Source organism: Pseudoxanthomonas spadix BD-a59 (genome assembly GCF_000233915.3).
GTDB classification, from domain to species: domain Bacteria; phylum Pseudomonadota; class Gammaproteobacteria; order Xanthomonadales; family Xanthomonadaceae; genus Pseudoxanthomonas_A; species Pseudoxanthomonas_A spadix.
Genome location: NC_016147.2, coordinates 1,871,900 through 1,926,421 on the forward strand (window position 1 = coordinate 1,871,900; position 54,522 = coordinate 1,926,421).

Annotated in this window: 58 protein-coding genes and 1 tRNA gene (2 of these 59 only partly in view); 23 read left to right on the top strand and 36 right to left on the bottom strand. The window is 67.6% G+C overall.

Annotated features, from left to right (window positions below; translation table 11 throughout):
- From DSC_RS08355 to prfB, 4 genes are all read right to left on the bottom strand, one after another.
- A protein-coding gene (locus tag DSC_RS08355) for an ATP-binding protein (RefSeq protein ID WP_043291142.1) crosses the window boundary here: on the bottom strand, positions 1-1,303 show its 5' portion. 920 nt of this gene lie to the left of the window's left edge; only the first 1,303 of its 2,223 coding nucleotides appear in the window; its start codon is at positions 1,301-1,303; its stop codon lies beyond the left edge, outside the window.
- A 5-nt stretch (positions 1,304-1,308) separates the two neighbouring features.
- Complete coding sequence (rpfG, locus tag DSC_RS08360) at positions 1,309-2,448, bottom strand: cyclic di-GMP phosphodiesterase response regulator RpfG (protein ID WP_014160724.1); 1,140 nt, start codon at positions 2,446-2,448, stop codon at positions 1,309-1,311.
- 311 nt (positions 2,449-2,759) lie between these two features.
- Positions 2,760-4,268, bottom strand: a complete 1,509-nt coding sequence (lysS, locus tag DSC_RS08365) for a lysine--tRNA ligase (RefSeq protein WP_014160725.1) — start codon at positions 4,266-4,268, stop codon at positions 2,760-2,762.
- Positions 4,269-4,333: 65 nt separating this feature from the next.
- Positions 4,334-5,459, bottom strand: a protein-coding gene (prfB, locus tag DSC_RS08370; RefSeq protein WP_122227223.1) for a peptide chain release factor 2 whose coding sequence is annotated in 2 segments (ribosomal slippage) — positions 4,334-5,383 and positions 5,385-5,459 — 1,125 coding nt in all. Because the reading frame shifts where the segments join, the coding sequence is not laid out codon by codon here.
- Positions 5,460-5,574: 115 nt separating this feature from the next.
- Here prfB and DSC_RS15700 point away from each other — a divergent pair.
- Positions 5,575-7,479, top strand: a complete 1,905-nt coding sequence (locus DSC_RS15700; RefSeq protein WP_014160727.1) for a GGDEF domain-containing protein — start codon at positions 5,575-5,577, stop codon at positions 7,477-7,479.
- Positions 7,480-7,523: 44 nt separating this feature from the next.
- Here DSC_RS15700 and DSC_RS08380 read toward each other — a convergent pair whose 3' ends face one another.
- The 17 genes from DSC_RS08380 to DSC_RS17550 form a co-directional block, all read right to left on the bottom strand.
- Positions 7,524-8,708, bottom strand: coding sequence for a DUF3322 domain-containing protein (locus tag DSC_RS08380; RefSeq protein ID WP_014160728.1), 1,185 nt, complete (start codon positions 8,706-8,708; stop codon positions 7,524-7,526).
- A complete protein-coding gene (locus DSC_RS08385) occupies positions 8,705-12,106 on the bottom strand; it encodes an ATP-binding protein (RefSeq protein WP_014160729.1) in 3,402 nt (1,133 codons plus the stop codon). Before DSC_RS08385 ends, DSC_RS08380 begins: the two co-directional genes overlap by 4 nt.
- Positions 12,099-12,803 (bottom strand): DUF4194 domain-containing protein, encoded by a 705-nt coding sequence (locus DSC_RS08390; RefSeq protein WP_014160730.1) that lies wholly within the window; start codon positions 12,801-12,803, stop codon positions 12,099-12,101. Before DSC_RS08390 ends, DSC_RS08385 begins: the two co-directional genes overlap by 8 nt.
- Positions 12,804-12,832: 29 nt before the next feature.
- Complete coding sequence (locus tag DSC_RS08395) at positions 12,833-14,305, bottom strand: DUF3375 domain-containing protein (protein WP_014160731.1); 1,473 nt, start codon at positions 14,303-14,305, stop codon at positions 12,833-12,835.
- 18 nt (positions 14,306-14,323) lie between these two features.
- Complete coding sequence (locus tag DSC_RS17085) at positions 14,324-15,133, bottom strand: type II toxin-antitoxin system RelE/ParE family toxin (protein ID WP_014160732.1); 810 nt, start codon at positions 15,131-15,133, stop codon at positions 14,324-14,326.
- Positions 15,133-15,483 carry an addiction module protein gene (locus DSC_RS17090; protein ID WP_202944876.1) on the bottom strand — a complete coding sequence of 117 codons (351 nt, stop codon included), beginning with the start codon at positions 15,481-15,483 and terminating at the stop codon, positions 15,133-15,135. The genes DSC_RS17085 and DSC_RS17090 overlap by 1 nt, the downstream gene beginning before the upstream one ends.
- 257 nt (positions 15,484-15,740) lie before the next feature.
- Positions 15,741-16,832 carry a site-specific DNA-methyltransferase gene (locus DSC_RS08410; RefSeq protein ID WP_014160734.1) on the bottom strand — a complete coding sequence of 364 codons (1,092 nt, stop codon included), beginning with the start codon at positions 16,830-16,832 and terminating at the stop codon, positions 15,741-15,743.
- Between the two features lie 272 nt (positions 16,833-17,104).
- Positions 17,105-17,180: transfer RNA gene (locus DSC_RS08415), tRNA-Ala, on the bottom strand.
- A gap of 60 nt (positions 17,181-17,240) precedes the next feature.
- On the bottom strand, positions 17,241-17,948 hold the full coding sequence (gene lolD, locus DSC_RS08420) for a lipoprotein-releasing ABC transporter ATP-binding protein LolD (protein WP_122227219.1): 708 nt from the start codon (positions 17,946-17,948) through the stop codon (positions 17,241-17,243).
- Positions 17,941-19,203, bottom strand: a complete 1,263-nt coding sequence (locus DSC_RS08425; protein WP_014160736.1) for a lipoprotein-releasing ABC transporter permease subunit — start codon at positions 19,201-19,203, stop codon at positions 17,941-17,943. The genes lolD and DSC_RS08425 overlap by 8 nt, the downstream gene beginning before the upstream one ends.
- Before the next feature lie 49 nt (positions 19,204-19,252).
- Entirely contained in the window at positions 19,253-19,627 is a 375-nt protein-coding gene (locus DSC_RS08430; protein ID WP_238527631.1) for a hypothetical protein, read from the bottom strand.
- 28 nt (positions 19,628-19,655) lie between these two features.
- Entirely contained in the window at positions 19,656-19,922 is a 267-nt protein-coding gene (locus tag DSC_RS08435; RefSeq protein WP_014160738.1) for an FAD assembly factor SdhE, read from the bottom strand.
- A 75-nt stretch (positions 19,923-19,997) separates the two neighbouring features.
- Positions 19,998-20,777 (bottom strand): succinate dehydrogenase iron-sulfur subunit, encoded by a 780-nt coding sequence (locus tag DSC_RS08440; RefSeq protein WP_014160739.1) that lies wholly within the window; start codon positions 20,775-20,777, stop codon positions 19,998-20,000.
- Positions 20,778-20,852: 75 nt separating this feature from the next.
- The gene (sdhA, locus tag DSC_RS08445) at positions 20,853-22,646 is read right to left on the bottom strand and encodes a succinate dehydrogenase flavoprotein subunit (RefSeq protein WP_014160740.1); all 1,794 of its coding nucleotides are present in this window, start codon (positions 22,644-22,646) and stop codon (positions 20,853-20,855) included.
- A 7-nt stretch (positions 22,647-22,653) separates the two neighbouring features.
- The gene (gene sdhD, locus DSC_RS08450; protein ID WP_014160741.1) at positions 22,654-23,046 is read right to left on the bottom strand and encodes a succinate dehydrogenase, hydrophobic membrane anchor protein; all 393 of its coding nucleotides are present in this window, start codon (positions 23,044-23,046) and stop codon (positions 22,654-22,656) included.
- On the bottom strand, positions 23,043-23,438 hold the full coding sequence (gene sdhC, locus DSC_RS08455; protein ID WP_043290493.1) for a succinate dehydrogenase, cytochrome b556 subunit: 396 nt from the start codon (positions 23,436-23,438) through the stop codon (positions 23,043-23,045). Before sdhC ends, sdhD begins: the two co-directional genes overlap by 4 nt.
- A 72-nt stretch (positions 23,439-23,510) precedes the next feature.
- The gene (locus tag DSC_RS17550) at positions 23,511-23,663 is read right to left on the bottom strand and encodes a DUF1674 domain-containing protein (RefSeq protein ID WP_014160743.1); all 153 of its coding nucleotides are present in this window, start codon (positions 23,661-23,663) and stop codon (positions 23,511-23,513) included.
- A 39-nt stretch (positions 23,664-23,702) separates the two neighbouring features.
- Here DSC_RS17550 and ygfZ point away from each other — a divergent pair, with 39 nt between their 5' ends.
- Positions 23,703-24,569 (top strand): CAF17-like 4Fe-4S cluster assembly/insertion protein YgfZ, encoded by an 867-nt coding sequence (ygfZ, locus tag DSC_RS08460; RefSeq protein ID WP_014160744.1) that lies wholly within the window; start codon positions 23,703-23,705, stop codon positions 24,567-24,569.
- Between the two features lie 189 nt (positions 24,570-24,758).
- Here the strand turns inward: ygfZ and DSC_RS08465 are convergent, their stop codons facing one another.
- Both DSC_RS08465 and DSC_RS08470 read right to left on the bottom strand, forming a co-directional pair.
- On the bottom strand, positions 24,759-25,307 hold the full coding sequence (locus DSC_RS08465) for a GNAT family N-acetyltransferase (protein WP_014160746.1): 549 nt from the start codon (positions 25,305-25,307) through the stop codon (positions 24,759-24,761).
- A 151-nt stretch (positions 25,308-25,458) separates the two neighbouring features.
- Positions 25,459-26,277 (bottom strand): glycine zipper 2TM domain-containing protein, encoded by an 819-nt coding sequence (locus DSC_RS08470; protein ID WP_014160747.1) that lies wholly within the window; start codon positions 26,275-26,277, stop codon positions 25,459-25,461.
- Between the two features lie 169 nt (positions 26,278-26,446).
- Here DSC_RS08470 and DSC_RS08475 point away from each other — a divergent pair, with 169 nt between their 5' ends.
- The gene (locus DSC_RS08475) at positions 26,447-26,671 is read left to right on the top strand and encodes a DUF6116 family protein (protein WP_043290494.1); all 225 of its coding nucleotides are present in this window, start codon (positions 26,447-26,449) and stop codon (positions 26,669-26,671) included.
- 4 nt (positions 26,672-26,675) lie between these two features.
- On the top strand, positions 26,676-27,440 hold the full coding sequence (locus DSC_RS08480) for a TatD family hydrolase (protein ID WP_014160749.1): 765 nt from the start codon (positions 26,676-26,678) through the stop codon (positions 27,438-27,440).
- Here DSC_RS08480 and DSC_RS08485 read toward each other — a convergent pair.
- A complete protein-coding gene (locus DSC_RS08485) occupies positions 27,429-28,277 on the bottom strand; it encodes a tRNA threonylcarbamoyladenosine dehydratase (RefSeq protein ID WP_014160750.1) in 849 nt (282 codons plus the stop codon). The two genes, DSC_RS08480 and DSC_RS08485, sit on opposite strands and share 12 nt — an antisense overlap.
- 74 nt (positions 28,278-28,351) lie before the next feature.
- Between DSC_RS08485 and DSC_RS08490 the strand changes: the two genes are divergently transcribed.
- Together DSC_RS08490 and DSC_RS08495 are read left to right on the top strand one after the other, a co-directional pair.
- The gene (locus DSC_RS08490; RefSeq protein ID WP_014160751.1) at positions 28,352-28,768 is read left to right on the top strand and encodes a hypothetical protein; all 417 of its coding nucleotides are present in this window, start codon (positions 28,352-28,354) and stop codon (positions 28,766-28,768) included.
- 171 nt (positions 28,769-28,939) lie between these two features.
- Positions 28,940-29,416: a glycine zipper 2TM domain-containing protein gene (locus DSC_RS08495; RefSeq protein WP_043290495.1), complete on the top strand. Its 477-nt coding sequence runs from the start codon at positions 28,940-28,942 to the stop codon at positions 29,414-29,416.
- 105 nt (positions 29,417-29,521) lie between these two features.
- On the opposite strand, the gene DSC_RS08500 is transcribed toward DSC_RS08495, so the two are convergent.
- Entirely contained in the window at positions 29,522-29,731 is a 210-nt protein-coding gene (locus tag DSC_RS08500) for a cold-shock protein (protein WP_014160753.1), read from the bottom strand.
- Between the two features lie 234 nt (positions 29,732-29,965).
- Between DSC_RS08500 and DSC_RS08505 the strand changes: the two genes are divergently transcribed.
- From DSC_RS08505 to arsC, 3 genes are all read left to right on the top strand, one after another.
- Positions 29,966-30,451, top strand: coding sequence for a DUF456 domain-containing protein (locus DSC_RS08505; RefSeq protein ID WP_043290496.1), 486 nt, complete (start codon positions 29,966-29,968; stop codon positions 30,449-30,451).
- Between the two features lie 176 nt (positions 30,452-30,627).
- A complete protein-coding gene (locus DSC_RS08510; RefSeq protein ID WP_014160755.1) occupies positions 30,628-31,800 on the top strand; it encodes a phospholipase A in 1,173 nt (390 codons plus the stop codon).
- On the top strand, positions 31,800-32,156 hold the full coding sequence (gene arsC, locus DSC_RS08515) for an arsenate reductase (glutaredoxin) (RefSeq protein ID WP_014160756.1): 357 nt from the start codon (positions 31,800-31,802) through the stop codon (positions 32,154-32,156). Before DSC_RS08510 ends, arsC begins: the two co-directional genes overlap by 1 nt.
- A gap of 18 nt (positions 32,157-32,174) precedes the next feature.
- Here arsC and DSC_RS16625 read toward each other — a convergent pair whose 3' ends face one another.
- The 4 genes from DSC_RS16625 to DSC_RS08530 all read right to left on the bottom strand — a co-directional run bounded on the left by DSC_RS16625 (position 32,175) and on the right by DSC_RS08530 (position 35,506).
- Entirely contained in the window at positions 32,175-32,549 is a 375-nt protein-coding gene (locus DSC_RS16625) for a hypothetical protein (protein WP_148268110.1), read from the bottom strand.
- A 30-nt stretch (positions 32,550-32,579) separates the two neighbouring features.
- The gene (locus DSC_RS08520; protein WP_014160757.1) at positions 32,580-33,218 is read right to left on the bottom strand and encodes a glutathione S-transferase family protein; all 639 of its coding nucleotides are present in this window, start codon (positions 33,216-33,218) and stop codon (positions 32,580-32,582) included.
- Between the two features lie 361 nt (positions 33,219-33,579).
- On the bottom strand, positions 33,580-35,100 hold the full coding sequence (locus DSC_RS08525) for a fumarate hydratase (RefSeq protein WP_043291156.1): 1,521 nt from the start codon (positions 35,098-35,100) through the stop codon (positions 33,580-33,582).
- A gap of 85 nt (positions 35,101-35,185) precedes the next feature.
- Positions 35,186-35,506, bottom strand: coding sequence for a hypothetical protein (locus DSC_RS08530; protein WP_014160759.1), 321 nt, complete (start codon positions 35,504-35,506; stop codon positions 35,186-35,188).
- Between the two features lie 109 nt (positions 35,507-35,615).
- Here DSC_RS08530 and DSC_RS08535 point away from each other — a divergent pair, with 109 nt between their 5' ends.
- The gene (locus DSC_RS08535) at positions 35,616-36,185 is read left to right on the top strand and encodes a mechanosensitive ion channel family protein (RefSeq protein WP_043290497.1); all 570 of its coding nucleotides are present in this window, start codon (positions 35,616-35,618) and stop codon (positions 36,183-36,185) included.
- A gap of 196 nt (positions 36,186-36,381) precedes the next feature.
- Here DSC_RS08535 and DSC_RS08540 read toward each other — a convergent pair whose 3' ends face one another.
- Together DSC_RS08540 and DSC_RS08545 are read right to left on the bottom strand one after the other, a co-directional pair.
- Positions 36,382-36,648: a DksA/TraR family C4-type zinc finger protein gene (locus DSC_RS08540; protein ID WP_014160761.1), complete on the bottom strand. Its 267-nt coding sequence runs from the start codon at positions 36,646-36,648 to the stop codon at positions 36,382-36,384.
- A gap of 184 nt (positions 36,649-36,832) precedes the next feature.
- On the bottom strand, positions 36,833-38,641 hold the full coding sequence (locus DSC_RS08545; RefSeq protein WP_014160762.1) for a M1 family metallopeptidase: 1,809 nt from the start codon (positions 38,639-38,641) through the stop codon (positions 36,833-36,835).
- A gap of 129 nt (positions 38,642-38,770) precedes the next feature.
- Between DSC_RS08545 and DSC_RS08550 the strand changes: the two genes are divergently transcribed.
- Complete coding sequence (locus tag DSC_RS08550; RefSeq protein WP_014160763.1) at positions 38,771-40,138, top strand: M28 family metallopeptidase; 1,368 nt, start codon at positions 38,771-38,773, stop codon at positions 40,136-40,138.
- Positions 40,139-40,156: 18 nt separating this feature from the next.
- Here DSC_RS08550 and DSC_RS08555 read toward each other — a convergent pair whose 3' ends face one another.
- Positions 40,157-41,014, bottom strand: a complete 858-nt coding sequence (locus DSC_RS08555) for a PA4780 family RIO1-like protein kinase (RefSeq protein WP_014160764.1) — start codon at positions 41,012-41,014, stop codon at positions 40,157-40,159.
- Positions 41,015-41,249: 235 nt separating this feature from the next.
- Between DSC_RS08555 and DSC_RS08560 the strand changes: the two genes are divergently transcribed.
- The 8 genes from DSC_RS08560 to DSC_RS08595 all read left to right on the top strand — a co-directional run bounded on the left by DSC_RS08560 (position 41,250) and on the right by DSC_RS08595 (position 47,845).
- Positions 41,250-42,452 carry a cation:proton antiporter gene (locus DSC_RS08560; protein WP_014160765.1) on the top strand — a complete coding sequence of 401 codons (1,203 nt, stop codon included), beginning with the start codon at positions 41,250-41,252 and terminating at the stop codon, positions 42,450-42,452.
- 209 nt (positions 42,453-42,661) lie between these two features.
- Entirely contained in the window at positions 42,662-42,892 is a 231-nt protein-coding gene (locus DSC_RS08565; protein ID WP_014160766.1) for a hypothetical protein, read from the top strand.
- 250 nt (positions 42,893-43,142) lie between these two features.
- Positions 43,143-44,243, top strand: coding sequence for a Glu/Leu/Phe/Val dehydrogenase dimerization domain-containing protein (locus DSC_RS08570; protein WP_014160767.1), 1,101 nt, complete (start codon positions 43,143-43,145; stop codon positions 44,241-44,243).
- 223 nt (positions 44,244-44,466) lie between these two features.
- Positions 44,467-45,642 (top strand): thiolase family protein, encoded by a 1,176-nt coding sequence (locus DSC_RS08575; RefSeq protein ID WP_014160768.1) that lies wholly within the window; start codon positions 44,467-44,469, stop codon positions 45,640-45,642.
- 140 nt (positions 45,643-45,782) lie between these two features.
- Positions 45,783-46,133 (top strand): hypothetical protein, encoded by a 351-nt coding sequence (locus DSC_RS08580; RefSeq protein ID WP_014160769.1) that lies wholly within the window; start codon positions 45,783-45,785, stop codon positions 46,131-46,133.
- A gap of 224 nt (positions 46,134-46,357) precedes the next feature.
- Complete coding sequence (locus tag DSC_RS08585) at positions 46,358-46,699, top strand: hypothetical protein (protein WP_014160770.1); 342 nt, start codon at positions 46,358-46,360, stop codon at positions 46,697-46,699.
- Positions 46,700-46,946: 247 nt separating this feature from the next.
- The gene (locus tag DSC_RS08590) at positions 46,947-47,468 is read left to right on the top strand and encodes a bactofilin family protein (protein ID WP_014160771.1); all 522 of its coding nucleotides are present in this window, start codon (positions 46,947-46,949) and stop codon (positions 47,466-47,468) included.
- Entirely contained in the window at positions 47,465-47,845 is a 381-nt protein-coding gene (locus DSC_RS08595; protein ID WP_014160772.1) for a hypothetical protein, read from the top strand. The genes DSC_RS08590 and DSC_RS08595 overlap by 4 nt, the downstream gene beginning before the upstream one ends.
- A 74-nt stretch (positions 47,846-47,919) precedes the next feature.
- On the opposite strand, the gene DSC_RS08600 is transcribed toward DSC_RS08595, so the two are convergent.
- From DSC_RS08600 to DSC_RS08610, 3 genes are read right to left on the bottom strand one after another with little or no spacing between them, the layout of a single operon-like run.
- On the bottom strand, positions 47,920-48,180 hold the full coding sequence (locus DSC_RS08600; RefSeq protein WP_014160773.1) for a DUF6587 family protein: 261 nt from the start codon (positions 48,178-48,180) through the stop codon (positions 47,920-47,922).
- Positions 48,180-50,036 (bottom strand): ferrous iron transporter B, encoded by a 1,857-nt coding sequence (gene feoB / locus DSC_RS08605; protein WP_014160774.1) that lies wholly within the window; start codon positions 50,034-50,036, stop codon positions 48,180-48,182. Before feoB ends, DSC_RS08600 begins: the two co-directional genes overlap by 1 nt.
- Positions 50,033-50,278, bottom strand: coding sequence for a FeoA family protein (locus tag DSC_RS08610; RefSeq protein ID WP_043290498.1), 246 nt, complete (start codon positions 50,276-50,278; stop codon positions 50,033-50,035). Before DSC_RS08610 ends, feoB begins: the two co-directional genes overlap by 4 nt.
- Positions 50,279-50,420: 142 nt before the next feature.
- Between DSC_RS08610 and DSC_RS08615 the strand changes: the two genes are divergently transcribed.
- From DSC_RS08615 to yeiP, 3 genes are all read left to right on the top strand, one after another.
- Positions 50,421-50,930 (top strand): GNAT family N-acetyltransferase, encoded by a 510-nt coding sequence (locus tag DSC_RS08615; RefSeq protein WP_014160776.1) that lies wholly within the window; start codon positions 50,421-50,423, stop codon positions 50,928-50,930.
- Positions 50,931-51,024: 94 nt separating this feature from the next.
- Positions 51,025-51,795 (top strand): SDR family NAD(P)-dependent oxidoreductase, encoded by a 771-nt coding sequence (locus tag DSC_RS08620; protein WP_014160777.1) that lies wholly within the window; start codon positions 51,025-51,027, stop codon positions 51,793-51,795.
- Positions 51,796-51,930: 135 nt separating this feature from the next.
- Positions 51,931-52,497, top strand: coding sequence for an elongation factor P-like protein YeiP (yeiP, locus tag DSC_RS08625; RefSeq protein WP_014160778.1), 567 nt, complete (start codon positions 51,931-51,933; stop codon positions 52,495-52,497).
- Between the two features lie 91 nt (positions 52,498-52,588).
- Here yeiP and DSC_RS08630 read toward each other — a convergent pair whose 3' ends face one another.
- Entirely contained in the window at positions 52,589-53,977 is a 1,389-nt protein-coding gene (locus DSC_RS08630; protein ID WP_014160779.1) for an FAD-binding oxidoreductase, read from the bottom strand.
- A 142-nt stretch (positions 53,978-54,119) separates the two neighbouring features.
- Here DSC_RS08630 and serA point away from each other — a divergent pair, with 142 nt between their 5' ends.
- Positions 54,120-54,522 carry the beginning of a phosphoglycerate dehydrogenase gene (gene serA, locus DSC_RS08635; RefSeq protein ID WP_014160780.1) on the top strand. It continues 836 nt past the right edge of the window, so only the first 403 of its 1,239 coding nucleotides appear in the window; it begins with the start codon at positions 54,120-54,122; the stop codon falls past the right edge of the window.

Here is a 54,522-nt window from a genome sequence, read left to right on the forward strand (position 1 = left end):
CCAGGGCCGGCACCATCGGCGCTGGCGCGGCGTGTGGATCGACCGCGCGGAACGGCATTTCCACCCAGAACGTACTGCCCAGGCCGACTTCACTCTCGAACCCGATCGTGCCGCCCATGGCTTCGGCCAGGCCCTTGGCGATCGCCGTGCCCAGGCCGGTGCCACCGTAGCGACGACTCATGCTGACGTCGGCCTGTTCGAAGGCTTCGAACAGGCGACCCTGCAGGCGCAGCGGGATGCCGATGCCGGTATCGATGACCGTAAAGCGCAGGCGCGGGCCGCGATCGGCATCGCTGGCGGCCAACCGCGACACCTGGATGCGCACGCCACCGCGCTCGGTGAACTTGACCGCATTGCCGACCAGGTTGATCAGGATCTGGCGCAGGTGACGGGCATCGCCGCGCAGTACCGGCGGCACGTCGTCGGCGAAACTGACCGCGTAGTCCAGACCCTTGGCCTTGGCCTGCGGCAGCATGATGAAGCCCACGTGCTGGACCAGCTCACGCGGAGAAAATTCCGATTCGTCCAGGCGCAGCTTGCCAGCCTCGATGGCCGAGATGTCCAGCACCTCTTCCACCAGCGCCAGCAGGCTGCGGGCCGATGCCTGGATGGTGTTGAGGCACTCGCGCTGCTCGCCGTCCAGGCGCGTGGTGGCCAGCACCTCGGTCATGCCGGACAGGCCGTTGAGCGGGGTGCGGAATTCATGGCTCATGTTGGCCAGGAAGCGGCTCTTGGCCTCACTGGCCCGGCGCGCCTCGGCGCTGGCGCCGGTCAGCTTGCGCAGCAAGCCGGAGAAATACAGTGGCACCGCGGCCAGGCCCACGAGCAGGCCGATGGCCAGTTTCAGGTTGGCCAGCCAGTAGTCGGTCAACAGCACCGTAGTGGCGAAGCTTGACATCGCCATGACCACCGCCAGGTAGAGGTAGTTGTTGCCGTAGCGCAGGCCGTTGCCCACGGTGACCCACATCACCACCACGTAGACCCAGCTCAGCGGCTCGCCCATGTGGATCATGCCGGCGGCCATCAGGCCATAGTCGGCCAGCATGCCGACGATGCGGCGCGCATCCGAACGCCCGGGCCTGGCCAGCATCCACGCCAACAGCCCCCAGGCCAGGGTCAGGCCAGTCAGCACGATGGTCAGCGCCCTGGCGTACTGGCCTTCCGGCAAGTCAGCGCGGACCGGCGGCAGCAGCACGTACAACAGGATCAGGCTGATCAATGCGATGCGCACCGCGGCCTGACCCTGCTCATTGTCGCGGCGCACGGCCAGCCGTTGCTTCAGCGTTGTCAGCAGTGCAGCCATGGTCATCACTCCATTCCGGGCCGAACCGGCAGGGTGGAATAGCGTTCGCAGATCTGGTCCAGCCGCTCGCGACCGCGGAACAGCGCGTCCACGCAGGCCGGGTCGAACAGGCGGCCACGCTGGGCGTACAGGTAGGCCAGCGCCGCGTCGCGGGTCCAGGCCGGCTTGTAGGGACGCGCGGAGATCAGGGCGTCGAACACGTCGGCCACCGCCACGATGCGGGCCTCGATCGGGATCTGCTCGCCGCGCAGGCCATCGGGGTAACCGCTGCCGTCGTAGCGCTCGTGATGGCGCAATGCGATCAGGGCGCCGGCCTGGATCAGCCGATTCTGGCTGCCAATCAGCAGTTCGTGGCCGATCCTGGGATGGCGGCGCATGATCACCAGTTCGTCCTCGTCCAGCGGTCCGGGCTTCATCAGCACCGCATCGGGAATGGCGATCTTGCCCATGTCGTGCAGCGGCGCGGACAGTTCGATCGAGCGCACGTCTTCCTCGCCCATGCCCAGCTGCTCGGCGACCAGCGCGGCCACGCGCGACATGCGTTCGAGGAAGGCGCTGGTGCCGCGGTCGCGGTATTCGATGGCGCGGGCCAGGCGCGAGAGCGTCTCGCGCTCGCGCTCCTCGACCTCGTGCATGCTCGCCAGCAGGCGCTGCTCCAGTGACAGGGCGCGCTGCTTGACGTTCTCGGACTGCTGGCGCAGCTGCAGCAGGTTGCGGCAGCGGGCGCGCAGCTCGCGCGGGCGCACCGGCTTGACCAGGAAATCGATGATGCCCGCTTCCAGCGCGGCCTGGCGGATCGGCTCGTCGCCGACCACGGTGATCAGGATCACCGGGATGTCGCGGTGCATCGGCAGGCGGCGGAAGCGGCGGGCGAACTCCAGCCCGTCCATGCCCGGCATGCGGTAGTCGAGCAGCAGCAGGTCGGTGCGGTTGCTGCTGCACCAGTCCAGGGCCACCTGGGGATCGCCGAAGTCGTGCACGGACAGTTCGGTGGCGATGTCCTCGATCACGTGGCGCAGCATGGTCCGCGCGGACGCCTGATCGTCGACGATGACGATGTTCAACTCACTGCCCGCGCCGTTGGGCCAGCGCTGCTGGTCGGTGGGCGATGAGACCGCGGTGAAGACTCGGTTTGGGGTGAGCATGTATGGCCACCTCTCGGGGGATGGCGAGGCTGCAGGGAACTATAGGGGAAATGCCGCAATGCCGGATTTTTCACCCTGAACGCAACCGAGTGCACCGTACGGGGGAAGATGATGCACAAAACATGCCACCCATGCTCACCGCCGCCACCGGGGGGCGCGATCGAACCTGGTGCCGGGGCGTTGCCGCCGCCGGGCGCCCAGGCACGCGTTCCTGCGGAAGATGCATTTGGTCCGATGGCCGCCGCAGCGCCCCGGACCGGACGCGCGTCCGATCGCGCACAGGCGCCACTACTGCCCCGGTGCGTCACTTTTCAACCCTGCGCTTCGGGGCGCATGTAGGGGAACAGCAGCACATCCCGGATTGAATCGGCCCCGGTCAGCAGCATCACCAGCCGGTCGATGCCGATCCCCAGGCCGCCGGTCGGTGACATGCCGTACTCCAGGGCGCGGATGTAATCGGCGTCGAAGTGCATGGCTTCGTCGTCGCCACCTTCCTTGGCCTCGACCTGGGCGCGGAAGCGCGCGGCCTGGTCTTCCGGGTCGTTGAGCTCGGAGAAGCCATTGGCGATCTCCTTGCCGTTGATGAACAGCTCGAAGCGGTCGGTGTAGCCGGCCTCGGTATCGCTGGCGCGGGCCAGCGGCGAGACTTCCAGCGGGTAGCCGGTGATGAAGGTCGGCTCGACCAGGGTGTGTTCGACCGTGGCCTCGAAGATCTCCAGCAGCAGCCTGCCCCAGCCATAGGACGGTTTGACCTTGATCTGCAGCCGTTCGCAGTGGCCCGCCAGCGCCTGGCGGTCGGTGCAGTCGGCCACGGTGATGCCCGGATTGTGATGGCGCACGGCCTGGTCCATGCGCCAGCGGCGGAACGGCTGGCCCAGGTCGATGTCGGCGCCCTCCCAGCGCACCTGGGTGGTGCCCAGCACGGACTGGGCCACGTCGCGGATCAGGTTCTCGGTCAGGTCCATGATCTCGTGGTAGGTGGCATAGGCCTCGTACAGTTCGAGCATGGTGAATTCGGGGTTGTGGCGGGTGCTGACCCCTTCATTGCGGAAGTTGCGGTTGATCTCGTAGACGCGCTCCAGGCCGCCCACGACCAGGCGCTTGAGGTACAGCTCCGGTGCCACGCGCAGGTACAGGTCCAGGCCCAGCGCGTTGTGATGGGTGGTGAAGGGCCTGGCCGTGGCCCCGCCGGGGATGTAATGCATCATCGGCGTTTCCACTTCCAGGAAGCCGCGCGCGTCCAGCCAGGCACGGATCGCGCGGATGATCCTGGAGCGCTTGATGAACACTTCGCGCGCCTCCGGGGTGACGATCAGGTCCACGTAGCGCTGGCGGTAGCGCTGTTCCACATCGCTCAGGCCGTGCCACTTGTCCGGCAGCGGACGCAGCGACTTGGTCAGCAGGCGCAACGTGGTGGCCTTGACCGACAGCTCGCCGGTGCGGGTGCGGGTCAGGGTGCCTTCGACGCCGACGATGTCGCCCACGTCCCAGCCCTTGAACGCCTCATAGCGCTCGCCCAGCACATTGCCCTGCAGGAACAGCTGGATGCGCCCGGATTGGTCCTGGATCTGGGCGAAGCTGGCCTTGCCCATCACCCGCTTGGCCATCAGCCGGCCGGCGAGCCTGACCTGGCGGTCCAGCCCTTCGAGCACCCCGGCAGTGAAGGTGTCCGCATCGGCGAATTCGGCCTGCAGGTCACCGGCCAGCGCGTGGCGACGGAAGTCGTTCGGATAGGCGATGCCCTGCCCGCGCAGGGCGTGAAGTTTGCCGCGGCGCTCGGCGATGAGGCTGTTTTCGTCGATGGGCGGCGGTTCATTCATGGCGATGAGGGTCTGAAAGGGGATGAAACAAAGCAAGCGCCTGATGGGCAGGCCGCGCAGGTCGATCAGGCGTCGATGCGCCGAGCGCCGGCGTCCAGGCCGGATTTGAGGCTGGCTTCGATGAATTGGTCCAGATCGCCGTCCAGCACCTTCTGGGTGTCGGTGCGCTCCACGCCAGTGCGCAGGTCCTTGATCCGCGACTGGTCCAGCACGTAGTTGCGGATCTGGCTGCCCCAGCCGATGTCGGCCTTGGTCGCTTCCAGCGCGTTCTTCTCGACGTTGCGCTTCTGCACTTCCAGCTCGTAAAGCTTGGCGGCCAGCATCTTCATCGCATTTTCGCGGTTCTGGTGCTGGCTGCGGCCGGTCTGGCAGGCCACCACGGTGTTGGTCGGGATGTGGGTGATGCGTACCGCCGACTCGGTCTTGTTGACGTGCTGGCCGCCGGCCCCGGAGGAACGGTACACGTCGGTGCGCAGGTCGGCCGGGTTGATGTCGATCTGGATGTTGTCGTCGATCTCGGGCGAGACGAACACCGAGGTGAAGCTGGTATGGCGGCGGTTGTCCGAATCGAACGGCGACTTGCGCACCAGCCGGTGCACGCCGATCTCGGTCTTGAGCCAGCCGTAGGCGTACTCGCCTTCCACCCGCACCGTGGCCGATTTGATCCCCGCCACCTCGCCGCCGGAGACTTCCATCAGTTCGGTCTTCCAGCCACGCGACTCGCACCAGCGCAGGTACATGCGCAGCAGCATTTCGGCCCAGTCCTGGGCCTCGGTGCCGCCGGCGCCGGCCTGGATGTCCAGGAAGGCATTGGCGCTGTCCATCTCGCCGGAGAACATGCGCCGGAATTCGAGCTTGTCCACGGCCGCCGCGATCCGGTCCACGTCGGCGACCACGGCCAGCGCGGTGTCCTGGTCGGACTCCATCTGCGCCAGTTCCAGCAGTTCGCCGGCGCTGGCCAGGCCTTCGGTCAGGTCGCGGATGCCGTTGACGGTCTTGTCCAGCTGCGAGCGCTCCCGACCCAGGGCCTGGGCGCGTTCGGCGTCGTTCCAGACCTCGGGGTTCTCGAGCTCGCGCTCGACCTCTTCCAGACGCTCGCGCTTGGCGTCGTAGTCAAAGAAACCCCCGGAGTGAATCCAGCCGCGCAGTGAGTTCGGCGATGCGGTGACGGACGGGATTGAGTTCGATCATGAAAGCGCACGGGTCTTGAGGCAAGACCGCAATTCTAGCAAGTCTGCCCCACCCGGCCGCCGCCCGGACCGGCATCTGGCTACAATGGCCACTCCGGTAACAGGGGACCGGCACCTTGCCTTGGATCGTCCGCAATATCCTTTGGGGGATCGCGCCGCTGTTGCTGTCGGCGGGTCTGTCCGCGCCCGCGCAGGTGGCGGGCGAGGACCCGCTGGAGGCCCAGATCGGCCGCTGTTTCCAGCTGCGCCGCAGCCAGCCCAGCGAGGCGGCACAGATCGCCCAGCGCGCCCTGCCCCAGGCGCAGCGCGATCCCGCCCAGCGCATCAAGCTGCTCAGCTGCATGGGCCAGGCGCAGGCGCTGGCCGGCGACGGCACCGCTGCCATCGCCACCGTCGACCGGACCGTGGCCGAGCTGAAGGCCCATCCGCAGCCGCCGCCGTTCATGCTGCGCGCCTATTCCAACCTCGCCGTAGCCTTGCATGTGGCCGGGCAACTGCATCGGGCGCTGGACTACTACAAACTGGCCTACGATGCGGCGCTGGCCGCCGATTCAGCCGCAGCCCAGGTCAGCACGCTGATCAACGTGGCGATCATCTACAGCGAGGAACTGGCCGCCTACGGCCAGGCCGAGGACTATTTTGCCCGGGCCCAGGTGATCGCCGACCGCAGCGGAAAACCCAGCCCCCTGCTGGCCTACAACCGCGCGATGAACGCCATCCGCGCCGGCCGCGACCAGGCCGTCCCCTCGCTGCTGGACCAGGCCGAGCGCATCGCCCGCGCCAGCGATACCCAGATCATCATCGCCCGCAGCCAGGCCGAACGGATCGCGCTGCAGGCCCGCCGCGGCCTGGCCGAAAACCCGCGCCCGCGCCTGCTGGAGATCGCCCGGCAGCAACAGCAGGCCCAGGACCCATCGGGCGCCTCGACCACGCTGGTGCGGGTGTCGGCACTGGCGCTGGCCGATCGCGACCCGGCCGCGGCCCTGCACCAGGCGAGCGCCGCGCTGGCCCTGGCCCGCAGCGGCGGGTTCCGCACCGAGCAACGCGATGCCATGCAGGCACTGCTGGCCGCGCAGCGTGCGCTGGGCCAGTATCGCCAGGCGCTGGCCACCAGCGAGGCCTTGAACCATCGCCAGGTCCAGGAGCTGCGTTCGCACAACCTGGCGGGACTGGCCACCCTGCAGGAACGCCTGAGCGATACCGAGCGCGTCCGCGAACTGGCCGCCGTGCGTGCCGACCAGCGCGTGCAGGCGCTGCAACTGGACAGCGCGCGTACCCTGCGCAACCTGGCGATCCTGGGTTTCTGCGCCCTGGCCCTGCTCAGCGCCGGGTTCTACATCTACCAGCGCAGGGTGCGCGCGCGGCTGGAGCTGCTCAGCAGCACCGACGCGATGACCGGCATGCTCAACCGGCGCGCGGCCAACGCGCGCATGGCCGCGCTGCCCACCCAGAGCGATGGCGCGCAGCGGCATGTGGCCTTCCTGGTGGACATCGACCACTTCAAGGACGTCAACGACCGGCACGGCCACCAAACCGGCGATGCGCTGCTGGTGGAAATCGCCCGGCGCCTGCGCACCCAGGGCGAGCCGGACGGCATCGTGGCGCGCTGGGGCGGCGAGGAGTTCCTGGTGGCGCGGGCCAACGTGGATCTTGCTCGTGTGGTCCAGCTCGCCGAGGACATGCGCGCGAGCATCGCCGACCATCCGGTGGCGCTGCCTGACGGCGGCACCCAGCCGATGACGGTCTCGATCGGGTTCGCCTGCTGGCCCTTCTATCCCGACCTGCAGGGTCAGCAGCGCGGCGATTTCCACCATGCGCTGAGCCTGGCCGATCGCGCCCTGTACGCCTCCAAGCACGGCGGACGCGATGCCTGGACCGGGCTATGGGGCAATGCGGGGATCCACACGGCAGCGGTCTCGGCCCTGGACCATCCCGACCAGGCCGAAGCCGCCGGCCAACTCCGCGTGCTGACCAACCGGGCGCCGGTGCAGTGGCGCGCCCGCGCGCAGGCCCAGCAATGAAGGCGGGCACGTGGCCAAGCGCATCGACGCGATCTCCACGGCGTTCACGGCTCGAAGAGCCCGCGCAGCCGCGCGTTCACCCATCCAAACCCGACGCGCTCCTGCTCCAGTCGTAGTCGCGGCTGGTGGCGATCGAATCTGAGATCGTCATGGACGGCCGCCTCGGCCGGCGTCAGACGCGACAGGTCGTGGCGCGCAGGATCGGGCTCCTGGCCCCAGTGCAGGCGGTGTGCAAGCAGCGTCTGCCGGTCCATGAGGAAGGACGCCGCGTGCGGAAAGTAGCCACGCAACTGGTCGAGGATGGCAAAGCCGTGGGTATCGATGTCGCCCCAGTAGTGCAACCGGCATCGATGCAGCCACGCCGCCCGCGCCAGCGCCTCCCAACCGTAGCCGGCGCCGAACACGACCATGGCGGCCGCCGCTGGCGGGAAGGCGAGGAAGTTGGTCTGGTTCTCGGTGACGAAGACGCGCTCGACGGGTAGCGCAAGCGCCGCAAAGCTCGCCGCGTCCAGGGTGATGTCAGGCAGCCCCTCACAGCCGGGCAAACTGGGCAGCGCCGGGTCGAGCAGACGAAACCGAATCCGCACCGGCTTGTCCAGAAAGCCGAACCGGCGCGTGAATTGCGCCACGCCGCCTGCTCCCCTCTCGACGGCCTCGGCCGGCAGGGCCAGGTCCAGCAGCTCGGTCAGCACGCCGCGGTGGGCCTCGATGAACTTGCTGTCCACCCCGGGCACGTCGACCTGGCGCAGGTACACGCCCGGGCGGGGATGGGCTTGCAGCCATGCGACGACGGCCAGAAGACGCTCCCAGCGGTCGGCCAGGTCCAGCGCCTGGATCGGTCGACGGAACAGCCAGGCCAGCAACGCCGGCTGCGTGGCGGCCGTGTGTTGCCACAAGACCTCCAACCGTTGCGCCTGTCCAACCTTGCCGATGAAGGCCAGCGCGTCCTGCTGGGTGTCCAGCCAGACGGCCGCAGGAAGCCGCTGCACCCCCTGGACGCGATGATTCCACTCCCGCCATTCGATCCGGACCTGCGGGGTGTCGGCAATGGCGCGCACCCAGTCACGCACGGCCTCGAAGCGGTCGGACAGGTCCGAAGCCAAGGGCGCCTTCAGGTTCAGGCGCAGGGGCCTTGGGCCAGCGTCGGTGACCGCCGCGCGCAGCAGGTCGCCGCGATCCCACAAGCGCTGGACCTGGGCGCGCAGGTCTGCCGGCGTGGTCCAGCTCATGGCGCCGCACGGTCTGCGTCTGCCCTTGCTTGGGCCACCCCTTCTGCCTTGTGCGCCCGGTACTCCTCGATCGACAGACAGCGCAGCCGCGAGTCGCGCCCGCCCTCGTTGTGGACGAAGCCGACGCTGGCCACGAACGGCTCGATGATGTGGATCTTCTGCAGCGGGGTGACGATCAGCAACTGCAGGTTGAGCTGCTGGAACAGGCGCAGCCCGTACTGCGCCGACTCGTCCGACCCGCGCCCGAAGGCCTCGTCGATGACCACGAAGCGGAACGACCGCGAACGCACGGCACCCCATTCCAGGCCGAACTGGTAGGCCAGGCTCGCAGCCAGCACGGTGTAGGCCAACTTTTCCTTCTGCCCGCCCGACTTGCCGCCCGAGTCCGAGTAGTGCTCGTGCTCGGCACCGTCGGCGCGCCAGCGCTCGCTGGCCGAGAACAGGAACCAGTTGCGCACGTCGGTGACCTTGGCAGTCCAGCGCCGGTCGGCGTCCGCCAGTCCCTCGCGGCCCCGGAAGCGGTCGATGATGGCCTTGACCTGCAGGAACTTGGCTTCCGAATACTGTTCGTCGGCCGAGCCCGTCATCGCACCTTCGGTACACGCCCGCAGGTCCTGCTGGAAGTCGCGGATCTCTGCATCCGGGCTGGGTTGTGCCACCAGCTTGATGTAGCGGCCGGGGTTGTAGTCGATCGCCTGGAGCGACTGGTTGATGACCTCGACACGCTCCCTGATCGTCTCCCGCTCGCGGGCGAGCTGGGCGTTGAAGTTGGCAATCTCGTTGATCGTGTTGACGTTGAGCAGCTCCTTGAAGCGCGCCTCGAAGCGCGGCAGGTCGTCGCCCTTCAAGCCGGTGAGCATCCGTTCGTACTCCGGCAGCGCCGCCAGGCTCACGTCCATCTCGGCCGTCTCGGCCTTGAACTCCTCCTTGAAGCCACGCATGGCATTGACAATGCGCTCGCTCAGGCGGGCCAGGCGCTTGTCCTCTGCATCGATGCGCTCCTGCAGCCACTTGCGCACATCCTGCTCGCGGTTGTCGCAGGACTCGACCGACAGCTGATGCTCGCCCAGCGCCTCGGCACGCCAACCGTCCAAGCGCCCGACCTGCGTCTGGTCCAGCGGTGCGGCGTTCCAGGCGGCATCGGCCTGATCGCGCAGCTCCTGCGCCGCCTCGCGCTTGCTCTTGACCTCCCCGCGCCTGCCCAGCGCTTCACCGCGCCTGCTTTCGATCTCGCCGAGCCGGTCTTGCGCGGCCTTCAGCTGTCGCCCAAGTTCCTGCAGGGTGTTCGATGCGGCTTCCAGCCTCTCCCGTTCCTCGGTGAGTGCGGCAATCTGGCGGGCCGGGCTCATCCAGTCGATGTCGGCAAAGCGCGTGAACTCCTCCAGGCGCGCGAGCGTCTCCAGCCGGCCGCGCAGTTCCTTGCGTGCCTGCCTGATCTGGCCGATGCGCTGCCCCAGCGTGGCAAGGCTTGCCTCCAGACGCTCCCGCTGATCGCGCAACGCGCGCAGCTTGTCGGCATTGCTCCAGCCGAGCACGTAGCGGCTGCGGTCGTCGATGCGGCTGCGGTCGTCCTTCTCGTGGCGCCCGCTCGGGTCCTTGATCTGGCCGGCGCGGGTGATGGCGCGGGCCTGGCGGCGGAACTGCTCGCCGCTGTCGCAGCAGGCCACGTCGAAACGCTGGCGAAGTTCCTGCTCCAGCCACTCCTCGTGCGGCGAATCCGGCTTGATGAGCAGCTTGCGCACCAGCGACTGCGGATGCAGGCCCGCCCCCTGGGCAGCCTTTCGTGGACGCACATGGAAGTACACCAGCCGGGCGCCCAGATGCTGGCGGTCCACCCACTCGGCCACGGCCTTGTAGTGCGCATCCGGCACCAGCAGCGCCAGGCCAAATCCGCGCAGCAGCCGCTCGGCGGCGCCTTCCCATGCACGCTCGTCCTCACGCACCTGGATGAGCTCGCCCGCGAAGGGCAGCTGGTCCTCTGCGATCGCCAGGGCCGCACACAGCGCATCGCGGATGCGGACCTGGGCGGCGTCGATGTTGCTCTTGCGCCGCTGCAGACTTTCGATCTCCTCGGACAGGGCAGTGTGCGCTTCGCGGCCCTTGCGGAAAGCGAAGTCCTCCTCGCGCTCTTGGTTGTCCAGCTCGGCAATGCGTTCGCGCAAGCCCTCGGCGCGCTGGGCAATGCTCTGCTGGCGGGCGAGGAAGCCTGCTTCATCGGCCGGTGCCACCTCGTCGATGCGGGCCAGCAGCTCCTGGAAGCGGTCGGACTTGTTCTGGCGTTGTGCCTTGTCCTGTTCCAGGCGGCGTATTTCCGCCGCCAGCTCCTCCAGGCGGTCGCCGCCGTTGTCGCGCAGCGCCCGCTCCAGAGCGCCAACTTCAATCCGCTCGGTCTCGCGCTGCGCGTCCAGGCGCTCGATCTGCGCATCGAGCCGGGCCGCATCGTGCGCCAGCAAGTCGAGGCGGCGGTCCAGCAGCTCACCCTTGAGCCGGGCGAAGTAGGGCCGAAGCTGATCGCGCGCATCCCGCCAGCCCTGGATCTCGGTCACCAGCGCCTGGTGGCGCCCACCGTCTTCGACCAGCGGTGTCAGCAAGCCCACCTGCCGCTTGGCCTTGAGCACGGCCTGATGCGCCCGGTCCAGGTCATCGAAGTGGCCGATCAACGCCTCGATGCGTTGCCCGGAGTCCAAGGGCTCGAGCATGTGACTGCGCACGAAATCGGTGAGGTTGCCCACCGACTTCATCGAGACGGTCTGGTGGAACAGCTCCAGGGCCTGCTCGTGCTCGATCCCGAAGCGGCGACGAAACCACGCTCCATAGGGCGGGAAGCTGTCGAACAGCTCGCAGCCGGCGCCGCGCAGCTTCTTGCGCAACGCGGTGATGTCGCCGCCGTTGACCGTGAAGTCATCGGTGATGGTCAACGCCCGCTCCGCCGCCACGAACAGGCGTGCAGGCACACCCTGCGGGTCCTTCAGCCAGAACACCTGGGCCAGCGTCACGGCCTGGTCGTAGCCCTCGTTGCGGAACACGCCAAGGATGACCGAGTAGCTCGACGCATCGCGCAGCGCCACGGGCCGGGCGCTGCCCGTGACCTCGTTGCGCTCGCTCTTGTAGTGGCCCAGCACATAGGAACGCAAGGAGCGCTCGCGGGAATCCGCCCCGGCCGCCTTGTTGTAGGCCACCCGGTGCGCCGGCACCAGCAAGGTGGTGAGGGCATCGACCAGCGTGGACTTGCCCGAGCCGATGTCGCCGGTGAGCAGGCCGTTGCGCCCGTCCAGTTCGTAGCGCCAGACACGCCTGTCGAAGGTGCCCCAGTTCAGCACTTCCAGCCGCTGCAGCCGAAAGCCCACCCGGCTGTCGTCGGCCACGAAGTCCAGGCCGAGCGTCGCTGCCTCAAGCATCGGCCACTGCCTTGCCGGCCACGGCCTTGTCGGTCGCTTCGGCAGGCCCGGCGGACAGCGCCGTGCGGTAGACCTCCAACCGCGCGTCGAACTCGGCCAGCCACTGCGCGTCGACAAAGGCTTTCAGGATGCGCCGCACCTCGTAGTGGCCTCGGTCCTGCCCACTGCCGCCAGCAGGCTTGAGCCGGCGCAGAAAGCCCAGATCGACCACCCTGGTGATGGTCGCGTCCACCTGGTCGATCAGCCGGGCCTCGTTCGTGCCATCGGGCAGAAACACCCGCATCAGCTCGGCAATCTCATCGCGCGAGAGCACCAGCCGGGTGTCGCCACCGCCGGCGTCGAACTCGGCCATGCGCTTGCGCAGCAGCGCCAGCATCAGGCTGACCGGGTAGGACAGCGGCCGGCGTGCGACGAGCCTTGGCAGGCGCGGTGCTCCCTCCGACGCGTCCGGGTCTGGGCGGCTCTTCAGGAAGGCATGGCCCTCGGCCTCGTCCAGCACCAGATCCAGCAGCAGCACGCCGGCCTGCTCCCGCACCCGCGCCTGCAGGCGCAGCAGGCTGGCCCACAGACGCTCGTCGTCATCGCGGTAGAGCACGCCCTTGAGCAGGTGCACCATCAGCTGCGACAGCTCGGGCACGGCCGGCAGTGCGCCGGGCGGGGTCTCCACCGAATCGTTGTCATGCAGCACGTCGTTCATCTCGTTCTCTCCCTGGCCGCCTGACGCCGTCAGCGCGTGAAGATCACGCGGGGCAAGCGCGCCTGGCGCGTCACGGCCTGGCCCGCTGGGTTGCTGGCCTGCCAGCGTATCGGCTCGATCACTGCTTCGTCGACCAGGGCGCGCAGGCCGTCCAGCACATCGCTGCCGGCGTCGGCGTGGGCCAGCTCCAGGTAGGCCACCAGTTCGGCCAGGCCCTGCTGCAGGGGCTCGGCATCGAGCAGCTCGCGCAGCGTGATCTGCGGCTGGCGGCGCAGTGCGCGTTGCACCGCCGAGCGCAGGCGCGCCTTGTCCACCACGATCTGGTCGAACAGGCGCGCGGTGTCGATGTCGTCCTCACCGGCCACCAGCGCCAGATCGGCCAGGCGTGGCTTGACGCTCGGCGTGAACAAGGGCCGCTCCAGCGGCAGTTCGATGCCCGCCGCCATCGCGTCGACCTGCATCACCGTCCCGGACGGCGTGGCCTCGCGCAAGGCCAGCGCCTTGCTCTCGATGCCGTGCAGCAGGTCCAGGATGCGGCGGTTCTCCAGAAAGGCCCGGTCGTCCAGGAATCGGCGCAACTGCTGCGACAGCTGGGCCACCGTGCGCTGGGTGTGTTCGCCGGCCTCCAGCCAGTCGTGGTGCACGCGGCGAGTGCGCGGCCCTGGCTTGAGCGCCGCCACGGCCGGCAGTGCCAGCACCTGGTCCAGCCGCTCGGAGAGTTCCTCCTGCCGCCGGCTGGACATCAGGAAGTCCCAGAATCCGCGGAAGCTGCGGCCCTGGTCGGAATCGCCGATGGCATCGCGCTCGCCCATGATCTGGTCGAGCAGCGCGCCCTTGGCGCCTTCCCACAGTGCGATCTTCTCGCGCACCTTGCGGTCGAGCAGGCGGAAGTTGTGCTCCACCTCGCGGAAGTCGGCCAGCAGCTCGCGCGCCAGTTGCTGGAACTGCTGGAAGCGGTCCTTGACCGCCGTGTCGTCCAGCAGCGGCACATCGCCGGCCAGCACGCGGGCGATCTCGGCGTCCAGTTCATCGCGCTTGCTGCGCAGGTCGGCCACCCGCTTGATCGGGTCGGCCTCGGTGCCGGCGCTGATCTGCTCCAGCAGTGCGAACAGCGTCAGCAGGCGCGACTCGGTGCCCACGAACGGCCGCTCGGTCAGCGACAGCAGCCAGGCGATGGCCTTCTCGGTGGGCGGCGTCAGGTCGAACTGCGCCTGGTCCGTGCCCGGCTTGTAGAACTTGCGCAGCCAGCCCTTGTCGGGCGCGGCCCAGTCGTTCAGGTAGTCCAGCGCGCCCTTGGGGTAAGCCTCCGGCCCCAGCTGCTCGCGCAGGGCAAACAGCTCGTCCTCGAGAGCTTCCGCAAGATCGGCCTCGTTCATCACCCGCACGTTCGGCACCACGAACACCCGGTGCAGGAAGCTCGCCACCAGCGGTGCGTGCGGAGAAGCCAGCAGCCGCCAGGCGGGGTGGCGGTCGCGCAGGGTGGAGAGGGTGGCGTGGTCCACAGCGACGAACTCGCGGAATCAGTCCTGTCGAACCGGCGATGAGGACAGCTTCTCCTCGATCCACTCCCACCGCTTGCCCTTGACCATGACCAAGCGGCAGCGCGCCCAGGACAGGTTCGCCCACCGGCCGCCGATCAACCGGTCATCCCCCGCGATGCGGCCGTCGAAGTGCTTGCGGAACTCGAAGTGCCCGAAACGGTCGTCATGGTCCCGGCTGGGCGCACAGGCCTGGGCGTGGAACGCGAAGGTGTACCGATCCGTCACCGCCATACGCGATCTCGCGTCCTGGCCGAAGACTGCCGCCTGCCTGCGCAGGCCACGCATGCGCGCTTCCGGCAGCGTGGCGCCGGTCACGCTCTTGGCTTCTTCCAGGTCGAGCACCGTGATCGGGCCCGCCTCAGGCAATGCCGCGTGACAGGGGGGACGGCGATCCTTCAGCGCCTTGATGGTCTGCTCGCGGATCGGCCTGCTCGGCACCAGCCACAGGATCACGCTGTGCTCGCAGCGCAGCAGATGCGTGTTGGCGAGCTGCACGCTCCTGGCCGCCAGCCAGGTCTTGCCGCCGCCGGTGGGCGTGTGCGCGACCGCGATGATGTAGATATGGTCAGGCTCGATCGCATAGAGCAGCTTGTACGGAAAGCGGCTCAGGATCATGCGGCGAATCTGGCCGCGCTCGACTGGAGCGGCCAGCGGCCAATGGCCCAGGCGCTTCAAGGCATCCCGCACGTCGGCGCGAAAGCGCGCGCCCAGCCCGGGCATTTGCCGTTCGTAATAGCTTTCGCCATCACTGAATTCGGCCTTCGCCTCGGGTGAAAATTCAAAGCGCATCAGAACGGCCCTACGACGTCCTCCGCTGGAATGCCCTGTATCCGACCCGAGCGGTAAGCGCCGAGCCGTCGCTCGGCCTCCTCGATCCAGACCCGATCCAGATCGGGATCGGGCCGATCGAGGCTGTGCAGGAGTTCGTCGATCAGCGCGAAACGCTCGTCGGGCGGGAGTTTCAGGGCTGTGTCGATCAGTTGTTTCGTATTCATGGATACCTCCAGTGGTTCAATCGGGCGAGTGCTAATTCCGCGCTGCGCATCGGCCGCATTTTGCGCCTTTCTGGCAGCCCGCAACAAAGCATTCAGCGAGCTGCGCAAATCCTCGTCCCGACAATGCTCGAAGGACTTTTTCATTTACTAAGCCGGTCGGGGGGAAAGCCTCATTCAGAGCCACGGACAGGCCCGCCGGCCAAGCGCGCTGGCGCCGGCAGGGCCACCCCCTGTCAAGCCAGCGCAACACCGCCGGCGGGCCTGTCCGTGGTTCCCGCAGGGCGGTCCTGCCGCTGTCGGTGGCGGCGTTGCCGCTCGCTTATGTGCGGTCAACACTGCGCTCGCGGCGCCTTGCCACGAACAGCGGCAGGACCGCTGAGTGAGGCCTCCCCCCGACCGGCTTAGTATGCCTCCGGCGCGTACGGGGTCTGCTTGAAGGTGATGCCCTCGCGTGCGGCGCGGTCGCCCATGCGGTTGGCGGCGGCGTAGATCACTGTGGGGCCGGCAAACCTGGGCAACAGGTCGAACACCGGAACGGTGGGCACGTTGCCGCCGGCGGCGGACTTGTCCTTCAGGATGCCGTTGTAGAGCAGGTAGATCGCGCGACCCTCGTGCACCCCCAGCAGCGGCGATGCCGCTAAAACGTCATTCCCGCGCAGGCGGGAATCCAGTCCTGCACGCTGGATTCCGGGTTCGACTGCCTCGCCCCGGAATGACGACGTATAACCCGTGCCCGTTTCCGCAAACCAGACGAACTCGGCCAGCTGGGCAAAGTGCACGTCGTGACGGATCCGGCCGTCGGCATCGAACAGCGGTTCGGCGGACAGGCGGCAGAACTGGAGGCCGCCGCCCAGGCCCTCGACCACCTTCTCCCCTGGCCCGCTTGCGGGAGAGGGGTCGGGAGTGAGGGCGCCTTTGCTGTAGCCGGTGGCGACGCGCCTGACACGCTCGGCGGTGACGGTGCGGGCGATGGTGTCGTCCATCTCGACCAGGATAAAGCGACGGCTGCCACCGTCTTCGGCGTTTTGTTTCAGTACGGCATGGCCGGTGGTGCCGGAACCAGCAAAGATGCGTTGAACAAGCAGTGATGGTTTGGGGGTGGCAAAGTCCGACACCGACGGGAGGTCATGCAGAACTTCGCGTAGCTCTTTGCGGGAGCCATCCGTGCGGCCAGCGAATTCGTGCGAGCACAGCGTTTGTGGTACCACACCATCATTACGGAGAGCATGTTTATCCCGCTTATGGGCAGGCACCTTGCCGTTGCCATCCTTACCCCGGTAGATCAGGCCTTCGGCCATGTGCCGTTGATGCTCCTCTTGCGAATACGCCCAGCCGCGTGTGCGTTCAGGCCAAGTTTCTTCCCCGGTGTTGGGGTTGGTGCCGCTGTCGGCAGCGCCGCAGGACAGCTCGCGCACCGGCTCAAGCAGGCGCAGCGGGACTTCCTTGTGGTGTCTGGCGACGGCCTCCTTGCCGATCCAGTTCAGTGTGGGCATGGTGCCTGGTGACCTTCAGTTCTTGCAGGTGTTGTTGCCGCCCGCGCCTCGTTCTTGGTCCGCGCCGCCGACGCGCACCAGGACAGCTCGACCTTCCACAGGCGCCCGGCCCGGTGCGCCGGCAGCCCCCGAGATGCTCGCGCCAGCGAGCGCAGCAGCGCCCGCCCGGCGCCGGCCGGTCGGCCCGGCACCGCCGCAAACGCAACCCGCACCCGGACTGCCGATCCGGGGCAAGAAAAAAAAGCCAGGCCACGGGCCTGGCTTCAAAACGGTGGTGGAGCCAGGGAGGATCGAACTCCCGACCTCGTCATTGCGAACGACGCGCTCTCCCAGCTGAGCTATGGCCCCGTGGGCGGGGATTCTACTGGCCTGTCCCTGTGCTTGCCAACTTGCCTGGCTGCGTTGCGGTCATAGTGCAACCGCACGCAGCCTGCCCTGGTGCAGTTCCAGGGTGCGGTCCAGGCGCGCGGCCAGGCGGCGGTCGTGGGTGACCAGCACCAGGCTGGTCTTCTGCGCGCGGTTGAGCTCCAGCATCAGGTTGAACACGGTCTGGGCGGTCTTCTCGTCCAGGTTGCCGGTGGGTTCGTCGCCGAGCACGCAGGCCGGGCGGTTGACCAGCGCCCGCGCCACGGCCGCGCGCTGGCGCTCGCCGCCGGACAGTTCGCCCGGCTTGTGCTCCAGGCGATGGCCCAGGCCGACCTGTTCCAGCAGCACGCTGGCCCGTTGCCGGGCCACCGCCATGTCCTGGCCGGCCAGGGCAACCGGCATCATCACGTTCTCCAGCGCGGTGAACTCGGGCAGCAGGTGGTGGAACTGGTAGACAAAACCCAGCGCCCGGTTGCGCAGCTGGCCGCGCGCCGCATTGGACAGCCTGGACATCTGCTGTCCGGCCACGTAGACCTCGCCCGAGGTCGGCGTATCCAGCCCGCCCAGCAGGTGCAGCAGGGTGCTCTTGCCGGCGCCGGAGGCACCGACGATGGCCACGGTCTCGCCTGCCTGCACGGCCAGGTCCAGGCCGTCGAACACCGGCGTGCGCATCTTGCCTTCGGCGTAGGTCTTGGCCAGCGCCTCGGCCCGGATCACGGTGCCATCGCCCTGCATCGTCGTCTCATTCATAGCGCAGGGCCTCGGCCGGATCGGTGCGCGCCGCGCGCCAGGCCGGATACAGCGTGGCCAGGAAACTCATGCCCAGCGCGATGAGCGCGATCAGCACGATCTCGTGCGGGTCGAGGTCATACGGCAGGCCGGTGATGTAGTACACGTCCGAGGGCAGCAGGGTCACCTTGAACAGGTGTTCGATCAGCTCCAGGATCCGCTCCAGGTTGGTGGTCAGCACCAGTCCGCCGAGCACGCCGGCCACCGTGCCGATCACCCCGATCAGCGTGCCCTGGACCATGAACACCTGCATCACCCCGCGCGGGGTCAGGCCCAGCGTGCGCAGGATCGCGATGTCGGCCTGCTTGTCGGTGACCAGCATCACCTGCGAGGACACCAGGTTGAAGGCGCCCATCGCGATGATCAGCGACAGCAGGACGCCCATGACGGTCTTTTCCATCTTCAGCGACTGGTAGAGGTTGGCGTTTTCGCTGGTCCAGTCGCTGATGCGGTAGACGTTCTGGCCCAGTTGATAGAGCCGCCCGGCCAGGTCGCGGGCCACCTGCTCGGCCTGGTTCAGGTCATGCAGCATCAGGCGCACGCCGGTGACGCCCTGGCCCATGCGCTTGAGGCGCTGCATGTCCTGCATGTTGACGAAGGCCATGCCCTTGTCCACGTCGTTGTAGCCGACGGTGAAGATGCCCGCGACCTTGAACCGCTTGGCCCGCGGGATCGAGCCCATCGGCGTGCTGTCCATCGTGGTGGTGGCCACGTTGACGGTGTCCCCCACGCTCACGCCAAGCCATATCGCCAGCTCGCTGCCGAGCAGGATGTTGAACGCACCGGGCTGCAATGCATCGATCGAGCCGGCATCCATCTTCTCGGCCAGCACCGAGACCTGCCGTTCCTGCTCGGGCACGATGCCGCGGACCAGCGCACCCTGGCCCTGGTCGGCGGTGCCGGTCAGCAGCGCTTCGCTGTCCACGTACGGCGCGGCGCCGGCCACGCGCGGGTCCTCCATCGCCAGCTTCACCGCATCCGGCCAATGCTGCATGGGCTGACCGGCGGCGCTGACCGTGGCATGGGCGGTCATCTCCAGCAGGCGGTCGCGGATCTCGCGCTGGAACCCGCTCATCACCGACAAGGTGGTGATCAGCACGGTCACGCCCAGGCCAATGCCGAGGATCGAGGCCAGCGAGATGAAGGAGATGAAGCCGTTGCGCCGCTTGGCGCGCAGATAGCGCAGGCCGATGGCGACAGGAATGGGTTTGAACATTGCGTCCTGCGATTGACGAAAGGCAGGCCGGCTGCGGCCTGTTGGCCGGCTATGGTGCCACCGCCGCCACCGTGGGCGATACCGCGGCCTCGTCGGCGGCCAGACGCAGTTCACGCCGCTGGTGCGCATCCAGCGTATCCGGCCACCAGACCAGATGGCCCCGCTGGCCGGCAACGTCGCACCAGGCCAGGAACGCCAGCGGCCCGCGCCACTGCACCGCCAACCGCGCCAACGCCGCCCCGTCGAGCGTGCAGGCGGACGTGCCGCCCGGGATCACCAGCCGCCGCACGGGACTGCGCAGGTAGCGGCGCAAGAGATGAAGGTCATAGCCGATGGCCAGTACCGATGCCGCACCGGCACCGGCGCGCGTCAGCGCGCTGCCAAACAACGCCACCACCGCCAATCCCCCGAGCACCCCCAGCATGACGCTGGCCAGGCGCGAGGGCCGCCATTCAAGCCGGCAGCTGGCGGATCCTTTCCATGAGCTGTGCGAGCGCGGCATCGGGGCAGTCCTCATAACCCATGAACCAGCGCCAGAGCCTATCGTCCTCGCATTCGAGCAGTTGTAGGAAAACCGCCCGCTGGGCCTGGGAATCGTTCGCCCAGGCCTTGTCCAGGTAGCGCCCGAACAGCTGGTCAAGCTCGCGCATGCCGCGCCGGCAACGCCAGCGCAGGCGCTTGATGTCCGGATCCAGGGCGGGCTCGGGTACGTCGCTCATCGCAGGTGTCCAAAGGTTTTGCAGAAAGCAAAACGCCCTCCGGCGGAGGGCGCGTTGTGTGCAGCCTCGGTTCGATCAGGCCACCCGGGCCAGCATCAGCTTCTTGATCTCGGCGATCGCCTTGGCCGGGTTCAGGCCCTTCGGGCAGGTCCGGGTGCAGTTCATGATGGTGTGGCAGCGATACAGCTTGAACGGGTCTTCCAGGTCGTCCAGTCGCGCACCGGTGTCCTCGTCGCGCGAGTCGACGATCCAGCGGTAGGCCTGCAGCAGGATCGCCGGACCCAGGTAACGCTCGCCGTTCCACCAGTAGCTCGGGCAGCTGGTCGAGCAGCACGCACACAGGATGCACTCGTACAGGCCGTCGATCTGCTTGCGGTCCTGCGGCGACTGCAGCCGCTCGCGGTCCGGCGCCGGGGTCTGGGTGCGCAGCCACGGCTTGATCGAGGCGTACTGGGCGTAGAAGTGGGTCAGGTCCGGGACCAGGTCCTTGATCACGTCCATGTGCGGCAGCGGATAGACCGGCACTTCGCCCTTGCCACATTCCTCGATGGCCTTGGTGCAGGCCAGCGTGTTGGTGCCGCTGATGTTCATCGCGCACGAACCGCAGATGCCCTCGCGGCACGAGCGACGGAAGGTCAGGGTCGGATCGATCTCGTTCTTGATCTTGATCAGCGCGTCCAGGACCATCGGGCCGCACTTGTCCAGATCCACCTCGTAGGTGTCGGTGCGCGGGTTGCTGTCCTGGTCCGGGTTCCAGCGATAGATCTTGAAGGTGCGCGTGTTCCTGGCGCCGGGCGCAGGAAAATGCTTGCCCTTGCCGATCTTGGAATTCTTGGGGAGTGCAAACTCAGCCATGGCCTGGGTCCGGGTAGAGGATTGGGGGAGTCGGCGCGCCCCGCATGCGGGCGACACGCCGATTCACGGCATTGATCAGTAAACGCGCGGCTTCGGCGGGACCACGTCCACGTCCTTGCTGAGCGTGTACATGTGCACCGGACGGTAGTCGAAGCTGCACTGGCCCTTGTCGTCGACGCTGACCAGTGTGTGCTTGTGCCAGTTGACGTCGTCGCGATCGGGAAAATCCTCGTGCGCGTGGGCGCCGCGGCTTTCGTGGCGCTGTTCGGCCGAGTTGATCGTCGCCACCGCGTTGAGCAGCAGGTTGCTCAGCTCGTAGGTTTCGATCAGGTCCGAGTTCCAGACCAGCGAACGGTCGGAGACCTTGACGTCCTGGAAACTGGCAAACACCTGGGCCATCTTCTCGCAGCCCTCCTTGAGCGTCTTGCTGGTGCGGAACACGGCTGCATCGGACTGCATGGTGCGCTGCATGTTGTCGCGGATCACCGAGGTCGGCGTATCGCCGTTGGCATTGCGCAGCCTGTCCAGCAGGCCCAGCGCCTTGTCGCAGCTGTCCGGCGCCAGGGTCTTGTGCGGCGCGCCGGAAGTGATCGTCTCGGCACAGCGGTTGGCCACCGCGCGGCCGAACACCACCAGGTCCAGCAGCGAGTTGGAGCCCAGGCGGTTTGCGCCGTGGACCGAGACGCAGGCCGCCTCGCCGATGGCGTACAGCCCCGGCACGACCGAATCCGGATCGTCCCCGAGCTTGCGCACGACTTCGCCGTGGTAGTTGGTCGGGATGCCACCCATGTTGTAGTGCACCGTCGGCAGCACCGGGATGGGCTCCTTGGCCACGTCCACGCCAGCGAAGATGCGTGCGCTCTCGGCGATGCCGGGCAGCTTTTCGTTGATCACTTCCGGGCCCAGGTGGGTCAGGTCGAGCAGGATGTGGTCCTTGTGCTCGCCCACGCCGCGGCCTTCGCGGATCTCGATGGTCATGGAACGGGCGACCACGTCGCGCGATGCCAGGTCCTTGTAGTGCGGGGCGTAGCGCTCCATGAAGCGCTCGCCGTTGGCGTTGCGCAGGATGCCGCCTTCGCCGCGCACGCCTTCGGTGATCAGGCAGCCGGCGCCGTAGATGCCGGTGGGATGGAACTGCACGAACTCCATGTCCTGCATCGGCAGGCCGGCGCGCATGGCCAGGCCGCCGCCGTCACCGGTGCAGGTGTGGGCCGAGGTGGCGCTGAAGTAGGCACGGCCATAGCCGCCGGTGGCCAGCACCACGCCGTGGGCGCGGAACAGGTGCAGCGTGCCCTCGGCCATGTCCAGCGCCAGCACGCCGCGGCAGACACCTTCCTCGTCGAAGATCAGGTCCAGCGCGAAGTACTCGATCATGAAGCGCGCGTTGTGCGCCAGCGACTGCTGGTACAGCGTGTGCAGCATGGCGTGGCCGGTGCGGTCGGCGGCCGCGCAGGTGCGCTGCGCCGCCGGGCCTTCGCCGAACTTGGTGGTCATGCCGCCGAACGGACGCTGGTAGATCTTGCCGTCCTCGGTGCGCGAGAACGGCACGCCCTGGTGTTCCAGCTCGATGATCGAGGGGATGGCCTCACGGCACATGTATTCGATCGCGTCCTGGTCGCCCAGCCAGTCCGAGCCCTTGATGGTGTCGTAGAAGTGGTAGCGCCAGTCGTCCTCGCCCATGTTGCCCAGCGCCGCGGAGATGCCGCCCTGCGCGGCCACGGTGTGCGAACGGGTCGGGAAGACCTTGGTGATGCAGACCGTCTGCAGGCCCTTGGCGGCCAGGCCGAAGGTGGCGCGCAGGCCAGCGCCGCCGGCGCCGACCACGACCATGTCGTACTTGTGTTCGGTGATCTTGTATGCGGAAGACATGATGGCTTCAGTTTCCCAGTGCGATGCGGACCACGGCGAAGACGCTGGCCAGCGCACCGAGGAGACAGATGAAACGGACCAGCAGCTGCGACACCATCGCCGTCAGCGGCGCATGCACGTAGTCCTCCAGGACCACCTGCACGCCCAGTTGCGCGTGCCAGAACATGGCCAGCAGGAAGGCCACCAGCGCGATGGCGTTCCACGGCCTGGAGATCGCGTCGGTCGCAGCCAGGTAGTCGGCGTGGACCAGGCTGATGACGAAATACACGAACCAGCTCCCCAACACGATCAGGGCCAGGGCCGTGTAGCGCTGCAGCAGCCAGTGCTGCAGGCCTTCCTTGGCCGAGCCCAGGCCGCGGGCGTTCTTCAGTGGGGTGCGGAAACGCTTGGTGCTGCTCATGCCAGGGCCCCCTTTGCGAATACGCCGGCCCAGATCAGCAGCGCCAGGACCAGGCTGCCCGCACTGACCAGCCAGCCGTTGCGGGTGAAGGCGGCGATGGCATAGCCAAGTCCGCCATCCTGCGCCAGGTGGCGGATGCCGTTGAGCAGGTGATAGCTGAAGGCCCAGGTCCACAGGAACAGGAAGACCAGTCCGTACCAGGTGCCGGCCTGGGTGGACATGAAGGTCCAGGCGTCGGGGCCGGTGGCCAGGGCGACCAGGGCGGCGGCGATCAGCAACGCGCCGAGGGCCAGGATGATGCCGGTGGCGCGATGCACGATGGAGGTGACCATCTGGATCTGCCAGCGATACACCTGGAGATGCGGGGAAAGCGGTCGTTGACGTGTCGCCATTGCGTGGCTCGTTATCTCGGCTGGGCGGTCGGCAAAGGCCGCGTTGGCTGGAAGGCGCTGCCGGTGTCGACTTCAGAAGTCGACGCAGCGCCCGTTCTTTTCCCAATCTCCGTAGCGGGTCGGCTCGGGGCCGTCGCGCCCCCCGATTTCCTTCTGCGCTGGCGCCGGTTGGGGCTTCAGCGTTTCAGGATCGGGTTCGGGGATGGGTGGGGTTTGGCCTATCATGTCATTCTCGCAACGCACAAAATTTTAATCCTCACGATCTTGACTGACAACCGCCAAAATCCCGGTGAACGGGCCTTTGCCCTGACCGACCACGGCCTGGTCACGCTGCAGGGGCCCGATGCGGTGGCGTTCGCGCAGGCGCAGTTCGCCAACGATCTCAATGCCCTGGAAGCGGGCCGCTGGCAGTGGAGTACCTGGCTGACGCCCAAGGGACGGGTCATTGCCGTGTTCGCCGTGCTGCGCCCGGCCGCCGACCAGCTGATGCTGGTGCTGCCCGATGTCCCGGCCGTGGAAATGGCCGCCGCGCTCAAGCGCTTCGTGTTCCGCAAGCAGGTGGTGATCGAGGCGCCGGCCGCCCTGGAAGTCCAGGGCGCGTTGACCGCCCCGCTGCGTGCGCAGGGTGCGCTGCTGGACGTGCAGGACGGGGCGATCGAACTGGATATCGGCTCTTCGCACCAGCCGCGCCTGCTGCGCGTCAGCAGCCAGCAGGCGCCCGAGGATGTCGCCGCCCTCGCCCGCTGGCGCGACATCGACCTGCGCCACGGCCTGCCGCGGCTGGATGCCTCCCAGCGCGAGCAATGGACCCCGCAGCAGCTGTCGCTGGAACGCCTGCATGCCTTCAGCGTCAAGAAGGGCTGCTACCCGGGCCAGGAAATCGTGGCCCGCACCCATTTCCTGGGCAAGGCCAAGCGCGGCCTTGCCCTGCTGGAAGGCGATGCCCTGCTGACGCCAGGTGCCCCGGTGGAAGACGGCGAACGCCACCTGGGCCAGGTCGTCAGCGCCAGCAGCCACGCCCCCGGGCCGGCCCTGGCGGTGCTGCCGCTGGATCATCCGCCGGCCGATACGCTGCGCAGCGGCTCGACCATGTTGCGCAGCCATGTCCTGCTCGACGGCCTGGCGCGCTGAGCGTCGGGCATTCACCCGTCCTCGCGCTCGATGATCGGCACCCTGCCATTGGCATGGCCAAAAACTCCGGCGTGCGGGTCTGGCCGTTGGTGCTGTCCACTTCCACTCAGCGGTATGGGCGGCCCAGGCGTTCCAGCACAAGCTTGACCTTGTGGCAGTTGCCGGAGGTGGACATCCCGTAGGCGGTGATCATCGCGTTGCGTTGCTGGCGTACCACTGCGCGCGCGACTGGCCCCAGATTTCCACCGGCTTGCCGGCGTACGGCGCAGGCAGCGTGTCCATCCGCAGTAGCCGCGAGCCAAGCTTGGCAGCCACCGCCTTGGAAGGCAGGTTGTCCGGATCGATCGAGTGGATCACCTGGTGCCAGGGATGATGTCCCAGCACCCAGTCCATCGCCGCACGCGCCGCTTCTGGTGCGTAACCCTGGCCCCAGCGATCGCGCTTGATGCCCCAGCCCACTTCCGTCCCGGGCCAGCCTTCAGGCTGCCAAGGCCCGACCCGACCGACCCAGGCGCCAGTGGCCTTCTCGAACACGAAGAAGAACCCGAATCCCTGCAGCTGCCAGGCGCCGACCACGGTAGCCAGGCTGCGCCAGGCCACCGCGCGCGGCATCGTGCCACCCAGGTGGCGCATGGCCTGCTGGTCGGCCGCAAATGCGGCCCAGTCATCCAGATCACCGGCACACGGCGGCCGCAGGATCAGCCGCTCGGTGTCCAGTTGAAGTTCAAAGACGCTCATGCAGGTGTGCATCGGCTGGGGCGGGCTGGTACAGGCGGTGCCTGCGCGGGGTCAGCATACCGGTCGCGCGTGTCAAGCCGCTTTGGTATCGCGCCAAAACAAAAGAAGCCGGCTTTCGCCGGCTTCCTCTCGCTGCATGCGCGCGGGCCGATCAGCCACGCGTGTCGTCCAGTGCCGCGGTCTGGGTGACGACCTTGCCGTCGATCACCGGCAGCCGATCCGAATCGGGCTTGCGGTCCAGGCGGATGGTCTTTTCCTGGCCTTCGTAGCGGTAGGTCACGTTGTAGCCGGCGATGTTCTTGGTGCTGCCCATCGCGATGCGGCTGCCAGGCTGGTGGTCCATGCGCATGGTCCCGGTGGTGCCATCGGGATTGCGATAGGTGACGTTGTAGCCGGTGACCGTCGAGGACTCGGAGGTGGCGGTCTCGGTGTGGCACTGGCGTTCGGTACGCTGTACCACGCGACCGCCGACATGGTTGCGGTCCACGCGGTTGCCAACGAAACCGCCGGCCACAGCGCCCGCGGCGGTGGCGACATCGCGGCCGCTTCCGCCGCCGAGCTGGTTGCCGACCAGGCCGCCGATCACCGTACCGGCGACCGTGCCGCCCACGTTGCCGTCGCGTTCGGGCAGGCGCTCGTTGACCACCACGTCCCGGCAGACCTCGCGCGGGGTATTGGTAATGGTGGTTTCGCGAACGGGCTCGGTCGCGATCACGGCGGCGTACAGCGTGCCCTTGTCCATGACCGGTTCGACGCTGACCACATCGGCGTACTCCAGTTGCGCGCCAGTGGGTACGTCGCTGGCCGGCAGGACTTCACCGCTGTCCAGCGCCGAGGTCGCCGGCGCCTCGCCGTCGGCCGTGGCGAAGGTCTGCGCGGGCGTGCGATTGTTCATGTAGGCCGCCGTGGCCACGCCGCCAAACAGCAGCGCACCTGCGCCGACCAGAATCATGGTGGTGGTGTTTTTCATGGAGGCCTCCGGGCGGATGAGCCCGTGTTGATGTCTGGCGCGGATTGTTGTCCTTCGAAGCTGAACAAGGTATCCACTGACAGGTCCCTAAACCGCCTGTTGCATGAATGGAGTATCGCTCCGAGGCGCGTGTTAGCGTCCTTTTTTCGGACCCAAGGCTGATCCCGCCATGCCCCACCCCGTGACATTGCCCCTGCTGAGCTGGGCGCGCCGCCTGCGCTATCCCACCCTGTTCAAGCTCGCCGCGCTGCTGTTCGCGGTGGATCTGGTGGTGCCCGACATGGTGCCCCTCGCAGATGAAATCCTGCTGGGGTTGGGCACGCTGTTGCTGGCCGGCTGGAAGGACCGCAGGGCCCGGCCGCTGGACGCCGCATCCGGCCGCCCCGGCCGCTGAGTCGATGCTGACCGACAGTCACTGCCACCTGGATGCCGCGCTGTTCGATCCCGACCGCGAGGCGGTGCTCGCCCGCGCGCGCCGGGCCGGGGTGCTGCGCCAGGTCGTGCCGGCCACCGAAGCGGCCGCCTGGCCCAGGCTGGGTGAGGTCTGTGCGCATGATGCAGGCCTGTTTGCCGCCTACGGGCTGCATCCGCTGTTCCTGCAGGCGCACCGCCCGCAGCATCTGAATGAACTGCGCGACTGGATCGAACGCGAGCGCCCGGTGGCGATCGGCGAGTGCGGACTGGACTTCCATGTCCAGGGTCTGGACGTCGAGGACCAGCAGGGCTATTTCCGGGGCCAGCTGCGGCTGGCGCGCGAGTTCGACCTGCCGCTGATCGTGCACGCACGCAAGGCGGTCGAAGCGGTGATCATGGCCGTGCGCAAGGTCGGTGGCCTGCGCGGCGTGGTCCACAGCTATGCCGGCAGCGAGCAACAGGCCCGCCAGCTGTGGGACAGCGGGTTCATGATCGGCCTGGGCGGCCCGGTGACCTACGCACGCGCGCAGCGCCTGCGCCGGCTGGTCGCCTCGATGCCGCTGGAACACCTGCTGCTGGAAACCGATGCGCCCGACCAGCCCGATGCCGACCATCGCGGACAGCGCAACGAACCGGCACGGTTGCCGCTGGTGTGCCGGACCATCGCCGCGCTGCGCGGACAGGACCCCGAGCACATCGCCGCGGCCACCTCGGCCAACGCCACCCGGCTGTTCGGCCTACCCGCCTGAGCCTGCGGCCGTCGGCTCGCGCGTCGGCTTCAACAGCAGTTCCAGCGCGCGCCCGGCGGCGGCGAAGGCAAAGGTGCCGGTGATGTGGGTGGCCGCGCCCAGGCCGGCGCCGCAGTCCAGCTTGAGGGCGGCATCGGCCCCCAGCACCGGCCGCAGACCGCACACGCTGCCGTCCGGCTGCGGGTAGCGCACGTTTTCCAGCGAATAGACCGCCGAGATGCCGAAGTAGCGCTTGGCGCCCCTGGGGAAATTGAACTCGCCGCGCAGCTTTCTGCGCACCAGCGCCAGCATGGCATCGTGCTCGGTCCGCGACAGGTCGCGCACCCGCACCTGGGTCGCATCGGTGCGCCCGCCGGCCGAGCCGACCGTGATCATCGGCAGCTTGCGCCGACGGCACCAGACGATGGCTTCGACCTTGGTCCGGAAACTGTCGCAGGCGTCGATCACCAGGTCCAGGCCGCGGTCCAGCAGCGCGTCCATGTTCGAGGGGGTCAGGAAAGCCTCCACCGCCTCGACCTGGATGTCCGGATTGATTGCGCGGCAGCGCTCGGCCATCACCACCACCTTGTTGCGGCCGTACTGGCCATCCAGCGCCGGCAACTGGCGGTTGGTGTTGGACAGGCAGATGTCGTCGGCATCGATCAGCAGCAGCCGGCCCACGCCCGAACGCGCCAGCGCCTCGACCACCCACGACCCCACCCCGCCCATGCCGATCACCGCCACGGTGCGGTGCGAGAAGCGCTCGACAGCGCCGAGGCCATACAGGCGGTCGATGCCGGCGAAGCGTTCCTTCCAGACCGTGGAGACAGCGGGCGCGGGTATGGCGATGGCCTTCATGCGCGTAGTCTAAAGTCGGTCTTGACCCGGCGCGTCGTAACATCGGCCCCCCGGACCCACCCAGAGCACGCCCCATGGCCAGCCAGACATCCCGATTCCTGTTCATCTTCATCCTTGGCCTGCTGGTCGGCGCGGTGGCCACGGTCATCGCGATGCGCTGGCTGCAGGAACGGCAGGATCCGTTTCCGCACAGCGTGATGCACGTGATGTCCAAGCAGACCGATGTACTCAAACAGAACCTCACCGCCAATCGCTGCACCGCCAGCGATGCGATGCCGCGCCTGCAGACGCTGCGCGCGGTGGCCAACGACCTGGAGACCGCGTTCCCGGACCTGGCCGAAGACCAGCGCTTTGTCAGCCATGCCGGCCAGCTGCGCGCCACCCTGGACGGCGCACTGTCGGCCCCACCGGTCGGTTGCCCGGATGCCAAGGCCACACTGGCCAAGGTGGGTGAGGCCTGCAAGGCCTGCCACGACGACTTCGCCCGCTGAGGCCATGGCCGGCGAACGCATTGGCTGTTGCTCGATTCCGGGGGGATTGAACGAACAGCGCCGCAGGTTGGCCTCGCATTCATGATGGGGACAACACGATGCGCGCCATATCGAGTGCTGCGCATTTATCTTTCGTTCCCCGATTCGCCATAACGGCGAAAGGAGTCTGGCATGTCCCTTCGAACCTTGACCCTGATGGCTGCCGGCGCGCTGACGCTGGCAGGCTGCGCCACCACCTCGCCGTACAACGGCTACGGCGGCAGTGGGGGCGGTTATTCCTCTGCGACTTCCTCGCGCTCGTGCGCCGACTGCGGCATCGTCACGCGGATTGACCCGGTTTCGGCCACCCGCAGCGCGCCGACCGGCACCGGCGCGGTGCTGGGCGGCATCGTCGGTGCGGTGGCCGGCCGCCAGATTTCCGAGGAAACCGGTGGCAGCAAGGGCAACAAGAACGTCGCTACGGTCGGCGGCGCCGCGGCCGGCGCGCTGGCGGGCAACGCCATCCAGAACCGCGTTACCTCCGACACCTACAACATCACCGTGCGCATGGATGACGGGCGCACCGTCGTGATCACCCAGCGTGATCTGGGCGGTGTGCGCGAGAACACCTACGTCCGCGTGGTCAACGGACGGGTCGTGATCCGCTGAACCTGCTGAGGTCAGGCAGACGATGAAAAACCCGGCCTCGGCCGGGTTTTTTCTTGGCCATGGCGTGGCAACGCCGCGCACCGACGATGCGGCGCTCGGGTAATCTCATTCCGGTGTGACCGCGTCGGCCTGCAGGCCCTTCTGGCCCTGGACGACGGTGAAGCTTACTTTCTGGCCTTCCTTCAGGCTCTTGAAGCCCTGGGTCTGGATGGCGCGGAAGTGCACAAACACGTCCTCACCATTCTCGCGGCTGATGAAGCCGAAGCCCTTCGCATCGTTGAACCACTTCACGGTTCCGGTCTCGCGCTCTGCCATTGTCGTATCTCCTTGGAACAGGGGGGTCGTTTACGCCTGGTCGGGCGGCTGGTTGCAAGGAGGAAGCGAGGTAGGACGATGTAGCGGATCACTGGATCTACCGCATCAGGCCACGATTCACGGTGACCCTGGCAAGCGCAGCGGCTTGACAGTAACCCGCCGAAAATCAAAATGCAACGACCTTCAACCGACATTCATGTTTCTCCTAAGCCGCTGTTTGAAAAAGGAAAATAAGTGGAATTACAGACCATTTTGTACGTCCTGGCGGCGCTGATGATGCTGGTTGGCACAGCCGGGGTCGTCCTCCCAGTACTTCCGGGCCTTCCCTTGACCTTCGCCGGCATGCTGCTGGCGGCATGGGTCGGCGGTTTCCAGCAGGTCGGTTGGATCACCCTGACCGTGCTCGGCGTGCTGACGGCGCTGTCGGTGGTCGTGGACCTTTTGTCCACCGCCCTGGGTGCGCAGCGTGTGGGTGCCAGCCGTCTGGCGATCATCGGCTCGATCATCGGCACCTTGGCCGGCTTGTTGTTCCTGCCCATCGGGATCTTGGTCGGCCCATTCGCCGGTGCGCTGATCGGCGAAATGCTGCACGGGCGCGAACTGGGCCAGGCCACCAAGGTCGGGTTGGCCACGTGGATGGGGCTGATGCTCGGCGTGGTCCTCAAGGTCGGCCTGGCCTTCGCCATGTTGGCGGTGTTCTTCGTGGCCTGGTTCCACTGACCGGCCTACCGGCCTTCACACGCTCCATTTCATCGGATTGCCACAATCCCGACCGCCCGACGGTCCCGACATTGGGGAAGGCCGCGGGCACCACGCCCGCATTGCACAAGCTGACAGGTCCTGTCGGCGCACGGCACACTGCTGGCATCGCTCCTTCTTTCATCCAGGTCAACGCCATGCGCCCACGCCGTCCCCTGCCTCGCCTCGTTTCCCTGCTGTGCGCGGCATCGCTGCCGGGCCTGGCCCATGCCCAGACCCAGGGCGGCCTGCCAACCATCACACCGTCCTCGGTCGAAGCCTGCGCGCCGATCGAAATGGATGCCCAGCGCCTGATCTGCTATGACACGGCGATCAAGCGCACCGGGCCGACCACCCAGCAGGCCGATGCCGCCGCCGCACAGTCCAGTGAGGTGACCAAGCAGCAGCGCGCACTGGATGCACCGCCGCCTGATGCCCCGGTCACCGAGCGGCTCAGGCACAGCGCCGGGGCACTGTTCGCCAACGACGACTACGATGCCGCCCGTGCCAATGCCGGCAAGGGTTCGCTGCTGGATTCGCGCTGGGAACTGGCGGCCGATTCGAAGCTGGGCGTCTTCCAGATGCGCGCCTACAAGCCGGTTTACCTGTTGCCCGCGTTCTGGACCTCGAAGACGAACAAGAAGCCCTCCTCACCCAATCCGGACAATACCGTCACCGTGGCCCAGGACCTGCAGAACCTGGAAGCCAAGTTCCAGCTGAGCTTCAAGACCAAGTTCGTGGAGAACCTGTTCGGCACCAACGGTGACATCTGGGGCGGCTATACCCAGAGCTCGCGCTGGCAGGTCTACAACAGCGACGCCTCGCGCCCGTTCCGCGAGACCAGCTACGAGCCCGAGATCATGATGGTGTTCCGTACCAACTACGAGCTCGGCGGTTGGCACGGCAGGTTGGCCGGACTGTCCCTCAACCACCAGTCCAATGGCCGCGGCGAGCCGCTCTCGCGCAGCTGGAACCGGGTGATCGGCCAGGTCGGCTTCGACCGCGAGAACTGGGCGCTGGTGGTGCGGCCGTGGTACCGCATCTCCGATGGCGACGACGATGAGAACCCCAACATCGAGGACTACATGGGACGTGGCGACGCGACCCTGACCTACGTTCGCGAAGGTCACGAATTCTCGCTGATGGGCCGGCATTCGCTACGCAGCGGCGATGACTCCCATGGCGCCCTGCAGGCCTCCTGGGGCTTTCCGATCGAGCGCAACCTGCGCGGTCACATCGAGATCTTCCACGGCTACGGCGAAAGCATGATCGACTACAACCACAAGGCCACCTACATCGGCCTGGGCATCTCGCTGCTGGAGTGGTACTGATGCAGGGCATCACCATCTGGCACAACGCGCGCTGCAGTGCTTCGCGGCGCGCGCTGGAGCTGATCCGTGATGCCGGCTTCGAACCGCAGATCGTCGATTACCTGCGCGATCCTCCGGACCGGGAAATGTTGAACGGGGTGCTTGCAGCCGCCGGCCTGTCGCCGCGCGCGCTGCTGCGCGACAAGGAGCCGGCCTACGCGCAGCTGGGCCTGGACGATCCGGCCATCGACGACGCCGCGCTGGTCGAGGCCATGCTGCGCAACCCGGCGCTGATCAACCGGCCGGTGGTCATCACCGAACGCGGCACGCTGCTGTGTCGCCCGCCGGAGCGGGTGCTGGAGATCCTGCCGGTCTGAGCCGCGGCGCCAGGCAGCCTATTCGAGGCAGCCGCCGCAGGACACGATGCAGCCATGCCAGGTTCTAGTGCAGGACCCGTAATCGGGGCTGGGGTCGACGCAGGCGCCACCACCGGGATTATTGACGATCTGGCAGCGCTGTTTGTCCGAATCCTTGACCCAAGGTGAGCACCGCTGTTCGACTTGGTCCCGCCGCGCCTGGCAGCTGCCTTGCGAACCTTGCGCGATGGCCTCGGCCGCGTTGTTGCAGTTGTAGCGCTGCTGGTCGCACTGCTCGGCGCAGATCGCGCCCGCCGGGGTGGTTGGCCGATGTACCACCGGCCCCCGGCAGCCTGTCAGGACCAGCGTCGAAAGGAATGCCGGTGCCGCACGTATCGAGATTCTTTCCTTCATGGCCACGTTCCTTGTGCCCGCACTTGCAGGTCATTGCCAGTCGCTGATGCCTTCGCGGCGATAGGTTTCCTGGAAGGCCGGGCGCGCCTTCATGAGCGCGGCGTGGGCCTTCAGCGCGGGCCAGCTGTCGGTGGGGCGCGGCATGTTGCGCGACCAGCGCATCAGCATGGTCAGCACGAAATCGGCGGCCGAGGGCTGCTCGCCCAGCAGGTATGGCCCGCTGGCGGCCAGGTGCGCGTCGACCTGCTGCCAGGCCTGTTCCAGGATGGCCCGCGAGGAGGCTTGGATCAGCTCGACATGGGCCGGGCCGGCCGGTTCGTCCGGATAGAACCAGCCGCGGTAGGCCGGCATCAGCGTGTAGGCGCACAAGCACATCCAGCGGTAGTACGCCGCCCGCGCCTGAGTCCCAGGCGCCGGCGCCAGATTTGCCTGCGGATACAGGTCGGCCAGGTGCATGGCGATGGCCGCCGATTCGGTCAGCACCTGTCCATCCAGCACCAGCGTGGGCACGCGGCCCTGCGGGTTGAGCTTGAGATACTCGGGCGACTTCTGCGCGCGAGTATCGAAGTCGACAAGCTCCAGGCGATGGGCAATGTCCAGTTCGATCAGCAGCCAGTGCACGACGAGGCTGGCGGTGCTGGGGCTGTAGTACAGGATGGCTTCGGTCATTGAGGCGACTCGTGCGTGTGATGGAAGCAGGTCCAGTCCTCCACCAGATGGCCACCGCGGCCCGGTAGCCCCTGCCAGGTGCTGCAGCATGCGGCCTGGACGCGAATCCGCGCGGTCCCGTCGTGGCTGGCGCTGACCGCATCGATAGCACCATCGTGGACCGCGTGTAGGGTGTGGCACCGGCGCGCGACGACCTAGCCGCCTTCGGGCTGGCAGGGCGCAACAGGGCGCAGGAAGCGGTTTTCCCGCCTGACGTACGCAGCCAGCCTGCAGCGCAGTGCCCACGGCGGCATCACCATAGCCTCATCCAGCGCTCCATGCCTTCTCAATCCGAAGACAGCGCCGGAGGATGCACCCCGGCCTACGCCGGCTCGACCACCACCGGAATCTTGCCGATCTTGGCCTGCCACTGGCGCGGGCCGGTCCTGTGCACCGACTCACCGGTCGAATCGACCGCCACGGTCACCGGCATGTCCTGCACGGTGAATTCGTAGATCGCCTCCATGCCCAGGTCTTCGAACGCCAGTACACGGGCGGCCTTGATCGCCTTGGACACCAGGTACGCAGCCCCACCAACGGCCATCAGGTACACCGACTTGTGCTGCCTGATCGCCTCGATCGCCGCCGGACCGCGCTCGGCCTTGCCGACCATGCCCAGCAGGCCGGTCTGCGCCAGGATCTGCTCGGTGAACTTGTCCATGCGCGTGGCGGTGGTCGGACCGGCCGGGCCGACCACCTCATCGCGCACCGGGTCGACCGGGCCGACGTAGTAGATGAAACGACCCTTCAGGTCCACCGGCAGCGGCTGGCCGCGGTTGAGCATCTCGACCATGCGCTTGTGCGCGGCATCGCGCCCGGTCAGCAGCTTGCCGTTGAGCAGCAGCACTTCGCCGGGCCTGAAGCTGGCCACCTCTTCCGGGGTGATGGTGTCCAAGTCGACCCGGCGCGCGCCGCGCGGGTTGTAGGTCAGTTTGGGCCAGTCTTCCAGCGAGGGCGGATCGAGCATCACCGGGCCGCTGCCGTCCAGGGTGAAATGGGCGTGGCGGGTGGCGGCGCAATTGGGGATCATGGCCACCGGCAGGTTGGCCGCATGGGTCGGGAAATCCTTGACCTTGACGTCCAGCACCGTGGTCAGCCCGCCCAGGCCCTGGGCACCGATGCCCAGCGCGTTGACCTTTTCGTACAGTTCAAGACGCAGCTCCTCGGCGCGGTTGCAGGCGCCGCGGGCCTGCAGGTCGACGATGTCGATCGGCTCCATCAGCGCTTCCTTGGCCAGCAGCATCGCCTTCTCGGCGGTACCACCGATGCCGATGCCGAGCATGCCCGGCGGGCACCAGCCGGCGCCCATGGTCGGCACGGTCTTGAGCACCCACTCCACGATCGAGTCGGATGGGTTGAGCATGGCGAACTTGGACTTGGCCTCAGAACCGCCGCCCTTGGCCGCGACGATCACATCGACCGTGTTGCCCGGCACGATCCTGACATTGACCACCCCCGGGGTGTTGTCGCGCGTGTTGCTGCGCTTGCCGGCCGGATCGGCCAGCACGCTGGCGCGCAGCTTGTTGTCCGGATGGTTGTAGGCGCGGCGAATGCCTTCGTTGACCATGTCCTCCACGCCCATGCTGGCATCGTCCCAGCGCACGTTCATGCCCACTTGCAGGAACACGGTGACGATGCCGGTGTCCTGGCAGATGGGGCGATGGCCCTCGGCGCACATGCGCGAGTTGATCAGGATCTGGGCGATGGCGTCCTTGGCCGCCGGCGACTGCTCGCGCTCGTAGGCGGCCGAGAGGTTCCTGATGTAGTCGACCGGGTGGTAATAGCTGATGTACTGCAGCGCGTCGGCGATGGACTGGATCAGGTCTTCCTGTTTGATGGACACAGGCGCGGTGGACGCAGGGACGGCGGCGGAGGTGTGCAGGTTCACGGCGGGCTCGACGCTGGCGGGAGAGGGAAATCACGCCATTTTAGGGCAAACCCGCGGCCGGGCCATGAATCGCTGCCGCTTTCGCGTCAGCGCGACCTGCCCCGAGGACGCCGGCTTGCAACGCCAGGATCACCAGCAGCACCGCCAGCAGGGCCACGGCCTGCAACACGAAGGCCAGCCGCGCCGGCCAGCGCGTGGCGGTGTAGCCGCAGACCCCCAGCATCGCGATGGGTGCTGCGCCGAAGGCCAGCAGCGGCCAGCTGGCAGGTGCCCCAGCCTCCGGCACCAGCGGCCCCGACAGGCCGATGCCAAACAGCAGCAAGGCCAGCGCGTTGAAGAACAAGGGAAGCAGGCCTTTCATCGTCTGCGATTGTGCCTGCGACGGCGAGCAACTCGATGACCTCGATCGCTTTTGCCCGGACCGGGCTGCGGCGGCATCATGTGCGGCTTGATTCCAAAAAGACACCACGATGAAAGAACGACTCCCCCTGTGGATGCACCAATGGCTGGGCGTGCTCGTGCCCGGCGCACAGGTGCTGCTGATCCTGCTGACGATGCGCCTGGTGCAGTTGCTGGCGCGACGCCTGATCGGCCGCGTGGCTGGACGCTACGACCTGCCACCGGATCTGGCCATGGGCCTGCGCAGGGCGATCAACCTTGTCGTCATGCTGGCAGCCATGCTGGCCGCGCTGAATGTGCTGGGCGTGTCCGCCGGCGTACTGTGGGGCGCCTTCACCGGCTTTGCGACGGTGGGTGCGGTGGCGTTCTTCGCCGCATGGAGCGTGCTGTCCAACATCTTCTGCACGTTCCTGATCTTCATCACCCGTCCGTTCCGCCTGCACGAGATGATCGAGCTGCTGGAAAACGGCGACAAACCAGGCCTGAAGGGCAAGGTGATGGACATCAACTTGCTCTACACCACGCTGCAGGAGCCAGAAGCCTTCGATGGCGCACCGACCACCTCGATCCAGGTAAACAACTGGTTCTTCCAGCGCAGCATCCGCCGCTGGCGCGGCACCTCCCCGATGCCACCGGGCTGAGAGGCTGAGAAAAAATCGCCCGCCTACTGCGACCGTCGCCAAACGCCCGTGCCGGCAGCGCGCTGCGGGCAAATCCGGGTCATTTGGCTCACCAAACTCCCCGGATTTGCCCCCAACGCACCTTGTCACGAACGCTTGGCGGCGCTCTCGCTACGGCGGTCGAATTCTTCTGAGCGCCCGGGCGCGAAGGGATCCTTCAGCGCAGCTGGCTGTCCTTGCTGCCGCGGCGATTGATGCCGGCCGCGGCAACCCGGGTTTCGTCGAACGCCGCCTGGCAGTTCACGCACAGGCGCACGCCAGGCACCGCCTTGCGCCGCGCCTCGGGGATCGGTGCGTCGCATTCCTCGCAGCGCAGCAGGCTCGGGCCGCTCGGCAACTGGCGGCGGGCGCGCTGGATCGCGTCGTTTACCGTCGCATCGATCTGGTCCTGCACTGCGCCATCATTGGCCCATCCGGTCGCCATGGCTGCCTCCGGTTGCTCACATGCGCCCCGTTGCGCACGCCCTGACCATAGGCCGGGCCAGGTGAATCCCGCGCAACCGGTCGGCCACCCTTTTGGCAGCTGGTGGCGTGCGCGGCCGCGCAGCAGCGCCACGGCCCGGTCACTGCCCATCGCCCGCGTTGCCTGCCCCGGCCGAACCGGAAGCTCAAGGCTTGGCTGCCGCTTTTGCCTTTTCCGTCTGCCCTCTTTCGGCCTGGCCTTTCTCAGCCCGGCCCTTCTCCGCGGCGGCCCGGTCGGCCGCCGCCTTGCGTTCGGCGGCGTCCCTGACCGCGACGGCAAAACGCGGCTCCTCGCGCAACAGTCTGGACTGCGGGTCCAGCGTATAGAGCTCGCCGGGCGGCAGGTCCACGTGGCCGCGGCCGCCGGGCATCGGCACGGTCACGATCCTGCCGCTGTTGGCGCCGATGCGCACCTCCACCGGCACCGGAAACGGCACCTCGCCCGGCGTCTTCCAGCGCAGCGCAAGACCGCTGGCATCGCGCTCGGCCAGCAGCTCCGGCAGCGCGGCGCGATACAGAAACACCTGGAAGAACCAGCCATAGTCCCTGCCGGTCACCTCATTGACGATGGCGATGTAGTCCGGAGTCGACAGATGGCGCGGCTGGAACTGACCCGGACGTGGATCATCGGTGCCGTACACGGCCAGGCGGATGGTCTTGAAGAACGCCTGGTCGCCGACCAGCCCGCGCAGCATGTGCAGCATCAGCGAGCCCTTGTAGTAGATGTCCAGGCCCGGGCCGTGTTGGCTGTCGTAGACCGATTGCTCGGTCTGCGGTTTGCCGCTGACGATCGGAACCCTGTTGGACAGCTTGGCGCGCTGGTCCAGCAGCGCGGCGTGGTATTCCATCTGGCCGCGCAGGTACTGCAGGTACAGCGGCTGCATGTAACTGCCAAAGCCCTCGTGCAGCCACATATCGTCCCAGTCGGCATTGGTCAGCTGGTTGCCGAACCACTCGTGCGAGAACTCGTGCTGCATCAGCCAGTCGTAGCCGTACTTGTCCTTCCTGTAGTCGTTGCCGTAGGCGTTGATGGTCTGGTGTTCCATGCCCAGGTACGGGGTCTGGACGATGCCCACCTTCTCATCGCCGAACGGGTACGGCCCGATCTGGCGCTCGAAGAAATCCAGCATCCTGGGCAGCTCGTCGAACAGGTCCTGGGCCTTTGCGTCCTGACCCTTGAGGTGCCAGTACGCCAGCGCAATCGCGTTGCCGAAGCGGCTGTGGTACTCGCCCTTGAGCTGCTCGTACGGGCCGACATTGATCGCCACCGCGTAGGTATCCGGGCTGCGCGCACGCCAGTGCCAGGTGCGCCAGCCGTCGTGTTCCTGCATGTCGACCAACACGCCGTTGCCCGGCGCCACCAGCGGCGCCGGCACGGTGATGTATTCGTCCACCAGCAGCGGCTCGCCCTGGGGATGGTCGATGCATGGCCACAACAGGTCGCAGCCCTCGCCCTGGATGGCCGAGGCCACCCACGGCTCGCCGCCGGGCGCGCTCGACCAGACCAATCCGCCATCCCACGGTGCACGCGTGGCCACGTGCGGCGCGCCGGCGTAGACCACGCGCACCTGGAATCCCTGCTGCGCGGCCACGGCCCGGGGCAGGGTGATGCGCATGCGCCCTTCCGGATTGGCCCAGTCCTTGCGCGCCAGCGCCACGCCATCGACCTGGACCGCACTGACCTGGTAGGCGCGGTCCAGGTCCAGCACCATCGTCGCCAGCTCCTGGCCGGCTCTGAAGCGCAAGGTGGCATCGCCTTGGATGCGCCGGTCCTGCGGCAACACCTTGAAGTGCAGCGTCGCATGCTCGAAGACCACCGCCCGCTGCTCGGGCGTGCGTGGCAGACCGGTTTGCCTGGTCGTGGCGCTCAGCTCGGGCTGCGCAGCCGGCGCGGCCGGGACCAGGCTCGCCAGGCCAACGGCAACACCGACAAGCACGCAACGGGCATGGCGCATCGAAGGACGACCGGCGTCTGACAGGACAGCGCACAGGCTGCCAGCAATGCGGCCAGGCTGCACGCGTCAGAGGTCATGTGCCGACTGTGCGAACATCCAGGGCCCGCACCCGACGCGAACCATCCCGCCATGTCCCGCCGCCTGATTGCCGCCTGCCTGCTGCTTCCGTTGACCTGCCTGGCCCAGGCCGCTGCTCCTCCGGCCTCCGATCCGCGCCTGGATGCGATCGGCACCGCGCCTTCGGCGGCGCGCATCCAAGCCGACGTGCGCACGCTGGTGTCCTTCGGCACCCGCCACACGCTGTCGGAAACCGCCTCCGAAACCCGCGGCATCGGCGCGGCCCGGCGCTGGGTCCATGCGCAGTTCCAGCAGATCTCGCGCGACTGCGGCGGCTGCCTGGAGGTGCGCTACGTCAGCGACACGATCGCAGGCGAGAAGCGCATCCCCAACGCCACCGAAGTGGTCAACGTGGTCGCCATCCAGCGCGGCAGCAGCGATCCCAACCGCTACGTGATGATGAGTGGCGATATCGACTCGCGTGTGTCCGATGTCATGAATGCCACCGCCGATGCGCCCGGCGCCAACGACAACGCTTCGGGCCTGGCCGGCACGCTGGAGGCCGCGCGGGTGCTGAGCAAGTACAAATTCCCGGCTTCGATTGCCTATGTCGCGCTCTCGGCCGAGGAACAGGGCCTGTTCGGCGGCAGGATCGTGGCGGCCCAGGCAAAAAAACAAGGCTGGCGGATCGAGGCGCTGCTCAACAACGACATGATCGGCAACACCTCCGGGATCGATGGGGTGAGCGACAACCACACCGCCCGGGTGTTCTCCGAAGGCACCCGCGCCACCGAGACCGAAGCTGAGGCCCGCGCGCGCCGCTTCACCGGCGGCGAGCTGGATTCGCCCTCGCGCAACCTGGCCCGCTACATCGCGCGCATGGCCGAGCACGTGCCGAACCTGGAGGTGATGATGGTCTACCGGCTGGACCGCTTCGGCCGCGGCGGCCACCACAGCCCGTTCAACGATGCCGGCTTCCCGGCCGTGCGGATCATGGAAACCCACGAGCACTATGACCGCCAGCACCAGGACCTGCGGACCGAAAACGGCCGGGTCTACGGCGATACCCTGGACGGGGTGGACTTTGCCTATGCCGCCAGGCTCACCGCGCTCAACGCGGTGAGCCTGGCCGGCCTGGCCTGGGCCCCGCCCCCGCCCGCGCAGGTCAGGATCGACGGCGCGGTCAGCGCCGACACCACGCTCAGCTGGACCCGTCCGCCGGCGACCCAGGCGCCGGAACTGGCCGGCTACAGGCTGTACTGGCGCCTGACCACCGAACCGCAGTGGACCCATAGCCGGTACGTGGGCGATGTCACCAGCCACACGCTGAAGAACATGGTGATCGACAACCACTATTTCGGTGTCGCGGCCGTGGCCCGGGACGGCAGCGAAAGCCCGGTGGTATTTCCCGGCGCGGCCGGCAGCTTCGGCGGCTACTGATCCACCGGGCAGGCGCGGTCAGTCGTCTTCGGCCGCGGCCTGGCGGCCCTGCTGGCGGATCAATGCCTCAAAGCGCGCCTCGTTGATCGCCTCGCGCACGCTGTCCAGGTCGGCACTGGACTCATCGACGGTGAAGTGACCGCTGAGTTCGCTGTCCGGCCGCAGCTCGCCGGCCTGGAACAGCGCCCACATCTCCTCGCCGTACCAGGTCTCCAGCAGTTCCGGCGCCCAGCGGCCGAGATAGGCGGTGAGGTTGTTGACGTCGCGCAGCAGCATGGTGCGCGCGGCATTGTTGCCAGCGGCGCTGACCACCTGCGGGAAATCGATCACCACCGGTCCATCGGCGTTGACGAGGACGTTATACGGCGACAGGTCGCCGTGGATCAGGCCACTGCACAGCATCAGCACCACCTGACGCACCAGGATCCGATGAAATTCGCGCGCCTGTGCCGGCTCCAGTTCCACCTCGGCCAGACGCGGGGCGGAAAACCCTTCGGCATCGGTGACCAGCTCCATCACCAGCACGCCGTGGAAATACCCGAACGGCTCGGGCACGCGCACGCCGGCATCGCGCAGCTGGTAGAGCGCGTCGACCTCGGTGTTCTTCCAGGCCACCTCGGCCTGCTTGCGGCCGTACCGGGTGGCCTTGCCCATCGCCCGCGCCTCGCGGCTGCCGCGGACCTTGCGCCCTTCCTGGTACTGCACCCGCTGCTGGAAGCTGCGCTGGGCCATGTCCTTGTAGACCTTGGCGCAGCGCACCTGGTCGCCGCTGCGCACCACGTACACGGCCGCTTCCTTGCCGCTCTTCAAAGGCCGCAACACTTCATCGATGACGCCATCGTCGATCAGCGCCTGCAATCCGTTGGGGGTCTTCATGGAATCCTGTGCAAGAAGCAGCCGGCCGGAACACCGTGCTGCATGAGCCGATAGTGTCGCATCCTTCGGTGGCCGCCGGGCCCGGCCGGGGTCGCGCCTTGCGGGCGGCGCCAGCCTCGCCGGACTCCTGCCGCAGCGGGCGGGCGCGCCAGCACAAGCGGTGCCCAACGGCGATGGCATGCGGCACCATGGGCGCCCGCCGCGCCAAGCGGTCCCGACCGAAGGCTGCCACCGGATGCATCCTGTCAGCACCATGGAAGTGTTCCTGATCGCCATGACGATCATCTTCTGCATTCCGTTCCTGATCTGGCGGCTGGGCCGCACCGACTACTTCGCGCCGCTGGTGGTGGTGCAGATCCTCACCGGCATCGTGCTGGGTCCAGGCGTGCTGGGCGCGGTGCTGCCTGGCTACTACCACTTCGTGTTCAGCCCGCAGGTGGTGCAGATCCTCACCGGCCTGGGCGGCTGGGCGGTGATGCTGTTCGTGCTGATCGCCGGGATCGAGCTGGACCTGAGTCAGGCCTGGGCCAACCGGCGCGAAAGCGGGATCACCGCAGGCCTGGCGCTGGGCGTGCCGCTGGTGTTCGGCGCCCTGACTGCGCTGGGCATGCTGCGCTTCCCCGGCTGGATCGGACTGCAGGGCCGGCCGTGGCAGTTCGTCACCGGCGTGGGCATGGCCTGCGCGGTCACTGCCCTGCCCATCCTGATCCTGCTGATGGAGAAGCTGGACATCCTGCGCCGCCCGATCGGCCAGCGCATCCTGCGTTACGCCAGCCTGGACGACATCGCGATCTGGGGCGTGCTGGCGCTGGTGCTGGTGGACTGGGAGCGGATCGGCCGCCAGGTCGGGTTCCTGGTCGCCTTTGCTGCGGCCTGCCTGCTGTTGCGCAAGCTGATGCGCGCCATCGGCGAGCGCGACCGCTGGTACGTGATGCTGATCTGGCTGGCGCTGTGCGCGTTCGGCGCGGACTGGTCGGGGCTGCACTTCATGGTCGGTGCGTTCCTGGCCGGGGTGGTGATTGATGCGCATTGGTTCGACCAGGCCGACATGGACCGCCTGCGCCACAACGTGCTGCTGGTGATGATGCCGGTGTTCTTCCTCAGCACCGGTCTGCGCACCGAATGGAACGTCGGTGGCGCGGCAGTGTTCCTGGCGGCGCTGGCCCTGCTGGTGGCCGCGGTCGCCGGCAAGCTGGCCGGCGTACACCTTGCCGGCAGACTCCTGAAGTGGAAGCCGGGCGAAGCCAGCCTGATCGGCTGGCTGCTGCAGACCAAGGCGCTGATCATGATCATCTTCGCCAACATCCTGCTGGACAAGGCGATCATCACCAGCGCCACCTTTACCGCGCTGCTGCTGATGGCGGTGATGAGCACCATGCTGACCACCCCGATGGCGACACCGCGGCTGCGCCGCCTGGAGCGTCCGTTGCTGGGCTGAGAACCCTGTTCAGCGGGGGCGGTCTGTCGCCCTTGCCGAGGCCCTATGACGTAGCGGCGGGCCCGACTTCCGAACCGCCCGTGCTTCTGCAAACAGGATGCTGCGATGCATCGTGACCAGCCGGCCATGCAGGCGGATAGTCGGACGCGGTGGCCATTCCACCACGCGCCACCCACCGCAGAATCCGTCAGTCATCCCGGAGGACCCGCATGAAAGTCGTGATTACCCTGGTCATTGCCGTTGTCCTGCTCGCCATCGGAATTCCGCTTTCCCGCGCCATCAAGAACGGGGACGAACACACCATCACCCGCACCGTCGATCCGACCCGGCCCGGTACCGAACCACACCGCGCGGCAGCGGCCCGGCGCCCACTGGCCGACCCAGCCCCCACGCGCGATCCATCGTTGGTGACCCAGCAGCAGGCCGCGGTCAACCGCTGATCCGCGCTCCAGCCCTCGCGCGCACCAGCGCGCGATATGACCATCGCCCAGGAGCCTGAATCGCGCTCCCGATTCAGGCCTCACGCCGCCCTGCCAACGCACACGGCGCGTATCGTTAGACTGTGCCTGTGCGAGGTCGCCGCCTGCACCCGGGCGGTTTCTTTTTTGTTTTGCGTTTCAGTAACTTATGAAACGCTCCAAACGATGGTCCGCAACTGCGGCCTCGCGCGGAATCTGGAGCCCACCCCACATGCTCTTTGAAACACTCGATAGCTCAGGCCACGAGCAGGTGGTGTTCTGCCACAATCCCGACGCGGGCCTGAAGGCGATCATCGCCATCCACAGCACGGTGCTCGGACCGGCCCTGGGCGGTATGCGCATGCGCCCCTACGCCAGCACCGATGCGGCCTTGCACGACGCGCTGCGGCTGAGTCGCACGATGACCTACAAGAACGCCCTGGCCGGCCTCAACGTCGGCGGCGGCAAGGCGGTGGTCATCGGCGACCCGAGCCGGGACAAGACCGAAGCGCTGTTCCGCATGCTCGGACGCTATGTCGATTCGCTGGGCGGTCGCTACATCACCGCCGAGGACGTCGGCACCGACGTCAACGACATGGAATACGTCTACCGCGAAACCGAATACGTGGTCGGCGTACACCAGGTGCACCGCGGCTCGGGCGACCCGGCGCCGTTCACCGCCTACGGCGCCCTGCAAGGCCTGATGGCCACCCTGCAGCGCCGCTTCGGCAATGAGGAAATCGGCAAGTATAGCTATGCGGTCCAGGGCCTGGGCCACATCGGCATGGAGTTCGTGAAACTGCTCAGGGAGCGCGGCGCCAAGCTGTTCGTCACTGACCTCAATCCGGCGCTGGTCGAGCGCGCGGTCGAGGAATGCGGCGCCGAGGCGGTGTCGCCGGACGAGATCTACGAGGTCCAGGCCGACGTGTTCTCGCCGTGCGCGCTGGAAGGCTCGATCAACCAGGAGACCCTGCCGCGCCTGCGCAGCAAGATCATCTGCGGCACCGCCAACAACCAGATGTCGCACGTGGTCGGCGAGGAAGCCATGCGGCGCGGCATCCTCTATGCGCCGGACTACGCGGTCAACGCCGGTGGCGTCATGAACGTGTCGCTTGAGATCGACGGTTACAACCGCGAGCGCGCCATGCGCCTGATGCGCAACATCTACCACAACGTCGGCCGCATCTTCGACCTGGCGGAGAAGGAAAAGATCGCTCCGCAGTACGCCGCCGACCGTATCGCCGAGGCACGCATCGGCGCCATCGGCAAGCTCAAGCTACCGCTGGGCCGCACCGCCCCGCGCTACATGGGTCACCTGCGCGGCGACCACTGATCGCGCATTGGCAAAAGAACGCGCCTTGAAACCGGCATTCTTCTTGCGGCTTCAGCCGTACTCACCGCGTCAGACACCAGCCCGGCCCCTGCCCCAGGACTTGAGGTCCCAGCCGATCAGCACCTGGTGATCCACACCAGGCCCCCACGCGCCGAAGGCCGTATTGCCGCCGTTTCCGCGGCGGGCGGATAATGGTTGCCTCTTCTGGACAACAGGATCTCCCATGAGCGACATCGTCATCGCCGCCGCCAAGCGCACCGCCATTGGCTCCTTCCTTGGCCAGTTCACCGGCGTACCCGCCCCGCAGCTGGGCGCGGCAGCCATCCGCGCGGTGCTTGCCCAATCCGGCGTGCCGGCGGCCGACGTCAGCGAGGTGCTGATGGGTTGCGTGCTGCCGGCCAACCTGGGCCAGGCGCCCGCCCGCCAGGCAGCGCTGGCGGCCGGCATTCCCTCCTCGACCGGCTGCACCACGGTCAACAAGGTCTGCGGATCGGGCATGAAGACCATCATGCTGGGGCATGACCTGATCAAGGCCGGCTCGGCGCAGATCGTGGTGGCCGGTGGCATGGAATCGATGACCAACGCGCCGCACATGATCCCCAATTCGCGCACGGGCAACCGCTTCGGCGATTTCAAGGCGATCGACCACATGTCCTGGGATGGGCTGGTCAACCCGTACGACGGCCAGGCCATGGGCGTGTTCGGCGAAGCCACCGCGGAAAAATACGGCTTCAGTCGCCAGGACCAGGACGCCTACGCGATCGGCTCGGTCGAGCGCGCACGGGCCGCGCAGGCTTCGGGCGCATTTGAAGGCGAGATCGTTCCCTTCACCGTGACCACCCGCAAGGGTGAGGTCAGCGTCGGCAGCGACGAGCAGCCCGGCAAGGCGGACATCGCCAGGATCCCCTCGCTCAAGCCGGCCTTCAAGCAGGACGGCACGGTGACCGCGGCCAGTTCCTCCAGCATTTCCGACGGCGCGGCGGCCACGCTGCTGCTCAGTGCGGACGAGGCAGCCAGGCGCGGGATCACCCCGCTGGCGCGGATCGTGGCGCACGCGACCTTCTCGCAGGATCCGCAGTGGTTCACCACTGCCCCGGTCGGCGCCATCCAGCGCGTGCTGGAAAAGGCCGGCTGGTCGGTGGAGCAGGTGGACCTGTTCGAGATCAACGAGGCCTTTGCGGTGGTCGCCATGGTCCCGATCAGGGAGCTTGGCATTGCGCGCGAGAAGGTCAACGTCCATGGCGGTGCCTGCGCGCTGGGTCATCCGATCGGTGCATCGGGCGCGCGCCTGGTCGTCACGCTGATCAACGCCCTGCGCGTGCAGGGTAAGCGCCGTGGCATCGCGTCGCTTTGCATCGGCGGGGGCGAAGCCACGGCCATTGCGCTGGAACTGATCTGACGAGGTTTCCGGTCTTTAACGCAAAGTTGACGAACATGAGCCGCATGCCAGTCAATGCTTGACAGTGGAAACCGGATAGTCATGATGTCGCCCGGCGCGCAGACTGCGCGTTGCCAAACTTATCGACGAGGATTTACCAAATGAGCATCAACAAGACGCTGATCGCGCTGGCAATGGGCCTGGCCCTGGCCGCTTGCTCGAAGCCGGAACAGGCTGCCGACGCATCGACTGACGCACAGCAGGCGGCCACCGAGGCGCAGGCTGCTGCCGACACCGCTGCCAGCACCCCGACCGCCGACTCGGCCCAGGCCGCTGCCGACACCGCCGCCACCGCTGCCGACACCGCTGCCAGCGCTGCTGCCGACGCCGGCGCTGCGACCACGGATGACGCTGCCGACACCGCTGCCGAGACCGCCGAAACCGCCAAGGACACCGCCCAGGATGCCGCTGACACGGCTGAGAAGGCTGCCTCTGAGGCTGACCAGAAGTAACCCCTCGCGCGGGAGCGTCCACGCTTCCACTGGGATGGATCGAAAGGATCGCCGGGCAACCGGCGGTCCTTTTTTCATGCGCGGCGCCTGATGCGCCGCTTCACGGGCGACTTTCAATTGACCTGGCGCTCTGTAGAATCCGCGCGCTGCCGTGTCTGGCGCCGTTCTTGCGGCCAGTGCGGCATCAACGACCCACCCATTCCATATTTTTGAAGGGAAACCTCATGACCAACAAGCTCAACCTCGTGCTGATCGCCGCCGTGCTGGCCCTTGGCGCCTGCTCGCAGAAGACCCAGGACGCCGCTTCGGCCACCGCCTCCAGCGCTGCCGACGATGCCGCCGCCGCTGCCGACCAGGCCGCCGCTGCCACCGACGAAGCCGCCAACAAGGCCTCGGCTGCCGCCAGCGAAGCCGCCGACGCTGCCAGCACCGCCGCCGAGAACACCGAGAACGCCGCCCAGTCGGCCACTGCCGATGCCGCTGCGGCCGTGTCCGAAGGCGCCGACGCCACCGCCGACAAGGCCGCCGAGGTGTCCGCGGAAGCCGACGACGCCGCCAAGCAATAAGCGCGCGGGCCACCGTTATCTGGAAGGGAAAGGGTCCGCATCGAACGGACCCTTTTTCTTTCTGGCGCGCTGAAGACACGCCGCCAGGCGGGGCATTGCCGCGCATTGCCATGCACGTGCCGCCCCGGCGCGCCAGGATCTGGATGCGATGGCATGATGCGAATGGCTGATCGTGCAGTCGGTCACAGCGCTGATGCGGCGTTTACCGTGATATTTCCCGTTTGCCCCGCCCTGGAGAACCTGCGACATGTCCATGTGGAAAGACCAGTTGTCCGGCAAGAAGGACGCCACACCGCCGCCCGCCGACCCTGCTCCGCTGCGCGATGGGCCAGCTCCAGCGCCCTTTGCGCCCGAACCGATCGCCGCCACGCCCGTGCCGACGCCAGCCCTGGCAACGGCACGCCCGGCCGCGGCTGCGATCAAGGAATCGCTGATCGCCTCGGACCTGACCATCGAGGGCAAGATCGAGGGCACCGGCCATGTGCGCATTGCCGGCAAGTTCAAGGGCGACGTCAACGTGCAGGGCGATCTGACCATCGAACAGGGCGCCAGGCTCAGTGGCGGGGTCAAGGCCGACAAGGTCATCATCGCCGGCGAGCTGGAAGGCAACATCGAGGCCGCCAAGCAGGTGGAACTGCTCGCCTCGGGCGCGCTGATCGGGGACGTCAAGGCCAACACACTGACCGTGGCTTCCGGTGCGCGCTTGCGCGGCCAGGCCGATGTCGGCGGTGAAGGCAACGACAGGAAGAAGGACAGCGACGCGGCGTGAGCAATGCCCGTCCCGGCACGGCAGGCGCCACCCGCGCCTGTCCGCACTGCAAGGCCACGATCCTGGAGACCGCGGCGGTGTGTCCGTCGTGCAGGCACCACCTGCGCTTCGACGATTCTGCCGCCGTGAACAAGCGCCAAGCCGAGCGCCTGGTCCCGCTGAAGGTGGAAGGCACGGTGCGTCATCCGCACGGTGCCGATGCCTACGAATACACCGCCGTGGTGGTCATCCGCGACCAGCGCGGGCAGGAACTGGATCGCCACGTGGTGGGCGTGGGCGCCCTGCGCGCGGGCGAGCAGCGCACGTTTTCGCTGGCGGTGGAGATGTTCCCGCATACCGGCGCGACCGCGCCGCGCGGCAAGCGGCGGCTGTCCTGACTGGGATCCGACAGCCGACGAGCGAACACGAAACGAACCCAGAGGGGCCGCGGTACGGCCCTTTTCGTGTTCGATCAGCGCTTGCCGCTGACCCGGCTCGAGGGCCCGCAGCTGCTGCAGCCACCACAGGCCCCGGCACCACCGGTCGCTGCCGGGGCGATACGCGAGCCCAGCTTGCGTATCCAGGCGGGGCGGCCTTCGCGCACCAACGGCAGCGCCAGCCAGAGGCGCAGCCTGCGCATCGCCGTGGGGAACTGCTTGTTGGCCACCACCCAGGCACTGACCAGCGCGGCCAGGGCGATCACCCCGTACTGCAGCAGCAGGCTCAGTTGCATCAGCCAGCTCCCAGGGCCACGGCCACCTGGTAGGTCACCAGCGAGGCGATGTAGGCCAGCGCGAACAGATAGCCGGCCGCGGCCGCCATGCGCTTCCAGGAATTGGTCTCGCGCTTGATCGTGGCCAGGGTGGACAGGCACATTGGTGCGTAGATGTACCAGACCAGCAGCGACAGCCCGGTGGCCAGCGACCAGCCGTCATGGATCAGCGGCAACAGCGCCTGTGCGGCCGCGTCATCGTCGCCGGACAGCGCATAGACGGTGGCCAGCGAGGATACCGCCACTTCGCGCGCGGCCAGCCCAGGGATCAGCGCGATGCAGATCTGCCAGTTGAAGCCCAGCGGCGCGAACACGGTGGTCATGGCGTGGCCGATGCGACCGGCGAAGCTGTAGTCGATCGCTGGCAGGGTGGCGTCGGCCGGTGCGCCGGGGAAGGACAGCAGCACCCACAGCAGCACGGTCAGGGCCAGGATGATGCCGCCCACGCGCTTGAGGAAGATCATCGCCCGCTCGTACAGGCCGATGCCCAGGTCACGCAGGTGCGGGATGCGGTAGGACGGCAGCTCCAGCAGCAGCGCGTGTTCGCCCTTGTCGCGGCGCCAGCGCTTCATCACCCACGACACCATGAGCGCGCTGATGATCGCGGCAAAGTACAGCGCGAACAGCACCAGCCCCTGCAGGTTGAACACGCCCCAGACCTTCTGCTGCGGGATGAACGCCCCGATCAGCAGCGCGTACACCGGCAGCCGCGCCGAACAGGTCATCAGCGGCGCCACCAGGATCGTGGCCAGGCGGTCGCGCGGATCCTGGATCGAGCGGGTGGACATGATCCCCGGCACCGCGCAGGCGAAGCTGGACAGCAGCGGGATGAACGAGCGCCCGGACAGGCCGGCGGCAGCCATCGTCCGGTCCAGCAGGAACGCCGCGCGCGGCAGGTAGCCCGATTCCTCCAGCGCCAGGATGAAGGCGAACAGGATCAGGATCTGCGGCAGGAACACGATCACCCCGCCCAGGCCGGCGATGATGCCGTCGGTGAGCAGGCTGTTGAGCGGACCTTCGGGCAGCACCCCACCGACCCACGCGCCCAGCCAGCCGGTGGCCGCGTCGATGGCGTCCATCAGCGGGGTGGCCCAGGCGTAGACGGCCTGAAAGATCAGGAACATCACCAGCGCCAGCGCCACCAGGCCGAACACCGGATGCAGCAGCCAGCGATCCAGGGCGTCGTCCACGCGCGCGGTGCGGGTCGGCATGGTCACCGCCAGCGCCAGCAGGCGGCGGGTTTCGGCGTGCAGGTCGGCATCGTCGGGCAACACCCTGGCCGGCGGCTGCGGGTTGGCCACGACCCGGTCGATCTGTTCCAGCAGCGCCCGGGCGCCGTTGGCGCGCACCGCGACGGTTTCCACCACCGGGATGCCCAGCTCGCGCTGCAGGACAGCCAGGTCGATGCCGATGCCGCGACGCCGGGCCGCATCGGCCATGTTGATCGCCAGGATCACCGGCCGGCCCAGGCGCAGCACTTCCAGCACGAAGCGCAGGTTCAGGCGCAGGTTGGTGGCATCGACCACGCACACCAGTGCATCCGGCGCCGGCTCGCCGGGCAGGAAGCCACGGCACAGGTCGCGGGTGATGGCCTCGTCCAGACTGGCCGCGTTGAGGCTGTAGGCGCCGGGCAGGTCCAGCAGCACGTAGCCCTGGCCGCTGGCGCCGTTGAAGCGGCCTTCCTTGCGCTCGACGGTGACGCCGGCGTAGTTGGCCACCTTCTGTCGGCTGCCGGTGAGCAGGTTGAACAGCGCGGTCTTGCCACAGTTGGGATTGCCGATCAGCGCCAGGCGCGGCGCGGCAGCGATGGCGTTCATGCCGGTTCTCCGTCGCGCAGGCGCACCCGCCCGGCCTCGCTGCGGCGCAGGGCGAAGCGGGTGAAGCCGATCTGGACCAGGATCGGGTCGGCGCCGATCGGCCCGCGCGCGACCACTTCCACCGGTTCGCCGGAAACGAACCCCAGCTCGCGCAGGCGACGGGCGATGGTGTCGTTGGGGCCGCGGTCCTGGACCGAGTCGACGATGGCCTGGGTGCGCCTGGGCAGTTCGGACAGCATCACGCGAGCGAGCTCAAATGAAAACAGTTCTCAATAGTAGCACCCCTTCACACGCCGGCGGCTTTTGCCAATCCACCGCACGGGACGGCGTGGCACCGGCGCTGTCATACCATGCGCGCGCCACTTTTCCTGCGCACATCCAAAAATGTCCACAGCCCTGCAGATCCGTCCCATCGGCCCCGGCGACGATGCCGCCATGGCCGCGATCATCCGCACCGTGATGCCCGAGTTCGGCGCATGCGGCGCCGGCTTTGCGATCCACGACCCGGAGGTGGACTGGCTCAGCCGCGCCTACGCGCGGCCGCGCTGCGCCTATTTCGTGGTCGAACGCAAGCCTGCCCCCGCGCAGGCGGGGGGCGTGGTCCTGGGCGGCGCTGGCGTGGCACCGCTGGAAGGCGGCAGCCAGGACATCTGCGAGCTGCGCAAGATGTACTTCCTGCCCCAGGCCCGCGGGCTGGGCGCCGGCACGGCGATGATCCAGACCTGCCTGCAGGCCGCGCGCGGCCTTGGCTTCGCCCAGTGCTATCTGGAAACCCTGGACGGCATGGACGCGGCCATGCGCCTGTACCGGAAGACCGGCTTCAGTCGCCTGGAGGCACCGCTGGGTGCCACCGGTCACGGCGGCTGCGACCGCTGGTACCTGCTGACGCTCTGACCACCCCGTCACGGCTGCCGGCGCCCGCAGCGGGCCAGGCGCTGCACTTGCTTCCCGTAAAATGTCCGCCTTCCTTCCTGCCCAAGGAGTTGCCATGCACCTGTCCGACACCCGTGCCGTGATCACCGGCGGCGTTTCCGGCCTGGGCCTGGCCACCGCGCAGCGCATCGTGGCCGGCGGCGGCCAGGTCGCGCTGCTGGACGTCAACGATGACAGAGGCGATGCGGCCGTGGCCGCACTGGGCAGCGCCCATGCGCGCTACATCTGCACCGATGTCACCGACGAGACCGTGGTCGCGGCCGCCTTGAGCGCCGCGCACGAGTTCATGGGCACGGTCAACGTGGCGGTGAACTGCGCCGGCATCCTCGGCTCCGGCCGCATGCTGGGCAAGGACGGCCCGATGCCACTGAGCGCCTTCCGTAACACGGTGCTGGTCAACCTGGTCGGCAGCTTCAACGTGGCCAAGGCCGCAGCCAACCTGATGCAGCACAATGACCCGGGCGAAGATGGCGAGCGCGGGGTGATCATCAACACCGCCTCGGTGGCCGCCTTCGAGGGCCAGATCGGCCAGGCCGCCTATGCCGCCTCAAAAGGTGGCGTGGTCAGCATGACCCTGCCGATGGCGCGCGAGCTGGCGCGCTTTGGCGTGCGGGTGATGACCATCGCCCCGGGCATCTTCTGGACACCGATGGTCGATGGCATGCCCGGAGCCGTGCAGCAGTCGCTGGCCGCCTCGATCCCCTTCCCTTCGCGCCTGGGCCGGCCGGACGAATACGCCGATACAGTGGCCTTCATCCTGGCCTCCCGTTACCTCAATGGCGAAACCATCCGCCTGGACGGCGCGGTGCGGCTGGCGCCCCGGTAGGAGCGGACCGCAGGGCCGCGATGGGGCTTGCCCGGTAAAGCCTCTGGCGGGCATGCCCCCGAACATGTTCCCGAAAAGGGGATAAATGCCGCTCCCACCCCGGATTCCTTTGACAACCACACAAGCGATCAACCCATGAAGGCTGCCGACATCAAGAAAGGCAACGTCGTCGAGTACAACAACGGCATCTACCAGATCCGCGACATCGAACGCTCGTCCCCGCAGGGCCGCGGCGGCAATGTGCGCTTCCGTTTCATCATGTACAGCGTGCCGGGCGGCACCAAGCTCGATGCCAGCTTCGACGCCGATGACAACCTGCCGGAGGTGGAACTGCTGCGTCGCCAGGCCACCTTCTCGTACATGGATGGCGAGGCGTTCGTGTTCCTGGATGACGAGGACTACACCCCGTACACGCTGGATGCCGAGGTGATCGGCGACGCCGCCGGCTACATCAGCCAAGGCCTGGCCGGCAGCTACGTGCAGGTCATCGACGAGCAGCCCGTGGCCCTGCAGCTGCCCCAGCACGTGACCCTGGAAGTGGTCGAAACCCCGCCCGAGCTCAAGGGCGGCACCGCCACCAAGCGCCCCAAGCCGGCCAGGCTCAGCACCGGCATCGAGATCATGGTGCCCGAGTACATCACCACCGGCGAGCGCATCCTGATCAACACCACCACCGGCGAGTTCGGCGGGCGCGCGGACTGATCCGGACCCGGTTTCTGGCGCAGCCCCGGCACAGCGCCGTGCCACGGCGCGGCTGGTCAGCCCGCTGCCACCGCCCCTGCGCGGCGCACGCTCAGGGGTCGAACAGCTTGCCGGGGTTGAGCAGGCCGGCCGGGTCCATCGCCTGGCGGATGCCGCGCATCAGCGCGATCTCGGCCGGGCTGCGGGTGCTGTCCAGGTAGGCCTTCTTGACCAGGCCGATGCCGTGTTCGGCCGAGATGCTGCCGCCATGGCGCTTGAGCACCTGGGCCAGCAACCTGGTGACCTGCTCGCAGTCGCGCACGAAATCGGCCTGCGCCATGCCGGCCGGTTTGAGCACGTTGATGTGCAGGTTGCCGTCGCCGATGTGGCCAAACCACACCACCTCGAAATGCGGATAGGCCTCACCGAGCAGCTGCATGGTCTGGGCCAGGAATACCGGCATCTGCGAGATCCGCACCGACACGTCGTTCTTGTACGGCACGTGCGGCGCCAGCGCCTCGGTGATGTCTTCGCGCAGGCGCCACAGCTGCCGGGCCTGGGCATCGGACTGGCTGATCACCCCGTCGCTGACCCAGCCGTGCGCCATGCAGTCCTCGAACGCGGCCATCACCGCGGCCTCCCCGGCCTCATCGCCGATCGCGAACTCGGTGACCACGTAATACGGATGGACCTCTTCGAACGGCTTGGCCGCGCCGTGCGCCAGCACATGCCTGAGCGCGATGTCGGTAAAGAACTCGAATGCCTCCAGCTGCAGGCGCTGGCGGAAGGCGGCGAACACTTCCATCAACACCTCGAAGCTCGGCAGCGCCAGCAGCATCACGTTGCTCGGCGGCGGTGGATCGGTCAGCCGCAGCGTGGCCTCGACCACGATGCCCAGGGTGCCTTCCGAGCCGATCATCAGCTGGCGCAGGTCGTAGCCGCTGGAGTTCTTGACCAGCGCGCGGTTGAGGTCGAGCAGTTCGCCACTGGCGGTGACGACCTTGAGCCCGGCAATCCACTCGCGCGTGTTGCCGTAGCGGATCACGTGGATGCCGCCGGCATTGGTGGCGATGTTGCCGCCGATCGAGCAGGAGCCGCGCGCGGCGAAGTCGACCGGATACACCAGGCCTTGCTCGCGCGCCGCCTCGTGCACGGCTTGCAGCGGCATGCCGGCCTGCACGGTGAGCGTGCGATCCACGCGGTCGAAGGACAGCGGCTTGTTCAGGCGTTCCAGGCTGAGCACCAGCTCGCCGTTGGCGGCCACCGCGCCACCGGAGAGCCCGGTGCGGCCGCCGGAGGGCACGACCTTGACGGCCTGTTCGCTGGCCCAGCGCATCACCGCCTGGACTTCCTCGACGCTGCCCGGCAGCGCAATGGCCAGCGGATTGGGCGTCCAGCGCCGGGTCCAGTCGCGGCCGTAGTGCTCCAGGTCGCCAGGGTCGGTCTTCAGGCGCAGCGCCGGCACCGCCGCATGCAGGGAATCCAGCAGGGAATGGCTCATGAAAGTTGCGCGTGAAACCGCGGCAGATCGAAGGTGTGCCAGCGTGCCAGCAGCGCAACGCCACGTCCAGCCGACCCAGCACGCCTGCGCGCCGGGCATCTGGCATAGTGGCGCCCCGCTTGGCACCCCCACTGCAACGTCCATGACGAAGAAGACCTCGTTCCCGAAGCAAGACATCCGCGTGCTGCTGCTGGAAGGCGTCAGCCAGACCGCGGTGGACACCTTCACCGCTGCCGGCTACAGCCAGATCGAATTCCACACCAAGTCGCTGCCCGAAGAGGAACTCAAGGCGCGCATCGCCGAGGCGCACATCGTCGGCATCCGTTCGCGCACCCAGCTGACCGCCGAGGTGCTCTCGCACGCGCGCCGGCTGATCGCGGTGGGCTGCTTCTGCATCGGCACCAACCAGGTGGACACCGAGGCGGCCGAGCTGGCCGGCATCCCGGTGTTCAACGCGCCCTATTCCAATACCCGCAGCGTGGCCGAACTGGTCATCGCCGAGTCGATCATGCTCATGCGCGGCATCCCGCAGAAAAACGCGCAGT

What these genes read in the sequence shown, in the direction of transcription:
- DSC_RS08495 (WP_043290495.1), top strand. Translation starts at nt 28,940, where the DNA reads ATGTCCCTTCGAACCTTGACCCTGATGGCTGCCGGCGCGCTGACGCTG.
- DSC_RS08435 (WP_014160738.1), bottom strand. Translation starts at nt 19,922, where the DNA reads ATGAGCGACGTACCCGAGCCCGCCCTGGATCCGGACATCAAGCGCCTG.
- DSC_RS08480 (WP_014160749.1), top strand. Translation starts at nt 26,676, where the DNA reads ATGCTGACCGACAGTCACTGCCACCTGGATGCCGCGCTGTTCGATCCC.
- DSC_RS08570 (WP_014160767.1), top strand. Translation starts at nt 43,143, where the DNA reads ATGCTCTTTGAAACACTCGATAGCTCAGGCCACGAGCAGGTGGTGTTC.
- DSC_RS08440 (WP_014160739.1), bottom strand. Translation starts at nt 20,777, where the DNA reads ATGGCTGAGTTTGCACTCCCCAAGAATTCCAAGATCGGCAAGGGCAAG.
- DSC_RS08550 (WP_014160763.1), top strand. Translation starts at nt 38,771, where the DNA reads ATGTCCCGCCGCCTGATTGCCGCCTGCCTGCTGCTTCCGTTGACCTGC.
- DSC_RS16625 (WP_148268110.1), bottom strand. Translation starts at nt 32,549, where the DNA reads ATGAAGGAAAGAATCTCGATACGTGCGGCACCGGCATTCCTTTCGACG.
- DSC_RS08565 (WP_014160766.1), top strand. Translation starts at nt 42,662, where the DNA reads ATGAAAGTCGTGATTACCCTGGTCATTGCCGTTGTCCTGCTCGCCATC.
- DSC_RS08470 (WP_014160747.1), bottom strand. Translation starts at nt 26,277, where the DNA reads ATGAAAAACACCACCACCATGATTCTGGTCGGCGCAGGTGCGCTGCTG.
- DSC_RS08385 (WP_014160729.1), bottom strand. Translation starts at nt 12,106, where the DNA reads ATGCTTGAGGCAGCGACGCTCGGCCTGGACTTCGTGGCCGACGACAGC.
- arsC (WP_014160756.1), top strand. Translation starts at nt 31,800, where the DNA reads ATGCAGGGCATCACCATCTGGCACAACGCGCGCTGCAGTGCTTCGCGG.
- DSC_RS08380 (WP_014160728.1), bottom strand. Translation starts at nt 8,708, where the DNA reads ATGAGCTGGACCACGCCGGCAGACCTGCGCGCCCAGGTCCAGCGCTTG.
- DSC_RS08540 (WP_014160761.1), bottom strand. Translation starts at nt 36,648, where the DNA reads ATGGCGACCGGATGGGCCAATGATGGCGCAGTGCAGGACCAGATCGAT.
- DSC_RS08590 (WP_014160771.1), top strand. Translation starts at nt 46,947, where the DNA reads ATGTCCATGTGGAAAGACCAGTTGTCCGGCAAGAAGGACGCCACACCG.
- DSC_RS17085 (WP_014160732.1), bottom strand. Translation starts at nt 15,133, where the DNA reads ATGCGCTTTGAATTTTCACCCGAGGCGAAGGCCGAATTCAGTGATGGC.
- DSC_RS08500 (WP_014160753.1), bottom strand. Translation starts at nt 29,731, where the DNA reads ATGGCAGAGCGCGAGACCGGAACCGTGAAGTGGTTCAACGATGCGAAG.
- DSC_RS08620 (WP_014160777.1), top strand. Translation starts at nt 51,025, where the DNA reads ATGCACCTGTCCGACACCCGTGCCGTGATCACCGGCGGCGTTTCCGGC.
- DSC_RS08575 (WP_014160768.1), top strand. Translation starts at nt 44,467, where the DNA reads ATGAGCGACATCGTCATCGCCGCCGCCAAGCGCACCGCCATTGGCTCC.
- sdhC (WP_043290493.1), bottom strand. Translation starts at nt 23,438, where the DNA reads ATGGCGACACGTCAACGACCGCTTTCCCCGCATCTCCAGGTGTATCGC.
- DSC_RS08530 (WP_014160759.1), bottom strand. Translation starts at nt 35,506, where the DNA reads ATGAAAGGCCTGCTTCCCTTGTTCTTCAACGCGCTGGCCTTGCTGCTG.
- sdhD (WP_014160741.1), bottom strand. Translation starts at nt 23,046, where the DNA reads ATGAGCAGCACCAAGCGTTTCCGCACCCCACTGAAGAACGCCCGCGGC.
- DSC_RS08560 (WP_014160765.1), top strand. Translation starts at nt 41,250, where the DNA reads ATGCATCCTGTCAGCACCATGGAAGTGTTCCTGATCGCCATGACGATC.
- DSC_RS08490 (WP_014160751.1), top strand. Translation starts at nt 28,352, where the DNA reads ATGGCCAGCCAGACATCCCGATTCCTGTTCATCTTCATCCTTGGCCTG.
- DSC_RS08545 (WP_014160762.1), bottom strand. Translation starts at nt 38,641, where the DNA reads ATGCGCCATGCCCGTTGCGTGCTTGTCGGTGTTGCCGTTGGCCTGGCG.
- DSC_RS08410 (WP_014160734.1), bottom strand. Translation starts at nt 16,832, where the DNA reads ATGCCCACACTGAACTGGATCGGCAAGGAGGCCGTCGCCAGACACCAC.
- DSC_RS08580 (WP_014160769.1), top strand. Translation starts at nt 45,783, where the DNA reads ATGAGCATCAACAAGACGCTGATCGCGCTGGCAATGGGCCTGGCCCTG.
- feoB (WP_014160774.1), bottom strand. Translation starts at nt 50,036, where the DNA reads ATGAACGCCATCGCTGCCGCGCCGCGCCTGGCGCTGATCGGCAATCCC.
- DSC_RS08585 (WP_014160770.1), top strand. Translation starts at nt 46,358, where the DNA reads ATGACCAACAAGCTCAACCTCGTGCTGATCGCCGCCGTGCTGGCCCTT.
- DSC_RS08465 (WP_014160746.1), bottom strand. Translation starts at nt 25,307, where the DNA reads ATGAGCGTCTTTGAACTTCAACTGGACACCGAGCGGCTGATCCTGCGG.
- DSC_RS17090 (WP_202944876.1), bottom strand. Translation starts at nt 15,483, where the DNA reads ATGAAAAAGTCCTTCGAGCATTGTCGGGACGAGGATTTGCGCAGCTCG.
- DSC_RS17550 (WP_014160743.1), bottom strand. Translation starts at nt 23,663, where the DNA reads ATGATAGGCCAAACCCCACCCATCCCCGAACCCGATCCTGAAACGCTG.
- DSC_RS08520 (WP_014160757.1), bottom strand. Translation starts at nt 33,218, where the DNA reads ATGACCGAAGCCATCCTGTACTACAGCCCCAGCACCGCCAGCCTCGTC.
- DSC_RS08475 (WP_043290494.1), top strand. Translation starts at nt 26,447, where the DNA reads ATGCCCCACCCCGTGACATTGCCCCTGCTGAGCTGGGCGCGCCGCCTG.
- DSC_RS08630 (WP_014160779.1), bottom strand. Translation starts at nt 53,977, where the DNA reads ATGAGCCATTCCCTGCTGGATTCCCTGCATGCGGCGGTGCCGGCGCTG.
- DSC_RS08390 (WP_014160730.1), bottom strand. Translation starts at nt 12,803, where the DNA reads ATGAACGACGTGCTGCATGACAACGATTCGGTGGAGACCCCGCCCGGC.
- rpfG (WP_014160724.1), bottom strand. Translation starts at nt 2,448, where the DNA reads ATGCTCACCCCAAACCGAGTCTTCACCGCGGTCTCATCGCCCACCGAC.
- lolD (WP_122227219.1), bottom strand. Translation starts at nt 17,948, where the DNA reads ATGAATGAGACGACGATGCAGGGCGATGGCACCGTGATCCGGGCCGAG.
- DSC_RS08425 (WP_014160736.1), bottom strand. Translation starts at nt 19,203, where the DNA reads ATGTTCAAACCCATTCCTGTCGCCATCGGCCTGCGCTATCTGCGCGCC.
- DSC_RS08535 (WP_043290497.1), top strand. Translation starts at nt 35,616, where the DNA reads ATGAAAGAACGACTCCCCCTGTGGATGCACCAATGGCTGGGCGTGCTC.
- yeiP (WP_014160778.1), top strand. Translation starts at nt 51,931, where the DNA reads ATGAAGGCTGCCGACATCAAGAAAGGCAACGTCGTCGAGTACAACAAC.
- DSC_RS08555 (WP_014160764.1), bottom strand. Translation starts at nt 41,014, where the DNA reads ATGAAGACCCCCAACGGATTGCAGGCGCTGATCGACGATGGCGTCATC.
- DSC_RS08510 (WP_014160755.1), top strand. Translation starts at nt 30,628, where the DNA reads ATGCGCCCACGCCGTCCCCTGCCTCGCCTCGTTTCCCTGCTGTGCGCG.
- lysS (WP_014160725.1), bottom strand. Translation starts at nt 4,268, where the DNA reads ATGAATGAACCGCCGCCCATCGACGAAAACAGCCTCATCGCCGAGCGC.
- DSC_RS08600 (WP_014160773.1), bottom strand. Translation starts at nt 48,180, where the DNA reads ATGCAACTGAGCCTGCTGCTGCAGTACGGGGTGATCGCCCTGGCCGCG.
- DSC_RS08430 (WP_238527631.1), bottom strand. Translation starts at nt 19,627, where the DNA reads ATGCTGGGGGTGCTCGGGGGATTGGCGGTGGTGGCGTTGTTTGGCAGC.
- sdhA (WP_014160740.1), bottom strand. Translation starts at nt 22,646, where the DNA reads ATGTCTTCCGCATACAAGATCACCGAACACAAGTACGACATGGTCGTG.
- DSC_RS08615 (WP_014160776.1), top strand. Translation starts at nt 50,421, where the DNA reads ATGTCCACAGCCCTGCAGATCCGTCCCATCGGCCCCGGCGACGATGCC.
- DSC_RS08485 (WP_014160750.1), bottom strand. Translation starts at nt 28,277, where the DNA reads ATGAAGGCCATCGCCATACCCGCGCCCGCTGTCTCCACGGTCTGGAAG.